Source organism: Streptomyces sp. NPDC028419 (assembly GCF_055565515.1).
In genome coordinates, this window is the sequence record NZ_JBVHUE010000051.1 from 1 (window position 1) to 45,970 (window position 45,970).

Genomic DNA, 45,970 nt, shown 5'->3' on the forward strand with positions numbered 1-45,970 from the left:
CCCCCCCCCCCCCCCCCCCCCCCCCCCCCCCCCCCCCCCCCCCCCCCCCCCCCCCCCCCCCCCCCCCCCCCCCCCCCCCCCCCCCCCCCCCGGTCGGGCGGGGCGCCCGTCAGGCGCGGTCGAACCGGTCGAGGTTCATCACCTTGTCCCACGCGGCCACGAAGTCGCGCACGAACTTCTCCCCGGCGTCCGCGGACGCGTAGACCTCCGCCAGGGCGCGGAGCTGGGCGTGCGAACCGAAGACGAGGTCGGCGGCGGTGGCCGTCCACCGGGGCTTGCCCGTCGCGCGGTCCTGGCCCTCGAAGACGTTCTCCGCCGTCGGCGACGCCTTCCACTGCGTGCCCATGTCCAGCAGGTTGACGAAGAAGTCGGTGGTCAGCGTCTGTGGCCGGTCGGTCAGGACGCCGTGCGGGGACCGCCGGAAGCCGGTGTTCAGCGCCCGCATGCCGCCGATCAGCACCGTCATCTCGGGTGCGGTCAGCGTCAGCATGCTCGCGCGGTCCAGCAGCAGGGTCTCCGGCGACAGCTTCTCGCCCGCCCGCAGGTAGTTGCGGAACCCGTCCGCGCGCGGTTCGAGCACGGCGAACGACTCCACGTCGGTCTGCTCCTGCGTGGCGTCCGTGCGCCCCGGTGCGAACGGGACCGTGACCTCGTGCCCGGCGTCCTTCGCGGCCTGCTCGACCGCCGCGCAACCGCCCAGGACGATCAGGTCGGCGAGCGAGATCCGCGGCCCCCCGGCCTCCTGCCGGATCTCTTCGAGGCGCCGCACCGTCTCGGTCACCTCGGGCTGGGCGTTGACCTCCCAGTCCTTCTGCGGCGAGAGCCGGATCCGTGCCCCGTTCGCCCCGCCGCGCTTGTCGGTTCCGCGGAAGCTCGCCGCCGACGCCCAAGCGGTGGTGACCAGTTGGGAGACGGTCAGTCCCGAGGCGAGGACCGCGGCCTTCAGCGCGGTGACCTCCGCGTCCGAGACCAACGGGTGGTCGACCGGCGGAACGGGGTCCTGCCACAGCTGCGGCGCCGGGATCCACGGGCCGAGGTAGCGCGAGACGGGTCCCATGTCGCGGTGCAGGAGCTTGTACCAGGCCTTGGCGAACGCGTCCGCGAGGGCGGCCGGATCCTCGTGGAACCTCTTCGCGATCGGCGCGTAGACCGGGTCGAACTTCAGTGCGAGGTCCGTCGTCAGCATCATCGGCGCGTGCTTCTTCGACGGATCGTGCGCATCGGGCACCGTGCCCGCCGCCGCCGGATCCGTGGGCTTCCACTGCTGCGCGCCGGCCGGACTGGTCGTCAGCTCCCAGTCGTAGGCGAAGAGGTTGTCCAGATAGCCGTTGTCCCACGTCGCGGGCGCGGTGGTCCACGCGCCCTCCAGCCCGCTGGTGAGCGCGTGGACGCCCGAGCCGCTGCCGTAGGTGTTCTGCCAGCCGAGGCCCTGCTGCGCCATCGGGCAGGCCTCCGGCTCCGGGCCGATGTACTCGGGGCCGACCGCGCCGTGGCACTTGCCGAAGGTGTGCCCGCCGATGATGAGGGCGGCCGTCTCCTCGTCGTTCATCGCCATGCGCGCGAACGTCTCGCGGATGTCCTTGGCGGCGGCCAGCGGATCCGGATTGCCGTTGGGGCCCTCCGGATTGACGTAGATCAGCCCCATCTGTACGGCGCCGAGCGGGCCGGAGAGCTGCCGGTCACCGCTGTAGCGCTCGTCGCCGAGCCAGGTGTCCTCGGGGCCCCAGAAGATCTCCTCGGGTTCCCAGATGTCCTCGCGCCCGAAGCCGAAGCCGAAGGTCTCGAACCCCATGGATTCCAGCGCGCAGTTGCCGGCGAAGACCAGCAGGTCGGCCCAGGAGACCTTCCGGCCGTACTTCTGCTTCACGGGCCAGAGCAGCCGGCGCGCCTTGTCCAGGCTCGCGTTGTCCGGCCAGCTGTTGAGGGGCGCGAAGCGCTGGGCGCCGGCCCCGCCACCGCCGCGGCCGTCGGCGATGCGGTACGTTCCCGCGGAGTGCCAGCTCATCCGGATGAAGAGCGGCCCGTAGTGGCCGTAGTCGGCGGGCCACCAGTCCTGTGACGCCGTCATGACCGCGAAGACGTCCCGCTTCAGGGCGTCGAGGTCCAGCGTGGCGAACTCCCGCGCGTAGTCGAAGTCTTCGCCCAGCGGGTTGGAGCGGGACGAATGCTGATGGAGGACCTGGAGGTCGAGCTGCTCCGGCCACCAGTCCCGGTTCGACCTGGGGCGGGTCGAGGTCGGGGCAGGGGCGGGGATGACTGGGTTCTCGCTGTCGCTGCCGGACACGTCGTCCTTCTTCCTGTTCTCGGTGTTTCCCTCGGCCGGCTGCCGGCCGCTTCGCACGCCGCCGACGATCGAGCGCGCATCGGCGTCCGTATGGTCGCGTACCGCGCCCCGCACCGCGGCGAGAACACGCAGGACGCCTCCGCATCTCCACCGGTCACCACTCCGGCACCACACGCGCCGCCACACCGGCCGCCCTCCGCTCCCGGACCGGTGCGATCATCGGGCCATGACCGACCCCGACTGCTCCCCCGTACGGCGCGGCCCGGCGCCCGGCCGACGCCCTGCGGCCGTCGAGGCGCTCGGGGCCCTGCTCGACCGTTCGTGGGTGCAGATCGGGGAGGCCGCGGCCGACGCCCGACGGTTCGACCGGGAGACCCTCCGGGCCGTGGCGGACGTGTGGGACAACAACACCCTGCCCTTCGTGCGGGTGGCCACGGCCGGTTCGCGGCGCGCGCGGGAGCGCCGGGCGCGGGCCGCGTGGGAGTGGATGGCCGCGCTCGGCGAACAGCGGCGGTCCTGGATGCTGGAGCAGGCGGCGGCCGCCGGATTCGCCGGGGAGGACCTCCTCCCGCCCGCGCGGCCGTACCTGCCGGGGCGGGACTACCAGGGGCGCGTGATGGCTCCGGTGACGGCGATGACCGCGCGGGCCGTGCGTGATCTGGCCGCCGACTACGCGCTGTCGGCGGCCGAGGTCCGCGCGCTGCGGATCGAGCGGGCGGGGAACCGCCTCGACGGCTTCCTCCAACTGACCCTTCCCCGCGCCCGTCCGCTCGACGGGGCCTGGACCGGGACCGCGACGCTGGACGTGTGGCTGCGCGACGTCACCGAGGTCCGCTTCGATTCCGATGACGCCCGGGGCGCCCGCCCGTCGGCGCCGGACGACCGGGCCACGAGCAGCGCCGGCGCCGGGGTCGGCATGGGCATCGGCGCCCGCGGCACGCTCCGCGCGGCGAGCGCCGACCTCCGGCCGGACGACCCGTGCTGGCACCTGACCGCCGCCGGACGACGGGCCGATGCGCTCGCCCCGGCGCGCGAGGACGAACGGCCCGCCCCCGCGCCCCCGACGGAGGGTGAGCTGGGGTCCCACGCCACGACCGCCGCGCGGCTCCTGCACCGCGCGATGCTGGAGATCCGTCGGGTGCGCTACGCCGAGCAGGCCCCCGGCGTGCCGGTACGGGAGCTGCACCGGGCCTTCGCGGGCGCGGGCACGGCGATCCTCGCCGCCGGTGCGCACCGCCTGCCCCACCGTCGGGAAGCGGCCTTCCGTCGGCTGACGGAGAGCTGGGTGCGGCGCGGTGGACCGGCCCTCGACGGCTGGTTCGCCGGGGTGCTGGGGGAGGCGGGCCACCCCGCGGGCCACCCCCCGGGCCACCCCGCGGGCCCGCACGGCCGTGGCCCCGCCCCGTCGGACCCGACCGCCGATGCGCCGCGCCGGCCCGCTCCGGAGCCCGCCGCGCGCCCCTGGTCGCAGGACGCCGAACTCCGGCTGGCCGCGTACACCTCGGCGCGCACGGTCCACGGGACCGCGTACGACGCCTCGGTCCTGCTCCACCTGGCCGTCCCGGCCGCGGGCGGGGCCGACGGGGCGCCCTGGCGGTTGCGTGCCGCGGGCGGCTCCCGCCCCGCCCGCTTCCAGCTGCGGACCGAGGCGTTCGAGGGCGCCGGGCGCCCCCGCGTCACGGTCGACGACGGCGGGGCGCGTCAGGTCGTACTGCGCGACGGAGCCCTCACGCTCACCAGAGGGAGCGGGTAGCGGCGATGCCCGTGAGGACCGCCGCGAGGCCCTGCTCGAATCCGGTGTCCCGGTCGCGGAACATGGCCGGGCCGGCCGCGGTCGTCAGCGGGTAGTCCGTGAGGCGCGCGGCGCGGGCGTCGAGGTCGTACCCCTCGCCGTCGGCACCGGGCAGCGGCCCCATCGACTGCTCCTCGATCACGTACCCGATGGTGTAGCTGTACGCGGTGAACCACGCGCGGGCGGCCCCGGCGGAGCTGAAACCGCCGTCGACCAGGGTGCGCAGGTGGGCTTCCATCGGAGCGGCGAAGCTCATGTCCGTGAAGTGCGTGCCGCTGTAGACCTTGGCGCCGTCGCGGTAGCGCAGCAGGTGGTCGCGCAGCCCGCGCATCGCCGTCTGCAGGGCCTCGTGCCAGTCGCGGGGCGGGTCCACGGCCGTGGCCAGGTCCGCCGTCATCCGGCGGAACATCTCGGTGGCCATCTCGTCGAGCAGGGCCCGCTTGTCCTTGAAGTGCCAGTACAGGGCGGGCGCCTTGACGTCCAGTTCCTTGGCGATGGCCCGCAGCGTGAGCCCTTCGAGGCCCACCTCGCCGAGCAGGCGCAGGGCGGTCGCCGCGACCGTCGCGCGGTCGAGTCGGGCCCGCTCGGGCTTGGCTCCTCGTACGTCGGACGTCGCGTCCGGTTCTTTCGACACCTTGACAACTTAACAGCGTTAAGCACATTCTCGTAGCCATGACAGCACTTAACAGCGTTAAGGAGTCGGGGGCGCTCGACGTACTCGTCGTCGGCGCGGGCCCCACCGGACTGGCACTCGCCCTCGACCTCACCCGCCGCGGCGTCCGCGCCCTGGTCCTCGAACGGGCCGACGCGCTCTTCCCCGGCTCCCGGGGCAAGGGCCTGCAGCCGCGGACCCTGGAGGTCCTCGACGACTTCGGGGTCGTCGACGCGGTGCTGGCCGACAGCGGCGACGCCCCCATGGGCCGGATCTGGCGGGACGGGAGCCCCGTCGGCGAGCACGACATGCTCGGCGACGGCGACATCGACGGGCCCACCGACGCCGAGCCCCACCGGCGGGCCCGGCTGATCCCGCAGTGGCGCACGCAGGAGATCCTCTTCGCCCGCCTCACCGAGGTCGGTGGCCGGGTCGCCTTCGGCGTCGAGCTGACCGGCCTCGACCAGGACGCCGACGGAGTGGACGCGCACCTCGCCGACGGAACCACGCTGCGCGCCGCCTACCTGGTCGCCGCCGACGGAGGGCGCTCCACGGTCCGCAAGGCCCTGGGCATCGCGATGACCGGACAGGGCGGTGCGACCGTGGCCCCCGACCCGATGGTCGTCGCCGACGTCCGACTGCGTCCCGGCGCCCTGGACCGCGACCACTGGCACGTCTTCCCCGGCGCGGACGGCGCCTTCGCCGCGATCTGCCCGCTCCCCGGCACCGACGACTACCAGCTCGTCGCCCGGACCGAGGACCTCGACGTCCCCGCGGTGGTCGCCGCCCTCACCCACCTGAGCGCGCGGGACGTCACCGAGGTCCGCTGGGCCTCCGACTTCCGACCGCGCGCGGCCATGGCCGACCGCTTCCGCGCCGGCCGCGTACTGCTCGCGGGCGATGCCGCCCACGTGCACTCGCCGGCCGGCGGGCAGGGGCTCAACACCAGCGTCCAGGACGCCTACAACCTCGGCTGGAAGCTTGGCCAGGTGCTGCGCCACGGCGCGCACCCGGCGCTCGTCGACACCTACGAGCAGGAGCGCCAGCCCGTCGCCGCGCAGATGCTCGGTCTGTCGAGCCGGATCCACCGCGGCGAGGAGGAGCGGGGCGAGGCCGGCCGCCAGCTCGGCCTCGGCTACCGGGGCGGCCCGCTCTCCGAGGGCTCGGCGGGGGCCCTGGAAGCGGGTGACCGGGCCCCGGACGGGCCGCTCCCGGACGGCAGTCGGCTCTTCGACCTGTTCCGGGGCCCCCACTTCACCCTGTTGGCCGTCGGTACGGACGCCGAACTACCAGCCGTGGACGCCGAGTTCGTCCGTACGCGGCACATCGACGCCTACGAGCCGTACGGCAAGGGGATCTTCCTGGTCCGGCCCGACGGGTACGTCGGCTGGGCGGGCGAGGAGCAGGCCGGCCTGGCCCGCTACCTCGCCCGCTTCGCAAGCACGGCGCCCCGCGCCTGAGGGGCGCGTTCGTACGACGCCGGGAGCGGGGTCGGTCCGTCCCGCTCAGGCGCCGGGCGGCACCCGGGACGGGCGGCCCGAGCCGCGCGTGAGCGAGTACCCGAAGAGGCCCGCGAGGGCGCCGAGCACGCCGCCCGCCGCGGTCCAGATCCAACGGTCGGTCCACCATCCGCCGGACCAGCCGTCCTCCGGCTCGCGCAGCGACCCGGTCACGGTGGCGGGGACCAGCGGAGCGGCGAGCGAGCCGTCCACCGCGCTGGCACCACCGGTCTCCGTCACCGCGGCCTCGACCGCGGCCCGTACCGGCAGACCGAGGTCCTCCGCGGGCAGGGCGGCGACCGTCAGGCGTACGTAGTAGCTCCCTGGTAGCGGATCGTTGGCCCACGGCTCCGCCGCGGCGCGGACGGTGCGCAGGGTGCACGAGAGTTCGACCGAGGCGGCCTCCTTCGCCGCGGCCCGGGACTGCGTCCCGTACGTGCACGCCTGTCGGCGGCGCAGACCGTCGTACACGTCGAGCTGCCAGGTCGCCGAGCCGTGCCGGGCGGCGGACTCGGGCAGGGTGACCGTGGTCTTCACGGTCACCCGCTGCTGCGCGTCGATGGGGAGCACCCAGTAGAGGTAGTCACCCGTGGACCCGGCCGCGGTGGCCCGCTGACCCGGACGCAGCGCGGCCGCGGTACGGAAGCTGGTGCCCGCCTCGGTCGGGGCGCTCGCCCCGGAGGCGTCCTTGCCGGACTTCTCGCCCGAACTCGGGCTGGCGGCGGGGTCGGAGGGCGAGGGGGTGTCCGCCATCGCCGTCGCGGCCGTTCCCGCCACCGCGAGCGCGGCGGTGGCCGCCACGAGTACGGCGGTCAGTGTGCGTACGGTACGCATCAGTTGGTCCTCCAGACGGAGATGCGCCAGCGCGAGATCCAGCCCCACACCAGACCGGCCAGCAGTCCGGCGAGCACCAGCACGCCCAGTAGCCACCAGCCGCGCCCGAGCCCGAAGGCGGCGGCGTCGGACGCCTCGTCGGGGCCGTCCACCAGCTCGATGGCCAGCTCGACGGGCATGCCCGGGGCGGTCTTGACGGACGGCGCCGCGGAGAAGGAGTTGCTGACCTGGATGCACACGGTCTCGGCCGGCGGTTCGCCGTCCTTGCCCTCGTCGTCGACGTCGGCCTTCGGGTAGCGCAGGCCGGTCGACAGCACGTCGGTGCGCCCGTCACCCGCCTCCGAACCCCGTACGATCTCCCGCCCGTGGACGGTCGTCGCCCGGAGCAGGACCCCGTAGTCGTTGTTGACGGCGCGGTCGGCGGCGATGCTCACCGAGGCCCGCAGTTCCTGCCCGGGACGGACGTCCACCCGGTACCAGCGGTGCTCGCCGAAGGTCTCGCGGTCGCTGTAGAGGCCGGCCTTCAGCAGCGGCGCCCCCTGGCACTGCTTCGCACCCTCGGTGGCCACGGGGTTGACGACCGGATCGGCCGCCCGGTCGACCAACTGCCGCACGCGACCCGAGAGTTCGTTCTTGTGCTGGACCGCGGTATAGGTGCCGCCGGTGGCCTCCGCGATGCAGGTGAGCTGCGTGCGCGTCTTGGCGTCGGGCACCAGGCCGAGGGTGTCGATGACGAGGTGGATGCCCTTGGCCGCGATGTCCCGCGCCACTTCGCACGGGTCGAGCGGGGCGCAGGTGTCCTCGCCGTCGGTGATGAGCACGATCCGCTTGGTGGCGTTGCCGCCCTCCAGGTCCTGGGCGGAGGCCAGCAGGGCCGGACCGATCGGGGTCCAGCCGGTGGGCGCCAGCGTGGCCACCGCGGTCTTCGCCTCGGTCCGGTTCAAGGGGCCCACCGGATAGAGCTGCTTGGTGTCCTTGCAGCCGAGCGCCTTGTCCTCACCGGCGTAGTTGGCCCCCAGGGTCCGTATGCCGAGCCGCACCTCGTCGGGCACGGCGTCGATGACCTCGTTGAAGGCCTGCTTCGCCGCCGCCATCCGGGACTGCCCGTCGATGTCGGTCGCCCGCATGGAGCCGCTGACGTCGAGGACGAGGTCGACCTTGGGCGGTTCCTTGGCCGTTGGTCCGTCTGCGGCGACGGCGCTCGCCGGGAAGAGCCCGACCGCCAGGGCGGCGAGCATGCCGCACGCCCCGATCGCCAGCCGTTTGCTTGTGATCATCGCCGGATCGTATTGAGGATCGCGCGCCAATCCAAAACGGGCCGGCGTGCGCGAGGTTCGGACGTCACGCTGCTGAGCGCGCGGCCCGCCGCGGCCACCGGGCGCTGCCGGTGCTGCACTACCTGCACGGAGGCGGCATGCTCATGGGCAACGCGTGGTCCGTGCTCCCGCGGCTGCCGCGCGAGCGGGCGCTCGAACTGGAGCTGGCCGTCGTGTCCGTGGAGTACCGCTTGGCCCCCCGGCCCGGTACCCGGCCCCGTTGGAGGACTGCTACGCGGGATTCGACCGGGTGGCCGGGCACGCGGCCGAGCGGGACCTCGACGCCGACCGCATCGTGATCGGCGGGAAGAGCGCCGGCGGCGGGCTCGCCGCGCTCGCCCGGGACCGGGGTGGACCGACGCCGACCTGCCGCCCGCCTCCACAGAAGCGCCCGCACCAGCTGGCTCCGCCGCGCCCTGCCCCCACCGCCCTAGCGCTGCGGCCAGGTCGGGCCCTCATCCGTCCACACGACGCCCTTGTTGCGGCAGAGGCAGAAGGGGTGGCCGATCGGGTCGGTGTAGACGCGGAAGCCGTAGCCCTCGGGGCCGATGACGTCACGCTGCAAGGTCGCACCGAGGGCCAGGACCCGGGATTCCTCGGCCTCGATGTCGTCGACTTCGAAGTCCAGGTGGAACTGCTTGGGGTGCTCGTTGTCCGGCCACTGCGGGGCGCGGTAGTCCTCCACCTGGATGAAGGCCAGTTCGATCGCGCCGAACGCGATGCCGGCCCAGTGCTCGTTGCTGTCCTCCTTGACCGGGCGTCCCGTCACCCCGGAGTAGAAGGCTGCCAGCTTCATCGTGTCCGGGCAGTCGATAATGAAATCGGTGAGTTGCAGCATTCCGCGATCTTGCCACGAGACCTCATGATCCCCTAGAGATTAAACTCGGGACCCGCCAGCAGCCGGGTGCGGTCGCTCGTGGAGTCCGCGGTGTGGGGGATCGGGTCGCCGGGCTCCTGGAAGTGCACGGCGCCGGGCAGGCCCGCGCGGTAGGCGTCCAAGGCGGCCCGGCAGTAGGCGACCATCGGCTCCGGCAGGGCGTCCAGCGGGTACCAGCCCATGGCGTCGCAGACGTCGGGCTCCCGCACCCGCGGACTTCCCCGCCAGCTGCGGGCCTGGAGGAACAGGCCGATCCGGGCCCGGCCGTGGGGGCCGCGGTGGTGGACCGTCACCGCCAGCCCCACCGCGTCCGGCTCGATCCGTACACCGGTCTCCTCGGCCGCCTCCCGGATCACCGCGGTGACGACGTCCTCGTGCGCCCCGTCGACGTGCCCGGACGGCAGGTGCCACATGCCCGCCGCGTACACCTGTCCGGCGCGCCGCGACAACAGCACCTCCCGCTCCCCACCCCGCTCCCCGGCCCGCACCAGCAGCAGGTGCACGTCCAACGCCAGCCGGTACCGCTCCACCCCGCTCACGGCGCCGACCCGCCCTCAGCAGCCGGCCGGGACGGACGGGGGGACGAAGGTCGCCGCGAGCACGCGGGCGGACTTGACCGTGACGTCCAGGGCGCCGCGCCCCGCCTCGGTGTAGGAGGTCGGCATCTGGAGGTCGTTCGGCAGGTCGGACTCGGTGATGTCGGGGCCCGTGTGGACGACCGACAGCGAACCCCGGCACGCCGAGGACTGCGGCGGCACGCTGCCGCCGACGATCCCGTCCGCGGGGCCGACGGTGAGGACGGGGCGGTCCATGAACACGTACACGAACTCCTTGCCCGGGGAGGGTGAGGGCCGGCCCGGGGCCGTCCTGCCGTGGGACACGTCCACCCAGAACCGGCTGAGCGTCACCTTCACCGCGGAGCAGGGGCGTTCGGTCGTCTCGGGGGCGAAGCTCAGACCCGAGCCGTCGATCTTGAGTGCCTTGCTGCCGTAGGAGCCGCTGGTGCTCTTGAGTCGCGAGAGGTAGGACGTCAGCTTCTCCGTGTCCATGGCAGCGGTGTCCGTGCACGCCGTGTTCGGGGCCGCCGGTGCGGGCGGGGTGGCCGCGGTGGGCGCTACGGACGGGGTGGACGACGGGGCCTTCGGGGACGTCGAGGACGACGCGGCCGCGCTCGGTGTGGCCGAGCCGGAACAGCCGGTGAGCGAGAGCAGGAGCGCCGAGGCGAACGCGGCGCCGGCGGCCCCTCGCGATCCGTGACGCATGCGCGCTCCCCCCGGTCCGTCGCGCTACTGCAACAGCTTTGGTGTGCAGCCTAGTTGATGAGCCGGTCGCGGCGGGGGCAGCCGGCCGGACGAAGTGGGTGAGTGGCACGCCCGAGGGAACACCCGTCGAGGGCGAAGGATTGCTTTCGGTCGGTGATCTCCGGGTATAGCGTGTCGTGCCATGGAGTCGTCGGACGACGGTGAGGTCAACGACCTGGTCGCGCTGGGCCTTTCCCGCTACGAGGCCAAGGTCTACCTCGCGCTGGTCACGCGCGAGTCGTACACCGCCGCGGAGGCGGCGCGCGCGGCGCACGTCCCCCGCCAGCGCGTGTACGACGTGCTCGACGCGCTCGTGCGCAGGCGACTGGCCATCCCGCGCCCCGGCCGCGTGGCGGCCTTCTCGGCCGTCGCGCCCGAACTGGCCCTCACCCGGCTGATGGCCCTGCAGCGGGAGTCCCTGGAGCGGCTGGACCAGGCCTCCTTCGCGCTGACCGCGGCGCTGACCCCGCTGTGGACCGCGGGGCAGACGCACACCGACCCGCTCGACTACATCGAGGTGCTGCGCGACCCCAAGGCGATCGCCGAGCGCTTCGCACGCATCCAGGAGCAGGCGGCGCACGAGGTGCTCAGCTTCTGCAAACCACCCTTCGTCGCCCCCGCGGCGAACACGGAGGGCATCAGGACCGTCCGCAGGTTGCGCCGAGCCGGGGGCACGGCCCGCGCGGTGTACACGCACGACGCGCTCGGTGACGCCGACGTACTGGAGAACGTGCGCCGCTTCGGCGAAGCGGGCGAGGAGGCCCGCTTCGCCCCGGAGCTCCCGCTCAAGCTGATCATCGCCGATGCCTCGCTGGTCCTGTGCGACATGCCCGACCCCATGGCCGGTACGAGCGCCACCACGGCCCTGTTCATCGAACACCCGGCGCTCGCGAGCTGCTTGAGGCTGACCTTCCTGACCGTCTGGGACCGGGCCGAAACGGTGGCCGACCTCGGGTCCGGCGCCCGCGGCTGAGCGGGGTCAGCGGCCCCGCAGGCCGGCCAGCACCGCCCGCTCCACCGGTGACGGCGCGGGACGGTCCAGGTCGAGCGCTCCCGCCGGTTCCACTGGTTCCAACGGGGGCTGGGCGAGGAAGCGGGGCGCGCTGCCGCCGTGCCGCTGCGCGGCGTGGATCAGGAACGGGTGGCACAGGAACACGTCCCCGGCCCGGCCGGTCGCGGGCACCTCCGGGCGGCCGGCCGAGGCGGGCACGGCCTCCGCGCACAGCGGGAACCACTCCCGGCCCTCCTCGCCCGCGGCCGCCAGCAGCGGCGGCAGGTCCAGGTGCGAGCCGACGCGGATGCGGGTGGGGGCGTCGTCCGGGCCGACGTCCGACAGGAGGAACAGCATCAGCAGGGCGCGACCGCGCGAGCGCAGGTTCACCCGGTACTCGCCCGTCGGCGCGGTCCAGCCCGCGTCGAGGTGCCAGCCGTCGTCACCGGGATCCTTCTCGCTGGGGAAGCGGATCGGGAAGGTGCCCATGCCGAGCGGGGCGCGCCAGCGTCCCGCGCCCACCAACTGGTCGTAGGCCTCGCGCAGCGCCGCGGTGTTGCCCGCTTCCCGGAAGGCCGCGGTGTCCATGGCGCCGATCCGCACGACCGGCTCGGTCCACCCCTCGGGCTCGCTCGCGCGGAAGCCGCTGGCTTCCCACAACTGCTCCCGGCACGAGTCCACCGTGGGCCCCGGGACGGCTCCCGGGACGCGGACGAAGCCGTCCGCCACGAAGGACTCGATCTCGGCTTCGGTCAGCATCCACGCACTCCACGGGCTCTCGGCTCATCGCTTGCCCGAGCAGCCTCGCCAAGCGAGCGCTCGCCGGCAACCGGATTTCCGCCGTCACCGGGGACCGTCGGGGGAGCCGGGGGCCGCGCACGGGCCGGACCGCACGGGCCGGACGTCGAGGCGGACCGGGGCCGTCCGCAGCGGCGCCGGCAGCCGCAGGCCGCGCCCGCCGGGCGTGATCGAGCCGAGGACGCTCGGGTGCCGGGCGCCGGTACAGGAGGCGAGGGTGCCCGGGAGGCCGTGCGCGGTGAGCCAGCCCAACACGGCGAAGGCGTAGGCCTCCTTCGCGTCCGACGGCAGCCCCAGTCCGTCGGACGTCCGCAGCAGCACGTCGCCCGCGCCCAGTTCCTCCTCCAGCCACCGCATCAGCACCGGATTGCGCGTCCCGCCGCCGGAGGCGATCACCTCCGTCGCGCCGAACGGCCGCACGGCCTCGGCAACGGTCCGCGCGGTGAGCCGGGTCAACGTGGCGATGACGTCCTCGGCGGGAAGCCGCCCGAACGGCGCCAACGCGGCCCGCAGGTAGCCCAGGTGGAACAGCTCCTTGCCGGTCGTCTTCGGCGCGGGCACCGCGTAGTACGGCTCCTCCAACAGCCGCCGCAGCAGCGCGGGATGTACGCGCCCCCGCGCGGCGAGCACGCCGTCCGCATCCATGGAGCGGGCTCGGCCCGCGCGATCGCGCCCCGCCCACTCCCGCACCGCCGCGTCGATCAGCGCGTTCGCGGGCCCGGTGTCGAAGGCCAGCGGCCCACCGCCGGCCGCGCCCCCCACGACCCCCGAACCCCCCGCGCCGCCCCCGCCCCGCGACAGCACCGTGACGTTCGCGATCCCACCCAGGTTGAGCGCCACGGAGACCCCCGGCCGCCCGCGCAGCCACATCGCGTCGACGACGCTCACCAGGGGCGCGCCCTGCCCGCCGGCCGCCACGTCCCGGGTGCGGAAGCCCGAGACGACGGGGCGCCCGGTCGCCTCCGCGATCCAGGCGGGTTCACCGAGCTGGAGGGTGCCGAGCACCCGCCCGGCCTCGCTCCAGTGGTAGACGGTCTGGCCGTGCGAGGCGATCAGATCGGCCCGCCCGCCGCACAACTGCGCGTCGGCCCGCAGCGCCGCCGAGGCGAAGGCCTGCCCGATGCGGGTGTCGAGCCGACACACCGTGGCCAGATCCGTCCCGGCCGGCGGCAGCGCCCCGGCCAGCGCCTCCCGCAGCGCGTCGTCGTAGGTCGCGCCGAGCGTGCCCAGCGGCGTGAGGACGAGCGCGTCCCCGTCCACGGTGAACTCGGCGGCGGCCGCGTCGATGGCGTCGTAGGAGGTGCCGGACATCAAGCCGATCACGCGCAGGCCGCTCACCGCAGCTCGCGCTCGTGGTCGTCGCCGCGCAGCGTGAGCAGGGCGACGGCACTGACCGCGCAGGTGGCCGCCGCGTAGTAGCCGGGGACGTCCGCGTCCCCGGTCCGCGCCACGACCTCGGTGATCACCAGCCCCGCGCAGCCCGAGAACACCGCGTTGGCCAGGGCGTACGCCAGCCCGAGGCCCGTGTAGCGCACCGTCGTCGGGAACATCTCGGCCAGCATCGCCGGCCCCGGCCCCGCCATCAGCCCGACGGCCGCCCCCGCCCCCACCAGCGCCGCGCCCTTCGCGTACGGCGCCGCGCCGGGATCCCGCACCAGGTGCAGCAGGGGCAGCGCCAGCAGGGCGACCAGCAGCGCCCCGGCGAGCATGACCGGACGCCGCCCGACCCGGTCGCTCACCGCGCCGGCCGGCAGGATCGAGCAGGCGAACCCGAGGTTGGCCAAGGCGGTGGCGACCAGGGCCTGTTGGAAGGTCGCGTGCAGGGTGTTCTGGAGGTAGGAGGGCAGGACCACCAGGAAGGTGTAGCCGGCCGCGGACCAGCCCATGACCCGCCCGGCGCCCAGGACCACGGCCCGCACGGTGTCCGAGACGGGCGGCCGCCCACCCTCCGAGAGGCCCTCCCGGGCGCCGTCCGTGGCCGCGGCGGCCGCGGCGAAGGCGGGCGTCTCGTCCAGCCGCAACCGCAGCCACAGGGCGACGAGCCCGAGGGGCAGCGTCAGCAGGAACGGCACCCGCCATCCCCACGCGTGCAGTTGGGAGACGGTCAGCACGGTCGCCAGGAGCGCCGCCACGGCGGCGCCCCCGAGCAGGCCGAGCGCCACCGTGAAGGACTGCCACGCCCCGTACCGGCCCCGGCGGCCCGGTGGCGCGCACTCCGTCATCACCGCCACCGCGCCACCGAACTCGCCGCCCGCGGAGAGCCCCTGCACGACGCGCAGGACCGTCAGCAACCACGGCGCGGCCGCGCCGACGGACGCGTAGGTCGGCAGCGCGCCGATCAGCGCCGTGGCCCCCGTCATCAGACAGATGACGAGGACGAGCGTCGGGCGACGGCCGATCCGGTCGCCGAGCCGGCCGAAGACCGCCGCCCCGACGGGCCGGAAGAAGAACGCGAGGGCGAAGGACGCGTAGGCCCTGACCAGCCCTTCTACCGGGCTGCCGCCCTCGGGGGTGAAGAAGTGCGCCGCGATCACGGTGGCGAAGTAGCCGTAGACGCCGAACTCGTACCACTCGACCAGATTGCCGACGGACCCCGCCACCAGAGCCCGGCGCGCACCGTCCGGCCGGGCGGCCGCGGGAGCCCGTACCGGGGCGGGGGCGGGTGTGGTCATGGGGCAAGCGTGCTGAGCGACGGGGCCGCTCCACAAGCCCCGTCCCCCATCTGCCGTACGCCCCCGGCGGCCCGGCCCCGGAGCGGACCGGGGCGATCGCACCTACGATGGTCGGGAACCGGCGCGCGGCTGGCCGTGCCGGTGGGGTCCGCCCGGGCAGGAGGCACATGGTCGAGGTCGCCGACACCGCGCGGACCGTCATCCTGACCGTGGACGACGACCCGGGGGTCTCCCGCGCCATCGCCCGTGACCTGCGCAAACGCTACGGCGCCGGGTACCGGATCGTGCGCGCCGAGTCCGGCGAGTCGGCGCTGGAGGCCCTGCGCGAGCTGAAGCTGCGGGGCGATCTGGTGGCCGTGATCCTGGCCGACTACCGGATGCCCCAGATGAACGGCATCGAGTTCCTCGAACAGGCCCTGAACGTGTACCCGGGCGCCCGGCGGGTGCTGCTGACGGCCTACGCCGACACCAACGCGGCGATCGACGCGATCAACGTCGTGGACCTCGACCACTACCTGCTCAAGCCCTGGGACCCGCCGGAGGAGAAGCTCTACCCGGTCGTGGACGACCTGCTCGCGGCCTGGCGCGCCAGTGACTACCGGCCGGTGCCCGCCACCAAGGTGGTCGGCCACCGCTGGTCGGCGCGCTCCTCGGACGTGCGGGAGTTCCTGGCCCGCAACCAGGTGCCGTACCGCTGGTACTCCTCCGACGAGCCCGAAGGCCGGCGACTGCTGGAGGCGGCCGGCGCCGACGGGCAGCGGCTGCCCCTGGTGGTCACCCCGCAGGGCGCCGTACTGATCGAGCCGGAGACGGCCGACCTGGCCGCCCACGTCGGCCTCGCGACGACGCCCGCCGCGGACTTCTACGACCTCGTCGTGATCGGCGGCGGCCCGGCCGGCCTCGGCGCGGCCGTGTACGGGGCCTCCGAGGGGCTGCGCACGGTACTGATCGAACGGTCGGCGACCGGGGGACAGGCCGGGCAGAGCTCCCGCATCGAGAACTACCTCGGCTTCCCGGACGGGGTCTCGGGCGCACAGCTGACCGACCGGGCGCGCCGCCAGGCCGGCCGGTTCGGCGCCGAGATCCTCACCGCCCGCGAGGTCACCGCACTGGAGGTCAACGGTGCGGCGCGCGTGGTCCGCTTCTCCGACGGTTCGCAGATCGCCGCGCACAGCGTGATCCTGGCGACCGGGGTGTCCTACCGCCAGCTCCTGGCACCCGGCTGCGAGGAGCTGACCGGCTGCGGGGTGTTCTACGGCTCCTCGCTCACCGAGGCCGCCTCCTGCCAGGAGCAGGACGTGTACATCGTGGGCGGCGCCAACTCGGCCGGACAGGCGGCGATGTACCTCGCCCGGGGCGCGAAGTCGGTGACGCTGCTGGTGCGCGGGGAGTCCTTGCGGGCCTCGATGAGCCACTACCTCGTCCAACAGATCGAGGAGGCGCCGAACATCACGGTGCGCTCCCGGACCGTCGTCGAGTCGGCGCACGGCGACGGCCACCTGCAACAGCTGACCGTGCGGGACGTGGACAGCGGCGCCACCGAACTCGTCGACACCCAGTGGATGTTCGTCTTCATCGGCGCGGCCCCGCTGACCGACTGGCTGGACGGCACCGTGCTGCGCGACGAGCACGGCTTCATCCTGGCGGGCCCGGACCTCACACCGGACGGGAGGCCCCCCGCGGAGTGGGAGCTCGACCGGCCGCCCTACCACCTGGAGACCAACATCCCCGGCGTCTTCGTGGCGGGCGACGCGCGCGCCCAGTCCGCCAAGCGCGTCGCGTCCGCCGTAGGAGAGGGAGCCATGGCCGTGATGCTCGTCCACCGCTACCTGGAGCAGTCATGAGCGGGCAGGTCATGCCGTGCGCTCCGCACGAGATCTCCTCGCTGTTCCTGTTCGAGAAGCTCACCCCGGAGCAGCTCGGGCGGCTGTGCGCCGAAGGACGGGTCGAGCGCTTCGAAGCCGGTCCCGTGTACACCGAGGGCGATCCGGCGACCTGCTTCTACGTGATGATCGAGGGCACCGTCGTACTGTCCCGCCGGGTCGGCGCGGACGACGTGGAGGTGGGCCGCACCTCGCAGCGCGGGGTGTACTCGGGGGCCATGCAGGCCTACCTGGGCGACCGGGTGCCGCAGACCTACAACAACTCGATGCGGGTGACCGAGCCGACGCGGTTCTTCGTGCTGCCCGCGCAGTCGTTCGCGGACGTCATGCGGGAGTGGTTCCCGATGGCCGCGCACCTGCTGGAGGGCCTCTTCTTCGGTTCGCGCAGCACCCAACAGGCCATCGGGCAGCGCGAACGGCTCCTGGCGCTGGGCTCGTTGTCCGCCGGGCTCACCCACGAGCTCAACAATCCGGCCGCGGCGGCGGTCCGGGCCACCGAGAGCCTGCGCGAGCGGGTGGGCAAGATGCGACACAAACTGGCCGTGATCGCCAAGGGCCCCTACTCCCGCGAGGCGCTCGCCGAACTGATCGAGATCCAGGAGCGCACGGCCGAACGCGTCGCCAAGGCACCGGTGTTGAGTCCACTGGAAGCCTCCGACCAGGAGGACCGGCTCACCGACTGGCTCGACGACCACGGCATCCAGGAGGGCTGGCGGATCGCACCGACCTTCGTGCAGGCCGGGCTGGACACGGACTGGCTGGACCACGTCGCGGCGACCGTCGCCGAGGACATCCTGCCGGGGGCGATCGGCTGGCTCAACTACACGGTCGAGACCGAGTTGTTGATGGACGAGATCAACGACTCCACGACCCGCATCTCCCACCTCGTGGACGCCGCCAAGCAGTACTCGCAGCTCGACCGGGCCCCCTACCGGGTCGTCGACGTCCACGAACTCCTCGACAGCACCCTGGTGATGCTCTCCGGGAAGTTCGGCCCCCGGGTCCGGGTGGTCAAGGAGTACGACCGCTCCGTGCCGGACGTGCCCGCCTACCCGGCGGAACTCAACCAGGTGTGGACCAACCTCATCGACAACGCCGTCTTCGCCATCGGCAGCACCGGCCAGGACGGCACCCTGACGGTCCGCACGGCGCGGGAGGGGGACCGGCTGCTGGTGGAGTTCCGCGACACCGGGCCCGGCATCCCGGCGGAGATCCGCAGCCGCATCTTCGACCCCTTCTTCACCACCAAGCCCGTGGGCGAGGGCACCGGCCTCGGCCTGGACATCTCCTGGCGGATCGTGGTCAGCAAGCACCACGGCAGCCTCCAGGTCGAGTCCGTGCCGGGCGACACCCGCTTCCAGGTGCTGCTGCCGCTGACCGCAGCCCCGGAATCCGACGAGGACGACGAGGAGCCCGCATGACCGACACCGAGGCCGTCGACGGAATCGACCCGGGCGCCGTGCCCAGCGGTACCGGCTGCGTGGACTGCGACGCGGTGGGCGGGTGGTGGTTCCACCTGCGGCGCTGCGCCCAGTGCGGGCACGTCGGCTGCTGCGACTCCTCGCCGTCCCAACACGCCACCGCCCACTGGAAATCCAGCGGTCATCCCCTGGTGCAGAGCTTCGAACCGGACGAGGAGTGGTACTGGGACTACGCCGGCGCCGAGCTGTACGAGTCCGGGCCCGCGCTCGCGCCGCCCGTCGGCCACCCCGCGGACCAGCCCGCGCCGGGCCCTGCCGACCGGGTTCCGCAGGACTGGGCGAGGCAGCTGCACCGCTGAGCGGCCGGACGCGTGAGCGGCTTACGCGGGGGCGGCCGTACGGGTGGGCGGTCTACCGCGGGTCGGCGGGAGGGTCGGCCGGCACGAGATCGCCGTCGGGGGTGCGCCGCGCGCGTTCGCCGGTGCGCAGGAACCCGTCGGGGGTGAAGGCGCGCGCGTTGTGGTCGGGGGCGCGGTAGTGCCCCCGCGGGGCGTACGGGCCGCGGACGAGGAGCTCGCCGGGCTCCCCGTCGGGCACGTCCGCGCCTTCGGCGTCGACGATGCGGATCTCGTCGTCCGGCGAGAGCGCGCGGCCCCGCGTGGTGAGGACGGTCTCCAGCGGATCGGCGGGCCGGGTCAGGGTGACCAGTCCCTCGGGCAGGTCGAAGACCCGCTGGAGGCGGCCCAGTTCGGCGGCGATCCGTTCGGCGGTGGCCCGGGGCAGCGGCCCGCCGCCGCACTGCACCAGGCGCAGCGTGCTCAGGTCCGCGCCGACCTCGGGGAGCGCGTCGAGCCAGAGCCGGGCCACGGAGGGGGTCACCGAGGTGACGGTGACCCCCTCCCGCTCGACGGCCGCGAGGCACGCGGCGGGGTCGGGGTCGTCGAGCAGGACGACGCTGCCGCCGACGGTCAGGGTGCCGATGATGCCGGGGCAGCCGAAGGTGAGGTTGTGGTCGGCGGGCAGGGCGGCGAGGTAGACGTCGTCCTCGGTGAGCGACACCCGTTCCGCGGCGGCCCGCGCCTGGTAGGCGTAGTCGTCGTGGGTGCGGGGCACGAGCGGGGGCGTTTCGCGGGCGTCGTCCGCGCGGGCGGCGCGCAGGAGGAGCGCCACCTGGTCGGCTCCCTGCGCGAGCGGCTGGTCGGGCGGGGAGTCCAGGGAGGCCAGCGGGAAGTAGTGGCAGCCCGAGGTGTCGGTGGTGAATCCGCCGTACGGGGACGCGGTGCCCGGTTCCTCGAAGGGGAACACCCGCCGCAGGAAGGGCCCTTCGGCCGCGATGGCCGCGGCCATCGCGATGTGGTCGAAGCCCCGGTACGTCGACGGGCCGACGTACCCCACGGCCTGGGTGAGCCGCACGAGGCGGGACACCTCGGCCGCGCGGAGCGGGAGCGGGCAGAACACCGGGACGGCGCCGGCGCGCAGCAGCGCGAAGACGGTGATCACGAACTCGGGCACCGTGGGCATCTGGACGACGACCCGCTGCCGGGGCCGTAGGCCGCGCAGCCGGAATCCGGCCGCCGTGCGGCCCACGCGCCGGTTCAGGGCCGCGTAGGTGATGCGGGTGTCGCCGTGCACGAGCGCGGTCCGGGGGCCGAACTGGAGGGCCCAGCCGCGCAGCAGGTTGTCCAGCGAATTGCCCCGCCAGTGCCCGGCCGCCCAGTAGTGGTCGACGTACTCCTCGGGCCAGGGGGTACAGCCGTCGAGCGTGGGTGACATCCGCTTCCTCCCTGCGGGGCGAGGGCTCCGCACGGGATCGGGGAGCGGCCCCGCCGCCTGGTCCGATCAATCCAAGACCCCAACATCCCGGCGCGCAATGTGCTTTCCCCACCAGGGAGGCCGGCTCCCGTCGGCGGAAGGACCAAGGCGTGGCCCTTGACCCGGCCTGCCGACCCTCTTAAATTTAGAAAGGTCTCTAAGTTTGCCGAAGGCGCGTCGAAGGCAAGTCGAAGGCGGTTCGAAGGCGATTCGAGGCATGTCGCAGGGTCGTGAAGGGGCGTGATCGCATGAGGACGGACGGCGGCGGGCTGCGCGAGCAGCACAAGGCGCAGCGACGGGAGCGGATCCTCGACGCGACGCGCGACCTCCTGAGGGACGGCGCGCAGTCCGCGATCAGCACCGAGCGGATCGCCGAGCGGGCGGGCGTCTCCCCGGCCACCGTGTACAACCTGATCGGACCGCGCGAGAAGGTCTGGGAGGCGCTCGCCGGCGGCTTCGTGGACCGACTGGAGGCCGAGCTGGCCGTGTTGGACGCCGGCGACCCGCGGGAGGTGGTCCGGGCGACAGTGCGGCTCTTCACCGGCGACCCGGTCGTGTCGCGCCGCATGGTGCGGGGCTGGGAGGAGAGCGGCCTCGTCTTCGACCGCAGCCCGCTCGGTCAGCTCCGCCGGGCGATGGCGGACCTCCGGGCGCGGGGCGTGCTGCGCGCCGACGTCGACGCGGACGCCCTGGCCTTCGCCGTGGGCACCTCCTGCGTCGGCGCCCTGCACCAGTGGGTCGCCGGCCTGATCGACGACGAGCGGTTCCTGGAGCGCGCCCTCTTCGGGCTGGACGTCGTCCTCGCCGCGGCGGCCGCGGACGCGCACCGGGACCGGCTGCTGGAGCCGCTGCGCACCCGGGGCACGGCATGAAGGCCGGCGCACCGCCCCGGACCTCGACCTTCGCGGGCGGCGACGGCATCCGGCTCGTGGCCGACGTCTGGGGCGAGGAGGGCGCACCGCCCCTCGTCCTGCTGCACGGCGGAGGTCAGACCCGCCGGGCCTGGGGCCGGGCCGGGCCCCGCCTGGCCGCGCTGGGCTGGCGGGTCGTCGCCCCGGACCTGCGGGGGCACGGCGCCAGCGACTGGTCGGCGGACGGCGCGTACGGCCTCGACCTCTTCGCCGGGGACGTCCGGGCGCTCGTCGCCGCGCTCGACGACCGGCCGGTGCTCGTCGGCGCCTCGCTCGGCGGCCTGGCCTCGCTGCTGGCCGCCGGCGAGACCCCGCGAGCGGCGGTGCGCGCCCTGGTGCTCGTCGACGTGGCCCACCGCCCGGATCCCCGCGGGGCGCGCCGGATCGTGGAGTTCATGCGCCGCCGTCCGGACGGCTTCGCGAGCGTCGAGGAGGCGGCCGCGGTGGTCACCGCCCACCTGGCCCACCGCCCGCGCCCCGCCGACACGGGCGGGCTCCGCGGCAACCTGCGCCGCCGGGGCGAGCGCTGGGTCTGGCACTGGGACCCCCGGATGCTGGACCACTTCGAGGACAGGATGGACCCGCCCGGAATGGCGGAGCGCCTCCTGGCCGCCGCCCGCGGCGCCGACGTACCGGTCCTGCTCGTCCGGGGCGGGGAGAGCGACGTGGTGCGCGAGGAGACCGCCGCGCAGTTCTGCGCCGGGGTGCCCCGCGCGCGGTACGTCGACGTGGCCGGTGCGGGACACATGGTGGCCGGGGACCGCAACGAACACTTCGTCGACGCGGTCGTCCCCTTCCTGGCGGAGCTCGGTGGCTGAGCCGCGGCCGTGTCCTGCCACGCGGGGGGATCCCGTGGGGGACCCTTCCCGCGCTCGCCCCGGCGATCTGATCTGATGGGACGGACCGCACCGCGCACCACCCGAGCGATCAGGAGGACCCGATGAGCACGGCCGACGAGGGACGGCAGTGGCCGGACGAGGTCAGTGTCGACAATGCCAGGGCGACGCTGCTCCAGCTCCTCGCCCGTGCGGGCGTGCCTTCCGATGACGCGCGGACGCTCATGGGGCTGCTGGAGGCGGGAGCGCTGGCACTCGCCCACGAGGAGCTGAGCGGCGGCGGCCGGACCGCGCCCGGTGACAAGGGCGAGGCGTACGAGTCGGGTTGGCTCGACGGAGCCGGGGAGCTGCTGGAGGAGCTCGGCGCCCTCACCGAACGGACCCTGCTGCAGGTCGTGGGAGCGGAGGGCGAGCCCGATCCGGCCGCGGCGCGCCAGCGGGTCAGGCGCATGGAGGTGGAGCGGGCGCGGGTGGCACTCACCCCCCTGTACCTGTCCTTCACCGAGACCTCGGAGCTGGACCCGGAGGTGACGGAGGAGGTGCTCGCCGCCGTCCTCACCACGATGACCCCGCGCCAGCGGGCCGGGTACGCCGGACGGCTCACGGAGTTCGCCACCGCACACCGGGCCCGACTGGAGCGGCTGTTCGCGCAGTACGGGCCGGGCGGCAGCATCGCGGTGCACGGCCGGTACTCGCTCGTCCACTCGGTCACCGGCATCGCCGTGCTGGAGCGGCTGGTCGTGGCGCCCGGACCGCTGCGCGAGGAGTGGGACGCCGGGGAGCTGCCCCCCGCCTGGCTGGACGGCCTGACGACCGCCTGGAACGCGAACGCCTGATCCCGGGCCGACCCGGCGCGCGGGAGAGGTCAGTGCGGGGCGGGCAGGAGGCGGAAGCCGTCGCCGTCCCGCCGGACGACTCCGGCGGTCGGGGGCGGGAAGTGGCTGCCGAGCAACAGGGTCTCGGTGTCGGCGAGTTCGTCCAGCAGCCGGGTCCTGGTGCGTACCGCCGCCGCCGGGTCGATGTCGACGCAGCTGCAGAGGGTGGGCTCGGCCAGCTGCACCGGGTGGTGGATGCAGTCGCCGGTGATGACGGCGCGCTGCCCGCCGCTGCTGAGGGCGACCGCGATCTGCCCCGGCGTGTGACCGGGCGTGGGTACGAGCGTGAGGCCGGGCAGGAAGCGCGTACCGCCCTCCGCGACGTCGACGAGGTCCAACTGGCCGTGCGCGCGCACCGGCTCGACGGAGTCCTCCAGCATCTGCCGGCGGCTCTCCTCCACCTCCACCGCGGACCAGTACGCGTCCTCGGCCGCCGCGACGACGTACCGGGCCCGGGGGAAGGTGGGCCGCCAGGAACCGTCGGGAGCCCGACGGGTGTTCCACCCCACGTGGTCCGCGTGCAGGTGGGTGAGGATCACGTAGTCGACGCTCTCCGGCGCGAAGCCCGCGTCGGTCAGTCGCTCCAGGTAGGCCGTGTCGAGGTCGTTCCACGCCGGGTTGGCGCGGGTCTTGCCGTTGCCTATGCCCGTGTCGACGAGGACGCGCAGCCCGTCGATCTCCAGCGCGAAGGTGTGGACGGCCAGCTTGATGTGGTCGTCGGGGTCGGCGAAGGACGGCTTCAGCCAGTCGACCCCCGCCACCACGGCGGGGGTCGCGCCGGGCAGCAGCCAGGGGCCGGTGGCCGCCGGAAGGGCCATCTCGTCGATGCGGTGGACGGCGATGTCGCCGATCTGCCAGGGGGACACGGGAGTTCTCCTCGGAAGGGGTGCGGGGCATGCGAGGGGTGCCACTGTCAGACCGTTAAGTCCATGTCATTGCGTTAACAACAAGACCAGACTCCGAAGAGAAAAGCAATTCCTTAGCTTTAGCGGGCAAGGCGAGGCCGGATGAGGCGAGGCGAGGCGAGTCGGTCGGATCAGCGGGCCAGCAGCCCGTCCACCAGCGCGCGGGCGTAGTCCGCCGTCAGCGCGCCGGGCCGGAACAGGATGCGGTACATCATCGGGGCGACCACCGCGTCCATCGCCTCCTCCAGGCCGGGCGCCTCCTCGCCGCGCTCCACGGCCCGTTCCAGGATGACGGCGAGCTGTTCGGCCGCGTACGCCGAACACTGGCCGGCGTTGCGCCCGTCGGGGTCGCCGCTCAGCGCGTCCCGGATGTAGGCGCGCCCCGGGGGCGACGCCATCTCGTCGAGGAACAGCTCGGCCCAGGCGTCGAGATCGTCCCTGAGGGAGCCCAGGTCGTCGGGCGGGCCGTCGGGGCGCAGGTGCGCGACCGCGACGTCCGCCAGCAGTTCCTGGAGGTCGCCCCACCTGCGGTACACGGTGGACGGCGTCACGCCGGCGCGCGCGGCGATCATGGGCACCGTCAACCCCTCCCGGCCGCGCTCCGCCACGAGGTCGCGCACGGCATCGTGCACGGACCGCTGTACACGGGCACTGCGGCCCCCGGGGCGTGTGGTCGGTCGCGTACTCATGCCGTCACCTTAGAGCCTGTGGTGACGGCCCCGGTCGCGGAACCGGCCCCCACCGCGGGGAGGCGGTGGGGGCGGTGGGGGCGTCGCTGACGTCCGGTGGCGCTGCGGTCAGCGCTCGGATCCGGCCGGGGCGTCGGGGACCCAGGAGCCGTGCAGCCCGGCGCTCACGCGGTGGGGCAGGTGGACCGTGGCGATCCGGTCGAGGCCCGACGCGTCGAGGACGAGCAGCTGCGAGGCGTCCTGCTTGAGGTCGCTGACGACCGTCAGCAGGTAGCCGTCGTCCTCGCGGGTCGCGCCGGCGGCGGGGACGAAGAGGGCCTCGCCGGGCATCCGGGCGTCACCTACCTGGTGGATGCGGCGGGCCCCGGTGGTGCGGTCGTACTTGACCACGCCGTAGCCGCCGAAGCCCTTCTCGTCGGGGAAGGAGACCGCGTAGTGGTAGCGGTTCTCTGCGCCCAGGTACTCCTCGTTGAGGGTCGGGAACTCCACCGGCAGGTCGTCGATGATCTGCTCGTCGACGGAGGCCGCCGCCATGTCGATCACCCAACGGCGGGTGTAGGAGCGGGAGACGGGCTCGGTACCGCGACCGGGGTTGCCCGCCCACCAGTTCCAGGAGAGGGCGAAGCCCTCGTGGTCCACGGTGGGGCCCTCCAGGACGATGCGGCCCCGGCCGTCCTCGAAGGCGTTCGCGACGTGCAGCATGTTGCCCGGCTCGATGGAGAACCAGCGGATGTTCCGGGGGCCGTCGGCGCCGCGCGGCATGACGCCGATGCGGGCGGGGTGCTGGTCGCTCCAGCCGTAGGGGATGCCGGAGTGCTCGGTGGGGTCGAAGGTGACGTTGCCCTCGATGAAGACCACGTGGTGACGGGTGATGGCGAAGTCGTGCTTGAGCGAGGCGGTCGCCCCCGGGACCTCGGCGGTGTGGACGATCTCGCCCTTGGCGTCGGCCACGTAGTGGACGAGGAACGGCGGGAACGGCGAGGACCCGAAGAAGTGGAGTTCGCCCGTGACGGGGTCCTCCTTGGGGTGCGCGGTCATCGCCGTGCGCAGCTTGCCGTCGAAGTCGTACGCGCCGACCGTGTCCAACTCCCGGGTGAGCTCGAAGGGGAGGTTCGCCTCGCACAGGGCGAGCAGCCGTCCGCCGTGCTCGATGATGTGGGTCCCGGCCGTGCTGGCCGTCAGGTCCGGCCCCCGGTCCGTCATGTACGGGGCGCCGTCCAGCGCGGGGGTGCGCACCCAACGGTTGCGGTACCACTCGGCGCGGCCGTCGCGCAGCCGGAGGCCGTGGACCATGCCGCTGCCCTTGAACCAGTGGGTGGGGGTGACGCCGGGCTTGGGGTTGTGGCCGTTGCGCAGCAGCCGGCCGGTCAGCTCGGGGGGCAGGGTGCCCTCGACGGTGAGGTCGGTGGCGGTGACCTCGTTGACGACGGGCGTGAAGTGGCCGGTCAGGTAGGGCTTGTCGGCGGTCATGGTGGATTTCCCTTCGATGGAGACGGTGGAACGACAGGTGCGCGACGTCGGGCGACGTACGCGGGAGGGAGCGGGGGAGGAGGGGCGGGGGAGGGGTGGCGGAGCCGGCCGGGTCAGCCGACGCGCGGGGTCGTGGGGGCCTCGGGGGCCTGCGGGCGTCCCACGAGGTGCGGGCGCCGCGGGCCCGTGGCCCCGTACGTCGCCGTACCGGTGGTCCGGGGCCCCGTGCGGCGGGTGAGGAGCACGGCGAGGACGCCCGTCGCGGCCAGGACGGCCGCCGAGACCGTGAAGGCGGCCCGGTACCCGGCGGTGAGGGCCTCCAGGGCCGGCTCGTACGGGGACGCGTGGGCGGTGACGGACCCCGCGAGGGTGGCGAGCGCGGCCAGGCCGATCGCACCGCCGACCTGGCGCGTGGTGTTCACCAGGCCGCCCGCCAGCCCCGCGTCCCGCGGCGGGAGCCCCTCCACGGCGAAGGCGGTGAGCTGGACGAAGGCGACGCTCAGGCCGAGGCCGATGAGGACGCTCGGGCCCAGCACGTCGACGAGGTAGCTGCCGTCGGCGCTCATCCGTGACAGCCACAGCATCCCCGCCGCCTCGGTGAACAGGGCCGCGGTCACCGTCGTGGTGGCACCGATGCGGCGCGAGACGCGCGGCGCGAGGGCCGACCCGATCATGTGGCTGATCGCGAGCGGCAGTTGGCCGACGCCGGTCACCAACGGGCTGGATCCCAGGACCTGCTGCTGGTAGAGCGGCAGGAAGAAGAAGAGCGCGATCCACACCGACCCCAGCAGGGCCATCAGCAGGTTCCCCGCGGCCACCCGCCCGGTGGCGAGCAACCGCGGCGGCAGCAGCGCGTCCGACCGGCGCGACTGGATCACGGCGAAGGCGGCGAGCAGCACACCGGCGGCGAGGAAGGCGCCCAGCACCCGGGCATCCGTCCAGCCGGCGCCCCGCGCCGTGGTCAGCCCCCAGACCAGGCCGGTCAGGGCGAGGGTGACGGTGACGGTGCCGACCAGGTCGAACCGGCCGTCCTCGCCGCCGGCCCCGCGCGGTACGAGCGCCACCACCGCGGCCAGCACCAGGGCCGCCCCGAGCGCGACGCAGTGGAAGAGCCACGGCCAGCCCCACGCCTGGGTGAGCCCGCCGCCCAGCAGGACGCCGCCCGCCGCCCCCGCACCGGAGACCGCGCCCCACACCCCGAGCACCTTGCCCCGCCCGGGCCCGGTCGGGAAGAGACCCATGGCCAGCGCGAGGGAGGCCGGTGCGATGGCGGCGGCGCCGATGCCCTGGAGGGTGCGCGCCGCGATCAACACGCCGGGCGAGGTGGCCAGCCCCGCCACCGGCGAGGCGACCGTGAACAGCGCGAGGCCGGTGATCAGCACCCGGCGGTGGCCGAGCAGGTCGGCCGCGCGCCCGCCGGCCAGGAGCAGGGCCCCGAAGGCCAGGCCGTAGGCGTTGACCACCCAGGTCGTGCCTCCGTCCGACAGGCCGACCCCGGCGCGGATCTGCGGCAGCGCGACGTTCACGATCGAGGTGGCGAGCATGATGGTGAACTGGGCCGCGGCGAGCACCGTGAGCGCTGCCGCCGCCCGGGCGGCCGGCGCTGTGCGGCCGGGTGGTGTCCGACCGGGTGGTGTCCGCCCGGTCGGTGTGTGGTGGGGGAGGTTCATGTCGCACAGCCTCGTGCGGAGTGCTGTCCACTCTCCAGGCCCGACGGCGGCGGTGACTGTCCACTCCTGTCCGCACCTGTCCACCCGCCGCCGGCGCGGGCTCGCGCGTCAGCGCCCCCGCGAGCCGTGCAACTCCTGCTCCCACAGGGCCTCGCAGAGCAGGTCCAGGCCCTGGCGCAGATGGCGCCGGTAGGTGCCGTACGGCAGGCCGAGGCGCCGGGCGGCGGCTTCCTGGGTGGGGGCGCCGGAGAAGTACCCCGCCGTCAGGGCCTCCCGGGCGCGCACGGCGCGCGGATCGACGGCGAGGGCGTCGACCGCCCCGCGCAGCAGGGCGCGCAGCTCCCCGACGGCGTCGGTGAGATCGGCCGCCAGCCGGGTGCGCAGCAGGGCGCACGCCGCGAAGGTGCCCGGGTCCCGCCAGTGCGCCAACGCCTCGCGCACGGCCTGGTCGAAGGCGACGCGCGAGATGGGTGAGGGCGCGGGCGGCGCGGGGGAGGCGTCGGTGTCCGATATGAAGCTCTGGATCCACGCCTCCACGGGTATGCCGCGCCAATCGACTCCGAACACGCCGTAGGTGTACGCGCCCACCCGCGGGCGCGCCCCGGTGTCTTCGAGGGTGCCCTTGACGCGGGCGGCCCAGGTCTCGGCGTCCCGGAAGACCGCGAAGCCGTAGGCCCGACCCCGGGCGCGGGCCGCTTCCGCCTGGGCGCGCGAACTGCTCAAGTCGATGACGCGGGAGGGGACTTGGTAGCGCTCGGGGTAGACGGTGAAGCGGCTGACGCCGATGTGTTCGCCGGGGCCGACCGGCGCGGTCTCCTCGGTGTACCGCCACGCGGCGGCGACGACGGGATCGGCGGCCAGGTCCTGCGGGTCGGGCGGGGCCGCCAGCGCGAGCCGGGCCGTGAAGGCCACGATCCGACCCGTGTCGACGAGGCGGTAGACGCTGAAGGCCCGCGGTTGGCGCCCGGCCCAGTAGCGGACGATCTCCGCGGACGCGGCTCCCTCGGTCTCCTCGGCCATGCGCAGTACGGTGTCGAGGTCGTCCGGGTGCAGCGGGCGGTCGTGCACCTCGTCCTCGCGGGACCAGGTGCGCAGCCGGGCCAGGGTCTTCCCCTCCCGGAAGAGGAAGAAGAGTTCGTCGGTGACGGTCCACACCCGCTCCTCGGGTGCTTCCCGCAGGATCCGCAGGTATTCGTCCGCCAGGCGCCGGCGCATCGTCTCGAAGGCGTTGGGCGCCCGCCAGCGCAGGTCCGCGGCCAGCGTCTCGCGCGCCGCGTCGTGCGGGTGGAGCCCGCGCCGCGTGGATTCCATGAAGGGCAGCTCCCGCAGCCAGGAGAAGAGCAGGTGGGCGTCCTCCTCCGGCAGCACCGAGGTGAGCAGTTCCTCGGAGGTCGAGTGGCTCTGCGCGGCCACCTCCAGGGCCCGGCGGTGGGCCGCCGTGGGCACTTCACCGATCAAGCCCGCCAGCAGGGTGCGCAGTACGTCCGCCGAGGGGGCCCAGATGTCCTCCGGGCCGTGGCCCGTCGACCCCGCGGCGGCCGCGAGGGACAGGGCCAGCGGGTTGCCTCCGGCGAAGCGGAGCACCGGATCGCGCAGTTCGGGCCGGACCCGGGCGGCCGCCAGCAGACTGCGGGCCTGGTCCGCGGAGAAGGGCCCCAGTTCGCTCACGTGCAGGAGCCCGGACCACGCCGGATCGGCCGCCCACTGCGGCTGCGGCGCGCGCCGGCCGGCCAGGACGACCAGGGCGCCGTCCGCGGCCCGCGGCAGGAAGTGGTGCCACAGCCAACTCTCCATCCATTGGCAGTGCTCGAAGGAGTCCACGAACAGGACCGTCCCCGGCACGTCCAGGAGGGCCGCGGCGGCACGCTCGAAATCGGCCGGGTCCCGCTCGACGAAGCGGCCGTCGAGCTCGACGAGCGGCCGGCCCGCCGCGCGGGCGCGGTCCGTCAGGCAGCGCAGCAGCGTCGACTTGCCGATGCCGCCCGGACCGTGCACGTAGAAGGCGAACGGTGCGTGCGGATCGCCGCCCAACGCGTCCTCGAAGCGGCCGAGTTCCTCGTCCCGGCCGATGAAGGCCCGTACGCGCGCCCGGCTCAGCCTCTCTCCCACGGACACCATGGTGGCTCTCCTCCCCCTCGTTCGCTTACGGGGCAGCCGCGTCCGGGGACAGCTCCGCCGGCGGGGCCGTGCCGCGCGCGGGATGGGGAAGTGTCGGATCCGGTGCCCGAGAGGTGGTCCGCCTCCCGAGCCGCTGCTCCGTCGGCGATCCTAACCGAGGCTCTGATCAGGCCACTTGGAGAGTCCGGGGGTGTGGGGGTGGCGGTGCGCGGAGGCGCCCGGGGTCGGGCGGGGGTAGATCCGCGACTGCTTGACGCTGCCGTAGGCGAAGCTCGACTCGATTGAGGCGATGCCGGGGATGGCGTGTATCCGGTCGCGCACCAGCGATTCGTAGGCAGCCAGGTCCTCGATGACGACCCGGAGCAGGTAGTCGCTACTGCCCGCCATCAGGTAACAGTCCTGGATGTGCTCGATGAGCGCGACGTGCTGCTCGAAGAGCCGGACCGCCTCCGCCGTGTGGCGCTCCAGGCGTATCCGGACGAAAACGGTGATGGGCAGGCCGAAGGCGACCTGGTCCACCATGGCGGTGTAGCCGCGGATCAGGCCCGCCTCCTCCAGCCGCCGCACGCGCCGCAGACACGGCGACGGCGACAGCCGGACGCGGTCGGCGAGGTCCTGGTTGGACAGTCGGCCGTCGGCCTGCAATTCCCGGATGATCTGCAGATCGACTGCGTCCATGGCCACTCCTTGGCAGATTCTGCCCCAAACGTATGTCCAGGAGGCAGAACTGGCAATCGACTGCCCCGGCCGAAGCCCTAGCGTTGCCGGGGTACGGGATCCGGCCACGTCGGGCATGCGCGCCGCCCCCGTCGCCCGTACGCACCCCCCTGCCCCGCAGCCGTATCGACCTGCCCGCACGCCGGGCCCCAGAAGCTGGAGACACCCCCTTGGTCGCCATCGACACCCCGGCCGGGGCCCCTCCCCGGGGACCCGGCCGAGCGCTCGCGCGCCGGTTCTCCCCGCAGACCGTCGGCATGGCGGCCCTGGTGGTGACCGTGGCGATCTGGGCGGCCTTCGCGCTCAGCGCCCGCGCCCTGAGCGCCTCCTCGCTGCTGCCGGCCGATGCCGCCCTGCTGCGCTTCGGCGTACCGCTCCTGCTGCTGGCCCCCGCCCTGTGGCGGCGCCGTCGGCGCATCGCCGCGGTGCGGCCCGGCCCGGCCGTCAAGATCGTCTGCGGGGCCGGAGTGCCCTTCTTCCTCGCCGCGATGCACGGCGGCTCCCTCACCTCCGCCGCCTTCGTCGGCTCGATCGTGCCCGGCATGGTCCCGCTCTTCGTCACCGCGCTCATGGTCGTGCGCGGGCACCGCGCGCCCCGCGGCGCCCAGGCGGCCGGTCTCGCGCTCATCGCGGTCGGTGTCGCGGCCCTGGTCTGGCGCTACGTCGTCCCCGTGGACGCCGACGTCCTGGAAGGCGCGGGCACCCTCCTGGTCGCCAGCGGCCTCTGGGCGCTGTACACGGTGGGGCTCAAGGAGGTCGATCTCGACCCCGTCGGCTCCATCGGCCTGCTCTGCCTGCCCTCCTTCGCGATCATCGCGGCCCTCGTGCTGAGCGGAGCCCTGCCCACCGGCCTCGCGCACGCCGCCGGATCCGACATCGCCCTCTTCTTCGTCGTGCAGGGACTCGGCGTCGGCCTCTGCGCGGGCCTGCTGTACGCCTTCGCCATCCGCAGGCTCGGCGCCGAGCGCAGCTCCGTCGTGGGCAGCCTCAGCCCCGTCGCCGTCGTCCTGCTCGCCGTCCCGGTGCTGGGGGAGTCGCCGACCGCCGCCGTCCTGGTCGGCGTACCGCTGATCACCACCGGCGTCGTCCTCGCCAACCGCCGTCCCCGCCCCCGACCGGAGATTCCCGCAGATGCTTGAGCTGCTCCCGCCGCCGCCCGCAGACCCGCTGTGGGTGCTGACCGACGCCTTCGGCGCCGACGAACGGGCCGAACGGCTCGACCTCGTCCTCGGCGTCTACCGCGACGAATCCGGCCGCACCCCCGTGATGGCGGCCGTGCGCGAGGCCGAGATCCGCCTCGCCGAACGCTCGCCGTCCAAGGAGTACCGGGGACTCTCCGGCAACACCGCCTTCAACCGGGCCGTGCTCTCCCTGGTGCTCGGCTCCGCGCCCGGCGGCCCGGCCGAACGGGCCGCGGCCGTCCAGACCGTCGCCGGATCGGGCGCCCTGCGCCTGCTGGCCGACCTGATCCACCGCACCCGCCCCGGCGCGACCGTGTGGATCAGCGAACCGGCGTACGTCAACCACCGGCCCATCCTGGAGGCCGCCGGGCTGACGGTGCGCGGCTTCGGCTGGCGCGACGCCGAGGGCCGCTTCGACACGGAGGGCGTGCTGCGCGAACTGGCCGGCGCCGGGAGCGAGGACGTCGTCCTCCTCCAGGGCTGCTGCCACAACCCCACCGGCGTGGACCCGCTGCCCGAGGACTGGCGCGCGCTCGCCGACTCGGCCGCCGACAGGGGCTGGATCCCCTTCGTCGACCTCGCCTACCACGGGCTCGGCGACGGCCTCGAAGCCGACCTGCTGCCCACCAGGACCCTGGCCGCGCGCGTGCCGGAGGTACTGATCGCGGTCAGTTGTTCGAAGAACTTCGGCCTCTACAGCGACCGCGTGGGCGCCGCCATCGTCATCGGCGCTTCGGCCGGCGCCGCGCGGCACGCCGAGACGGCCCTGCAGAACGCCGCCCGGACCCAGTACTCGATGCCCCCCGAACACGGCGCGGCCGTCGTCACGACGATCCTGGAGGACGACGGGCTACGGGCCTCCTGGCGCGCGGAACTGGAGCTGATGCGCACCAGGATCACCACCCACCGGGCCGCACTGGCCGCGGGCCTCAGCGCCCTGGGCCGGGCCGACGAAGCCCGCACGCTCGCCCGGCAGAAGGGAATGTTCTCGATGCTGTCGCTGACGGGCCAACAGATGCTCCGCCTGCGCACCGAGTTCGCCATCTACGGCACGGCCGCGGGGCGCCTGAACATCGCGGGCGTCCCGGAAGACCGCATCCCCTGCCTCGCGCGCGGTATCGCGGCGGTCACGGGGGCCTGAGCCGCCGGCGCCGTCGTCGCGCTCCGACGTCACGCCTGGGCGGTGGGCCGCACGACGATCTCGTTCACGTCCACCTCGGCGGGCTGCTCGATGGCGAAGGCGATGGCCCGGGCGATCGCCTCCGGCGGGATGGCGATCCGGTCCCGGGCCTCCACGATCCGCGCCCGGACCTGCGCGTTCGGCGAGGCTTCGGCGAAGTCCGTGCCGATCATCCCGGGGAAGACGGTGGTCACCCGCAGGTGGTCCCCGGCCTCCTGACGGAGCCCTTCGCATACGGCGCGCACCGCCAGCTTCGTACCTGCGTACACGGACATCGCCGGCAGGACGCGGTCCGCGGCCGTGGAGGACGTGGTGACGAAGTGGCCGGCGCGCTGCGCCCGGAAGACCGGCAGCGCGGCGCCGATCCCGTGGAGCACCCCCTTGAGGTTGACGTCGACCATGCGGTCCCACTCCTCGACGCGCAGGTCGTCGAGGGGTGAGATCGTCCCGACCCCGGCGTTGGCGATCAGTACGTCCAGGCGCCCGAACCGCTCGCGGGCCAGCGCGACCAGGGCGTGCAGGTCCTCGGGCCGGGTCACGTCGGTGCGGGCGTGCACCGCCGAGCCGCCCGCCCCCTCGATCCGGGCCACCAGTCGCGCGAGCCGCTCGGTCCGGCGGGCGCCCAGGACGAGCCGGGCGCCGCGCGCCGCGAGCAGCAGGGCGGTCGCTTCGCCGATCCCGCTGCTGGCACCCGTGATCGCCACGACCTTGCCCTCGATTCCCGGGGCGGTTCCCGGCGCGCTGGTGGCCGTGCTGGGAGACGTACTGGGCGACGTGCTGACCGACATGGTGGATTCCTCGTCCCGGTGCCTGCGGTGCCGGGGCGAACGCCCGGACCGACCACCAGTCTGTGGGCCCGTTAGCCTGGTATCCAGAGCCCGTTTATTCTGGAACCAGGAGTGCCATCCACCATGCAGCAGGAGCCCGAGCACCGCCGTGAGCTGGGCGTCTTCCTCCGCAGCCGGCGGGAACGGATCACCCCCGGGGACGTCGGACTCCCGCGGACGGGCCGACGCCGCACCCCGGGACTGCGCCGGGAGGAACTCGCCCTCCTCGCCGGGATCAGCGCCACCTGGTACACCTACCTCGAACAGGGCCGGGACGTCCGCGCCTCCGACCAGGTGCTGGACTCCCTCGCCTCGGTCCTGCGCCTCGACCGCCACGAGCGCCGCCACCTCTTCCGGCTCGCCGGGCACGCGCCCGAGGAGCAGGAGCCGTCGGGGACGGAGTCCGCACCGCTCCCCGCAGCGGCGGCCGCCGTGCCGCACCTGCTCCAGCCGAACCCCGCCTACGTCATCAACGGCACCTACGACGTGCTCAGCCACAACTCGGCCGCCGCGGAGCTCTTCCCCCACCTCGCCACCCCGGCACCGAACCTGGCCCGTTGGGTGTTCCTGGATCCCGCGGCCAAGGAGGTGCTGGTCGACTGGGAAGCGGAGGCGCGAGGGCTGCTCGCGCGGCTGCGGACCCTGGCCGCGAGCCACCCCGGGGACCCGCGGTACGCGAAGCTCGTCGACGAACTGAACGCGGCGAGCCCGCACGTACGGGCCTGGTGGCCGCGGTACGACCTCCAGGCCCGCCACGGCGGGGTGAAGCGGCTCCGGCACCCGGCGCGCGGCGTGGTCGACTACGCCTACACCGCCTTCCACCTGGCCGAACGCCCCGACCACACACTGGTCGTGTACGGCGAAGGCTGAGCGGGCCTTCGGGGGCGGGTGCCGGGGTCAGCCGCCGTCGTCCGGGAGGCGGACCAGCTCGGTGAGGCGGCCGCGCAGCCGGGCGAACTCGGCCGAGGCGCGCAGTGCCGGCACGTCCGTGTCCGGGCCGCGGTCCAGGCCGATCGGCAGCTCCGCCACCACCCGACCGGGACCCGCCGCCAGCACCAGGACCCGGGAGCCGAGCAGCACCGCTTCCTCGGCCGAGTGGGTCACGAACAGCACCGTCGTGCCGAACCGCCCGGCCAGGGCGCGCACCTCCTCCTGGAGCCGTTCCCGGGTCAAGGCGTCCAGTGCGGCGAACGGCTCGTCCATCAGCAGGAGTTCGGGCTCACCGGCCAGCGCACGGGCGAGGGCGACCCGCTGCTGCTGGCCCCCCGACAGCTCCCAGGTGCGCCGGGCGGCCGTGCCCGCGAGCCCGACCCGTTCCAGCAACTCCGCGATCCGTGCCGCCCGTTCGCCCCGGGGCACCCCGTGGCGGGCCAGGGCGAAGCCGATGTTCCCGCCGACCGTGCGCCACGGGAACAGTCGGGGCTGCTGGAACACCACCCCGGCACCGCCGCCCGGTCGCGGAGCCGCCCCCCGGACCAGGGCGCTCCCGTGGGCGGGCCGCTCGAAACCCGCGACCACCCGCAGCAGACTCGTCTTTCCGCAGCCGGACGGGCCGACCAGGACGACGAACTCGCCCGCCCGGATCCGCAGGTCCACCCCCTCCAGCGCGGTCACCGACTGCCGGGCCGAGCCGTAGCGGACCGCGACCCCCGCGAGGTCGACGACAACGATGTCCGGCTCGACGACGGCCTTCTGCGCGCCCTCAGTTCGCGGCACGGCGAGGGCACCAGCACCCGAGGCCCACGGGTGCGAGCAGTGAGCGGAATCCGGCCTGCTCCGCGGCGCGGGCCACCTGGGCGAGGTAGGGGACGTCGGCGGGGCGCCGGGTGGCGGCCCCGGTGCGGCCCTGCACCGCGGTGACGCCGCCGGGGTCGCGGCCGTCCCCGCCGGTGGGCAGGAACCGGTGGAGCAGGAGGGGGTTTCGCGGCACGGGAGGACCTCGGGGGAGGAGCGGCGCAGTGCGTGCCCGGGCCGCGGAACGGCGGCAGTGACACGCGACAGAGCATGGTCGAGACACGCAGCAGATCCACGTGACGACGCGATACGAGTACAGGGGCCATGGCCGCATCCTGTCGGTGCGGAGCGGGCCGGGGTAAGCGCCGTCCGCATGTTGATCGCAGCCGTTTCGGATGGTGGGACGCCGGCGAAGGGTGGGCCTGTGCCGGGGCGTTGCGGGTGTCCGAAGATCGCGCCCCGTCGCGGGGGCGGGAGATAGCCTGCCGTCCGACCAGGTGGGGGACGCGCATGCAGGCAGGGATAGGACCGGGGCACACGCTGGCCCGGGGGCGGTACGTGATCGAGGAGCTGATCGGTGAAGGGGGCATGGCCGCCGTGCATCGGGCCCGCGACACCGCCCTCGGTCGCCCGGTCGCGGTGAAGACGATGAACGCCGCCGTCGCCGCCGACGCGGCCAGCCGCGAGCGCTTCCGCCGCGAGGCCAGGGCCGTCGCGGCCATCAGCCACGCGGGGGTGGTCGCGGTCCACGACGTCGGCGAGGAGGAGCTGGCGCAGGGGCCGGTCCCGTACATCGTGATGGAGTACGTCGAGGGGCGGACCCTCGGTCACTGGGTGCCGGCCGGTCCCGGTGGTCTCCCGCTGGTCGATGCCCTGGGGTTCGTCTCCGCGGTCCTCGCGGCGCTGGCCGCCAGCCATGCGCGCGGGATGGTCCACCGCGACATCAAGCCGGCCAATGTGATGGTGGGCCGGGACGGTTCGGTCAAGGTCATGGACTTCGGCATCGCGCGCGCCCTCGACCAGCAGGCCACGGCGCTCACCGGTACCGGATTCACCGTCGGCACCCCGCATTACATGTCGCCCGAGCAGTTCGAGCCCGGCAGGCCCGTCGACGGCCGCTCCGACCTGTACGCCGTCGGGGTCGTCCTCTTCCAACTGCTCACCGGAGCCGTTCCCTTCGACGCGGATTCGGGTTTCCGGATCGGCTACCAGCACGTGACCGCCGTCCCGCCGGCCCTCGCGGACATGGACGCGCACCAGCCGCCCGAGGTCGAGGCGCTGATCGCACGGGCCCTGGCGAAGGACCCGGCGGACCGGTTCCCCGACGCGGACGCGATGAGGGGCGAGGTCGACCGGATCCGGGAGCGGGCGGTCGCCGGTGGGGGCGGGGGTGTAGGCGTGGGGCCGGGCGGTTCCGGTCGCGGTTACGTGCCCACCCGGATGGAGCCCTCGGCCGGCGGCGGTGTCCTGCGGGCCCTTCGGCAGCGGCGCTGGCTGCTCGCCCGCGCGCCCGCCGTGGCCCTCGTCGCGGGAATCCTCGCCGTCCCCGCCCTGTACCGGGACGGGGCGACGCTGCTGCGGTGGGCCACCCTTGGCCTCGGCCTGCTCGGCTGTCGGCTGGCCGCCGGCGCGGGCGCCCCGTGGACCGGCGGGGGCCGCGACCGCGCAGCCCTCCTCGCGAAGGCCGTGGCGTTCGGCGCGCTGCTGGTCAGTGCCTCGGCCGGGGTCGCGGTGCTGATGAAGCTACTGCTGGGCTGACCGGACCGTCACCGCGTCGCCGGTCCTGACCGTGCCGGGTTCCAGCACTTCCGCGTACACGCCCAGGCAGGCGAGCGCGCCGAGGGTGAGCACGGGCACGCGGTGCTCGCGGGCCACGGCGCGCATGACCCCCGGGTCGGCCGGCAGCTCGCCGTGCCCCAGGGTCGGGACCGCGCAGCGCGGCGTGGGCACGGTGACCCGGAGGAGGGCCCGCCCGATGCGCAGCGTCGCGCCCGCCCATGAGTCCTCGGGGAAGCCGTCGCCGGCGGGGACGTCCACGACCAGGTTCGGCCGGAAGCGGCGGGGGTCGAAGTCCCCCGCGGGATGGAGCCCCCGCAGTCGCCGCAGGCTCGCCGTGGTGACGAGGTGGACGGCGCCGAAGTCGAAGAAGGTACCGGGGGCGACCCGCCCCGAGGTGATGGTCGAGCCGGTCCCGTCCACGACGGCGCCGGCGCGCAGGACGTCCGGGACTCCACCCGGGTACTGCGGAACCGCCCGCTCCAGGATCCCGTGTTCCGGCGGCACGTCGGACAGGTGCACCGGGCGGCCCAGCAGGCCGGAGAGGCGGGCGTCCAACTCCGCGTCCCCCGCCGACAGGACCGTGCCGTCCGGCAGCTCCACCCGGGCCGCCGCGCCCGCTTCGCACGCTCCGGCCGCTCCGGTCCCGACGAGCCGGCTGCGGCAGTGCAGCAGCCCGCCCCATTTGCGGGGGTGCTTCGCGCTGCCGACGGCGCCCGACGCGTCGAGCACGGCGAACCGGCGGTCCCCGGTCAGGCCCCGCGCCGTGACCTCCGCACGCGTCAGCTCCTCGCCGAGCATGGACTTCACCGGGTACCGGTACATGGCCGCCACTGTTCCCATCGGAGGATTATCGGACGGCGTCGTGCCGGTGGTCCTCCAGGTGCCCGCGGGGGGCGCCCGTACGCCTGGACCGGGAGGTCGCGTATGTCGCATGTTGACTGAAACTTCAGTTAGGGGCACGATGCGCGCAGGTCATTGCCGCACCGTTGAGAGAGCCACCGCATGTACGAACAGCTCCCCGGCGCACAGCCCGCACCCGCGGCGCTGTCCGCCGACGACCCCTACGAGATCGGGGGCTACCGCCTCCACGCGCGTCTCGGCTCCGGTGGCATGGGGGTGGTCTACCTGGCCTACACGCCCGGGGGCCGCCCCGTCGCGCTGAAGGCCGTCCGCGGGGAGTTCGCGGCGGACCCCGAGTTCCGTGAGCGGTTCGCCCAGGAAGTGGCCAGCGCCCGGCGGATCCACGGCCTGTTCACGGCCCAGGTGGTCGACTCCGGGGCCGATGACCGCACGCCCTGGCTCGCCACGGCCTACGTACCCGGCCCCTCGCTGCACGAGGTCGTCCGGCGCCACGGACCCCTGCCGGTGCGCACGGTCCTGCTGCTCGTCGCGGGCATAGCCGAGGCGCTCCAGGCGATCCACGCGGCGGGCGTCGTCCACCGTGACCTCAAGCCCGCCAACGTACTCATCGCGGGGGACGGCCCCCGGGTGATCGACTTCGGCATCGCACGCGCCGCCGACGCCGCCGCCCTCACCGGTACGGGGCTGCGGATCGGCACCGCGGCCTTCATGGCGCCCGAGCAGGCGCTGGGACTCCAGGTGACACCGGCCGCCGACGTCTTCGCGCTCGGAGCGCTGATCGGGTACGTGGCCGGGGGCGCGCCGCCCTTCGGCAACGGACCGGAGTCCAGCGCCCTGTACCGCGTGGTCCACGAGCACCCCGACCTCAGCCACGTCCCCGTCGACCTGCACGCGCTGGTCTCCTGGTGCCTGGCCAAGCGCCCCGAGGACCGGCCCTCGACCACCCAGCTGATCGAGTACGTGCACGGGCACCCGGTGGTGGGCCCGCGCCCGGAATTCACCGACGGCTGGCTGCCCCGGCCGATCGGCGACGAGGTCGGGGGCCGGGAGGCCGGCGGGCGGCCGGCGCCGGTCCACCTCCAGGAGACCCGGGCGGCCTCCGTGCCCGCGCCCCCGGGGCCCGACGCCCGGCCCGCCGGCCCGGCGCCGGTTCCCGCCGCGGTTCCCGCCCCCGCCCCCGCCCCCGCTCCCGAGCCGGCCGCCGGTACCGGTCGACGGTCGGCGGGCCGGGGGCGGCGGCTCCCCGCCGTCGCCCTCGCGGTGGCCGCCACCCTGCTCACCTGCGCCGGAGTCGTCTACTACCTGGACGACCCCACCGGGGCCGGAGCGGGCGAGGACATGGGCATGGGCACGGGTACGGGTGCGGTCGAGAGCCCGCGGCCCCCGTCGGCCAAGCCCACACCCACACCCACACCCATGCCCCCCGGGTACCTGCCGGGCTACGCCAAGGCGCGGCTCACCGCGCCCGATGCCGGCTACGAGTTCGACCTGAAGACGGGGAAGGTCGTGGCCACGGAAACGGCCACCTGGTACCTCGCCCGCGACAGCCAGGCCTTCCTGCCCTCCGGGGAGTCCGACGCCTTCATGGCCGATCCCGGTGCCGCGGAGCTGACGGCCGCCGACTGCGTGCGCGGCATCGACACCCGCCCGGTGTCCGCCCTGCCGTTCGGCGCGCTCACCAAGGCGCGGCCGTTCTGCGTGCGCAGCCCGGACCGCTCGGAGATCGCGATCGTACGGCTGGTGGAGGCGGCCGCCGGCGGCTCCGTCACGATCGTCGTGGACCAGTACCGCTGGGCCTGAGCCTCCCTTCCCCCGCTGTGCCTTCGGCCATCGCCGTCACCGGAACCCTTGACAACTCCCCCTGATCTTGACTCCAGTTGCACGACATGACTGCCGCGGGCGGCGCGACACGGCCGGCGGCACCACACACCGAAGGGGGCGATCAGCGCATGACCGAGCCTGAGAGCGCGGGACACGACTACGACGTGGTCATCAGCGGGGCCAGCCTCGCGGGCAGCACGGCGGCGATCCTCCTCGCCCGACGCGGCGTCCGCGTCGCCCTGCTGGAACGCCGCTCGGACCCCGGGGCGTACAAGGTGCTCTGCACCCACTCCATCACGGCCAACGCCTACCCGGTGCTCGACGAACTCGGCCTCGTCCGCGCCATCGAGGAAGCGGGAGCCCCGCGCAACGAAGCCCGCTGGTACACCCGTTGGGGCTGGATCGAACCGAAGGCCGCGCCGGGTGGTCCCGAGCTGCCGTACGGGTACAACATCCGGCGCAGCACCCTCGACCCGCTGATCCGGTCGCACGCGGCGCAGACCCCCGGCGTCGACCTGCTGCTCGGCCACCAGGTGACCGGGCTGGTCCAGGAGGCGGGGCGGACCGTGGGGGTGCGCGCGTCGACCCCGCGGGGGGAGCGGGAGATCCGGGCCCGACTGGTGGTGGGCGCCGACGGCAAGGACTCGACCGTGGCGAAGCTCGCCGGGGTGCCGGACGAGCAGCACGAGAACGCGCGCTTCGGCTACCTCGCGCACTTCCGCGACCTCCCGCTGCGCGACGGGATCGGCCACGCCTGGTTCCTCGAACCGGACATGGCGTACGCCTTCCCCAACGACGACGGGGTGACCGTCCTCGCGGTCCTCCCGGACAAGAAGCGTTTGCCGGCCTTCCGGGACGACCTGGAGGGCAGCTTCCTGGACTTCGTCCGCGCCCTGCCAGAGGCGCCGCCCGTCGACTCCGCCGAGCGCATCACGAAGATCATCGGCTCCGTCGACTACCCGCTGCACAGCCGCCGGCCGACCGCCCCGGGCATCGCGCTCATCGGCGACGCCGCCCTGACCAGCGACCCCCTGTGGGGAGTGGGCTGCGGGTGGGCCCTGGAATCGGGGAAGTGGCTGGCCGAAGCGGTGGCCGCGGCCGTCACCGGACGGGGCGACCTCGACGAGCAACTGGCCGTGTACGCGCGCAGGCACCGACGTCAGCTGCGCGGCCACCAGTTCCTGGCCGCGGACTTCGCCACGTCCCGGCCCTTCAACCCCTTGGAGCGGCTGATGTTCTCGGCGGCGGCGCGCGACGTCGCGATGGCGCGGCACATGCACCGCTTCGCGTCCCGCCTGATCGGTCCGCTGCGCTTCCTGAACCCGGTTGCCGTGGCCAAGGCCTCGGCCGTCAACGTCAAACGACGCGCGAAGCCCGCCGCGGCCGCGCAGCGGCCGGCCTGAGCAGGACCGCGGCGGGGGAGGGGTGTCGGTCCGCTGTCAGGGGGGTGCGGGGGCCTGTCAGTGAGCTGTCGGCGACGGTCGTGACATTGGAGTCGCAAGGAGCCGGCGTCGTCGCCCACTGACAGCGCCTGCCCCGCCCGTCATCCGTACGACGGGCCGCCCTCAGGAAGGTGACCCCCATGCGCCCCACCAGTCCCACAGGTCCCGTCGCCCCTCACGTCACGATTATCGGTGCGGGACTCGGCGGCCTCACGCTCGCCCGGGTCCTGCACCTGCGCGGCATACCGGCCACGGTCTACGAGGCGGAGCCCGCCCCGGCCGTACGGTCGCAGGGCGGACTGCTCGACATCCACGACTACAACGGGCAACTCGCCATCGAGGCGGCCGATTTGATGGAGGAGTTCCGCGGCCTCGTCCTGGAGGGCCGGCAGGCGATCCGGGTCCTCGACCCGGACGGCACGGTCCTGCACGACATCCCCGACGACGGCACGGGCGGCCGCCCCGAGGTGCAGCGCGGCGAACTGCGCGAGATGCTGCTCGATTCCCTGCCCGCCGGCGCCGTCCGCTGGGGCCACAAGGTCAGCGGCGTCCGCTCCCTCGGCGGCGGCCGGCACGAGGTGACGTTCGCGGGCGGTGGCACCGTGGAGACGAGCCTGCTGGTCGGCGCCGACGGTGCCTGGTCACGGGTCCGGCCGATGCTCACCGCGGTCCTGCCGGAGTACGCCGGCACGTCGGTCGTCGAGACCTACCTCTTCGACGCCGACACCCGGCACCCGGCCGCGTCGAAGGCGGTCGGCGGCGGGTCGATGATCGTGCCGAAGGAGGGGCGCGAGATCTTCGCCCACCGGGAGCGGGGCGACACCCTGCACGCGTACGTGATGGTGTCCGAGCCGCGGGAGTGGTTCGACGCGATCGACTTCACCGACGCCGCCGCGGCCACCGCGCGGATCGCGGAGGAGTTCGAGGGCTGGGCGCCGGAACTCCGCGCGCTGCTCACGGACGGTGACCTCCCGCCGGTCCTGCGCCCCTTCTACGCCCTCCCGACCGACCACCGGTGGGACCGGGTCCCGGGCGTGACGCTGCTGGGCGACGCCGCCCACCTCGCACCGCCGAACGGCGAGGGCGCCAACCTGGCCCTCCTCGACGGCGCGGAACTCGCCGAGGCCCTCGCCGCCCACCCCGACGACACCGAGGCCGCACTCGCCGCGTACGAACAGGACATGTTCGCCCGCGGCACCGGGGACCCCTTCTTCGGCGGCGGTGACAGCGCCGGCGGCGATGCCGAGGGGGCGCAGTCCGCCCGCCACTCGGCCGAGGGACTGCTCGCCGCCCTCGCCCAGGAGGACCGACCCCGCTGAAGCCACACCGGCCCCCGCGGCCGGCACGCCGGCGCCGCACGCGACGGGGCGGGTGTCCGGTTCAGCGGAACAGGCGGTCGCCGGGGGTGGCCATGCGGTGGGTGCCGCTGTGGCGGTTCACCCAGTCGCGGACGAGGTTGACGGCGTTGGCGCACTGCCAGCTGTCGTCGTACTCCCGCACCCCGGTGAAGGCTCCGTAGCCCGCGATGATGCCGTCCACGCGACCTTCGCCCAGCAGCTTGTCGACGTACCAGGGGTCGTTGTAGGTGGTCGTCCAGGAGAAGGTGGCCGCGAGCCGTCCGGCGTCACGGTCCGCGGCGCCCTTCTTCAGCTCCGCGCAGGTGTTCCAGGTGGCCTCGGTGCAGTTGCCGAAACCCTTGGTGATGTCGGAGTCGCCGTAGTCCATCGCGCGGTGGCCGGCCGGGAAACCGGAACCGGACCGGTTGAAGGCGGCCTGGGCCTGGTCGCGGGTGCCGGTCGTCGTGATCCCCTCCAGTGCGCCGAGCCGGCCCTCCAGGCTCTTCCAACCCCGGCCGCCCACGTCGGGGGTGCTGCCGCCGTGGTACTCGAAGAACCCGTACAGCACCTGGATCCCCGCGGCCGTCAGGCGCTGCGCCTTGTCGCGCAGTCCGGCGACGCTGCACCCGCGGTTCTCCTGCTCCCCGCAGTAGTTCGGGTCCTTGATGTCCAGCCAGACCAGGGAGAGCCGGCGCCCCGCGTTGGCGTGGGAGACGATGCGGTCGATCATGCTGTCGAAGCTGGGGCCGAGGCGGTTGTCGCCGGCCGAGGAACAGTCGTGGTAGGCCCGCCATTCGTTGGGGTTCCACCAGGCGCAGACGTCGATCTCGATGGCGTTGGCGCCGTGTCCGAGGGCGGCGTCCACGCCGCCCAGGGTGTCGACGCGGTGGGCGACGGCGTAGATCGGGTGGCGCTGATCGGCCGCGGCGGCCGGGGCCGCTCCGAGCGCGGTGGCGCCGACGATCGCGCACAGGGCCGCGATCAGCGCCAGTAAGGCCCGTGGGACGGCGCCGCGGTTGAGGTGGGTGGTCACGAAGGCACTCCTTCATGTTCATCTCGCTCGCTGAAGCGGACAATTGACCGCACCGGGCACATGTTGGCACGCGATACATGCATGATGAACGAATTTCGGACACGGGTGACCGGCCGCCCGCGCGCGTCGACGACGGTCACCGGACGTCAGGACAGGCGCCTCAGGACAGGCGCCTCAGGACAGGCGCCTCAGGACAGGTGCGTCAGGAGGAGCTCGGCCAGGCGCGCCGGCGTACGGAGCGGCAGATAGTGGTCGGCGTCCGGGACGCTCGCGCCGCGGGCGCCGGGGATGCCGGTGACGAGGCGTTCGGCGATCACCGCGATCTCCGGGTGGTCGAGGTCGCCGTGGACGACCAGGGTCGGCGCGGTGATGTCCCCGAGGTGTGCTTCGGCGGCACGGCGGGGGCCCACGACGCAGTGCCGTTCGGCCACCAGCCGCCGCTCGGCGTTCGCGGTGACCATCGCGCCGATCAGCTCTCCACCGGGGGCCGTACGGCCCATGGCCGCCCAGACCGTCAGCTCCAGCTCGGCCAGGGCGCCCGCGTCGCCCTCGCGCCGGGCCGCGGAGTAGGCGGCCAGCTCGGGGGTCCGCGGCCAGACGTGACCGCTGACCGAGGCGCCGACCAGGGCCAGTGCGCCGACGCGCTCGGGGTGTTCGAGGACGAAGTCCAGCGCGGTCTCGCCGCCCATGCTCAACCCGACCAGGGCGGCTCGCCGCAGACCGAAGTGGTCCAGTACGGCGCGCAGGTCGGCGACGTCGCTGAAGGGCTCGCCCGGCGGGGTGGAGCGGCCCAGCCCACGGGCGTCGTAGCGGATCACGTCGTGGCACCGGGCCAACTCGGGGACGACGGCGTCCCACAGCCGGGAATCCATACCGGCGCCGTGCAGCAGCACCACCGGGCTGCCGGCGCCGCTCCGCTCGGCCCACAGCCCGCCACCGACGGTCACGACTTCGCGGGAGTGCGCTCTCATGCCGTGATCATTTCAGATCGCGCCGCGGGTCCACGGCCCAGTGGTTGGCCCGGAGGATCTGCCCGGCGAAGCTCACGTCGGTCTCCGCGACGAAGCGGAAGCCGACCGAGCGGCAGATGCCGTTCGAGGCGGCGTTGCTCGTTGCCGGGTAGGCGTGCACGACACCCCAACGGTCCGCGTCCCGGGCCTGCTCCAGGAGGGCGCGGACGGCGCGCCCGCCCAACCCCCGGCCCTGGAAACGGGGCAGGACCATCCAGCCGATCTCGGAGACGGGTCCGTCGTCGCCGTCGTGCGACCAGAGGTTCACGGTCCCCGCCACCACCTCGGGGGCGGCCGGGTCGGGGACGATCATCTTCATCCAGGCGATGTCGGCGGCCGCCTGCTCGGCATCCCGCCGGACCTTGTCCGCCATCCCCTCGCGGGGCTGCGGACCACCGAGGTCGGCCATCATGACGGGATCGCACCGCATCCGCACGTAGGCGTCGACGTCGCCCGGCCCCACATCGCGCAACTCCACTGATTCCTCCCGTTCCTCATGGTCTCCACCGGTGAACGGTCGTACGACGCCGATCGTGCCCGCCGGCGAAGGGCCGTGCGCAGCCCGTCGGTACCCTGACGCGGTGATCACCAACACTGTCCTGTCGCGCGCGATGAACGGCGTCGCGGAGCCGGAGTTGCGCCCCCTGCCGGAGCGCGTCGCCGGGCTTCTGATGCAGTGCGACAGCCCGCCGCGGCTGGCGGCCCACCTGCGGATCGTCCACGACGTGGCGCACCAACTCGTCGACTGGATGGCGCGGAGCCGACCCTCGGTGGCCTTCGACCGGGAGGCGGTGCTCTTCGGGGCGGCGACGCACGACGTGGGGAAGGCGGTGCACGTGGACGAGCTCTCCGGGCCGGGGTCGGCGCACGAACCGGCGGGCCGGACCCTGCTGCTGGGCCTCGGTGTGAGCCCGGAGCTGGCCCGATTCGCCGCGACGCACGCCTCGTGGGGGGAGCCGTCCGCCGGCTTCGAGGACCTCTTGGTGAGCCTCGCCGACAAGGTCTGGAAGAACAAGCGCGTCCCCGAACTGGAGGACCTCGTGGTGGCCCGGCTGGCGCGGGCGAGCGGCCGGCCGACCTGGGAGGAGTTCATCGCGCTCGACGAGCTCCTCGCACACATCGCGGACGGAGCCGACGAACGCCTCGCGTTCCAGGCGGCGTTCCCGGTCCGAGGCTGACTCGGCCGGGCCGAGAACAACAACTTCGTCGAAGCCATCCTCGGCTCCAACGGAACGCCGCGCGCCGTGCGACTCGACGCGTTGACGGTCGTCTGCTCGGACGGGACCGGGAGCTGACCCGCACCCCCTGCCCCTGCCCATACCCGCACCGCATGGCGCATCGGGCAGGAGCGGGGGGGGGGGGGGGGGGGGGGGGGGGGGGGGGGGGGGGGGGGGGGGGGGGGGGGGGGGGGGGGGGGGGGGGGGGGGGGGGGGGGGGGGGGG

Annotated in this window: 42 protein-coding genes and 1 pseudogene; 19 read left to right on the top strand and 24 right to left on the bottom strand. The window is 74.1% G+C overall.

Annotation, left to right across the window (positions count from 1 at the left end; all coding sequences use genetic code 11):
• Positions 1–109: 109 nt before the first annotated feature.
• The gene (katG, locus tag ACZ4UB_RS36470) at positions 110–2,284 is read right to left on the bottom strand and encodes a catalase/peroxidase HPI (protein WP_468077158.1); all 2,175 of its coding nucleotides are present in this window, start codon (positions 2,282–2,284) and stop codon (positions 110–112) included.
• A gap of 226 nt (positions 2,285–2,510) precedes the next feature.
• On the opposite strand from katG, the gene ACZ4UB_RS36475 reads away from it, so the two are divergent.
• Positions 2,511–4,037, top strand: coding sequence for a hypothetical protein (locus ACZ4UB_RS36475; protein ID WP_468077085.1), 1,527 nt, complete (start codon positions 2,511–2,513; stop codon positions 4,035–4,037).
• Here ACZ4UB_RS36475 and ACZ4UB_RS36480 read toward each other — a convergent pair.
• On the bottom strand, positions 4,018–4,710 hold the full coding sequence (locus tag ACZ4UB_RS36480; protein WP_468077087.1) for a TetR/AcrR family transcriptional regulator C-terminal domain-containing protein: 693 nt from the start codon (positions 4,708–4,710) through the stop codon (positions 4,018–4,020). The two genes, ACZ4UB_RS36475 and ACZ4UB_RS36480, sit on opposite strands and share 20 nt — an antisense overlap.
• A 38-nt stretch (positions 4,711–4,748) precedes the next feature.
• On the opposite strand from ACZ4UB_RS36480, the gene ACZ4UB_RS36485 reads away from it, so the two are divergent.
• A complete protein-coding gene (locus ACZ4UB_RS36485) occupies positions 4,749–6,188 on the top strand; it encodes an FAD-dependent monooxygenase (RefSeq protein ID WP_468077089.1) in 1,440 nt (479 codons plus the stop codon).
• A 45-nt stretch (positions 6,189–6,233) separates the two neighbouring features.
• Here the strand turns inward: ACZ4UB_RS36485 and ACZ4UB_RS36490 are convergent, their stop codons facing one another.
• Together ACZ4UB_RS36490 and ACZ4UB_RS36495 are read right to left on the bottom strand one after the other, a co-directional pair.
• Positions 6,234–7,061 (bottom strand): hypothetical protein, encoded by an 828-nt coding sequence (locus tag ACZ4UB_RS36490; RefSeq protein WP_468077091.1) that lies wholly within the window; start codon positions 7,059–7,061, stop codon positions 6,234–6,236.
• On the bottom strand, positions 7,061–8,338 hold the full coding sequence (locus tag ACZ4UB_RS36495) for a VWA domain-containing protein (protein WP_468077093.1): 1,278 nt from the start codon (positions 8,336–8,338) through the stop codon (positions 7,061–7,063). Before ACZ4UB_RS36495 ends, ACZ4UB_RS36490 begins: the two co-directional genes overlap by 1 nt.
• Positions 8,339–8,481: 143 nt before the next feature.
• On the opposite strand from ACZ4UB_RS36495, the pseudogene ACZ4UB_RS36500 reads away from it, so the two are divergent.
• A pseudogene (locus ACZ4UB_RS36500) lies at positions 8,482–8,657 on the top strand (alpha/beta hydrolase); the annotation flags it as partial.
• Between the two features lie 150 nt (positions 8,658–8,807).
• Here ACZ4UB_RS36500 and ACZ4UB_RS36505 read toward each other — a convergent pair.
• Genes ACZ4UB_RS36505 through ACZ4UB_RS36515 form a run of 3 tightly spaced genes read right to left on the bottom strand, consistent with a single transcriptional unit; the run spans position 8,808 to position 10,303 of the window.
• Entirely contained in the window at positions 8,808–9,215 is a 408-nt protein-coding gene (locus ACZ4UB_RS36505; RefSeq protein ID WP_468077095.1) for a VOC family protein, read from the bottom strand.
• Positions 9,216–9,247: 32 nt separating this feature from the next.
• A complete protein-coding gene (locus ACZ4UB_RS36510) occupies positions 9,248–9,793 on the bottom strand; it encodes an NUDIX hydrolase (protein WP_468077097.1) in 546 nt (181 codons plus the stop codon).
• 15 nt (positions 9,794–9,808) lie between these two features.
• The gene (locus ACZ4UB_RS36515) at positions 9,809–10,303 is read right to left on the bottom strand and encodes a hypothetical protein (protein WP_468077099.1); all 495 of its coding nucleotides are present in this window, start codon (positions 10,301–10,303) and stop codon (positions 9,809–9,811) included.
• On the opposite strand from ACZ4UB_RS36515, the gene ACZ4UB_RS36520 reads away from it, so the two are divergent.
• Positions 10,302–10,511, top strand: coding sequence for a hypothetical protein (locus ACZ4UB_RS36520; protein ID WP_468077101.1), 210 nt, complete (start codon positions 10,302–10,304; stop codon positions 10,509–10,511). The genes ACZ4UB_RS36515 and ACZ4UB_RS36520 overlap by 2 nt on opposite strands.
• Positions 10,512–10,697: 186 nt before the next feature.
• Positions 10,698–11,528 carry a TrmB family transcriptional regulator gene (locus ACZ4UB_RS36525; RefSeq protein ID WP_468077103.1) on the top strand — a complete coding sequence of 277 codons (831 nt, stop codon included), beginning with the start codon at positions 10,698–10,700 and terminating at the stop codon, positions 11,526–11,528.
• Between the two features lie 6 nt (positions 11,529–11,534).
• Here the strand turns inward: ACZ4UB_RS36525 and ACZ4UB_RS36530 are convergent, their stop codons facing one another.
• From ACZ4UB_RS36530 to ACZ4UB_RS36540, 3 genes are all read right to left on the bottom strand, one after another.
• Positions 11,535–12,305, bottom strand: a complete 771-nt coding sequence (locus ACZ4UB_RS36530) for a phytanoyl-CoA dioxygenase family protein (protein WP_468077105.1) — start codon at positions 12,303–12,305, stop codon at positions 11,535–11,537.
• An 84-nt stretch (positions 12,306–12,389) separates the two neighbouring features.
• A complete protein-coding gene (locus ACZ4UB_RS36535) occupies positions 12,390–13,673 on the bottom strand; it encodes an anhydro-N-acetylmuramic acid kinase (protein WP_468077160.1) in 1,284 nt (427 codons plus the stop codon).
• A gap of 5 nt (positions 13,674–13,678) precedes the next feature.
• Entirely contained in the window at positions 13,679–15,016 is a 1,338-nt protein-coding gene (locus ACZ4UB_RS36540) for an MFS transporter (protein ID WP_468077107.1), read from the bottom strand.
• 167 nt (positions 15,017–15,183) lie between these two features.
• Between ACZ4UB_RS36540 and ACZ4UB_RS36545 the strand changes: the two genes are divergently transcribed.
• From ACZ4UB_RS36545 to ACZ4UB_RS36555, 3 genes are read left to right on the top strand one after another with little or no spacing between them, the layout of a single operon-like run.
• Positions 15,184–16,860, top strand: coding sequence for an NAD(P)/FAD-dependent oxidoreductase (locus tag ACZ4UB_RS36545; protein ID WP_468077109.1), 1,677 nt, complete (start codon positions 15,184–15,186; stop codon positions 16,858–16,860).
• A complete protein-coding gene (locus ACZ4UB_RS36550) occupies positions 16,857–18,320 on the top strand; it encodes an ATP-binding protein (RefSeq protein ID WP_468077111.1) in 1,464 nt (487 codons plus the stop codon). The genes ACZ4UB_RS36545 and ACZ4UB_RS36550 overlap by 4 nt, the downstream gene beginning before the upstream one ends.
• Positions 18,317–18,679 carry a UBP-type zinc finger domain-containing protein gene (locus ACZ4UB_RS36555; RefSeq protein WP_468077113.1) on the top strand — a complete coding sequence of 121 codons (363 nt, stop codon included), beginning with the start codon at positions 18,317–18,319 and terminating at the stop codon, positions 18,677–18,679. Before ACZ4UB_RS36550 ends, ACZ4UB_RS36555 begins: the two co-directional genes overlap by 4 nt.
• A gap of 52 nt (positions 18,680–18,731) precedes the next feature.
• Here the strand turns inward: ACZ4UB_RS36555 and ACZ4UB_RS36560 are convergent, their stop codons facing one another.
• Positions 18,732–20,093, bottom strand: a complete 1,362-nt coding sequence (locus ACZ4UB_RS36560) for an AMP-binding protein (RefSeq protein ID WP_468077114.1) — start codon at positions 20,091–20,093, stop codon at positions 18,732–18,734.
• A gap of 287 nt (positions 20,094–20,380) precedes the next feature.
• Here ACZ4UB_RS36560 and ACZ4UB_RS36565 point away from each other — a divergent pair, with 287 nt between their 5' ends.
• The 3 genes from ACZ4UB_RS36565 to ACZ4UB_RS36575 all read left to right on the top strand — a co-directional run bounded on the left by ACZ4UB_RS36565 (position 20,381) and on the right by ACZ4UB_RS36575 (position 22,715).
• Positions 20,381–21,004 (top strand): TetR/AcrR family transcriptional regulator, encoded by a 624-nt coding sequence (locus ACZ4UB_RS36565; RefSeq protein ID WP_468077116.1) that lies wholly within the window; start codon positions 20,381–20,383, stop codon positions 21,002–21,004.
• Entirely contained in the window at positions 21,001–21,861 is an 861-nt protein-coding gene (locus tag ACZ4UB_RS36570; RefSeq protein WP_468077118.1) for an alpha/beta fold hydrolase, read from the top strand. The genes ACZ4UB_RS36565 and ACZ4UB_RS36570 overlap by 4 nt, the downstream gene beginning before the upstream one ends.
• A 122-nt stretch (positions 21,862–21,983) precedes the next feature.
• A complete protein-coding gene (locus ACZ4UB_RS36575) occupies positions 21,984–22,715 on the top strand; it encodes a hypothetical protein (RefSeq protein ID WP_468077120.1) in 732 nt (243 codons plus the stop codon).
• Between the two features lie 29 nt (positions 22,716–22,744).
• Here the strand turns inward: ACZ4UB_RS36575 and ACZ4UB_RS36580 are convergent, their stop codons facing one another.
• The 6 genes from ACZ4UB_RS36580 to ACZ4UB_RS36605 all read right to left on the bottom strand — a co-directional run bounded on the left by ACZ4UB_RS36580 (position 22,745) and on the right by ACZ4UB_RS36605 (position 30,284).
• Positions 22,745–23,620: an MBL fold metallo-hydrolase gene (locus tag ACZ4UB_RS36580; RefSeq protein ID WP_468077122.1), complete on the bottom strand. Its 876-nt coding sequence runs from the start codon at positions 23,618–23,620 to the stop codon at positions 22,745–22,747.
• A gap of 170 nt (positions 23,621–23,790) precedes the next feature.
• Positions 23,791–24,348 (bottom strand): TetR/AcrR family transcriptional regulator, encoded by a 558-nt coding sequence (locus ACZ4UB_RS36585; protein ID WP_467958987.1) that lies wholly within the window; start codon positions 24,346–24,348, stop codon positions 23,791–23,793.
• 108 nt (positions 24,349–24,456) lie between these two features.
• Entirely contained in the window at positions 24,457–25,818 is a 1,362-nt protein-coding gene (locus tag ACZ4UB_RS36590; RefSeq protein ID WP_468077124.1) for a carotenoid oxygenase family protein, read from the bottom strand.
• 113 nt (positions 25,819–25,931) lie between these two features.
• Positions 25,932–27,488 (bottom strand): MFS transporter, encoded by a 1,557-nt coding sequence (locus tag ACZ4UB_RS36595; RefSeq protein WP_468077126.1) that lies wholly within the window; start codon positions 27,486–27,488, stop codon positions 25,932–25,934.
• A 108-nt stretch (positions 27,489–27,596) separates the two neighbouring features.
• Positions 27,597–29,597 (bottom strand): AAA family ATPase, encoded by a 2,001-nt coding sequence (locus ACZ4UB_RS36600; RefSeq protein ID WP_468077128.1) that lies wholly within the window; start codon positions 29,595–29,597, stop codon positions 27,597–27,599.
• 159 nt (positions 29,598–29,756) lie between these two features.
• Positions 29,757–30,284 (bottom strand): Lrp/AsnC family transcriptional regulator, encoded by a 528-nt coding sequence (locus ACZ4UB_RS36605; RefSeq protein ID WP_468077130.1) that lies wholly within the window; start codon positions 30,282–30,284, stop codon positions 29,757–29,759.
• A gap of 209 nt (positions 30,285–30,493) precedes the next feature.
• Here ACZ4UB_RS36605 and ACZ4UB_RS36610 point away from each other — a divergent pair, with 209 nt between their 5' ends.
• Together ACZ4UB_RS36610 and ACZ4UB_RS36615 are read left to right on the top strand one after the other, a co-directional pair.
• On the top strand, positions 30,494–31,462 hold the full coding sequence (locus ACZ4UB_RS36610; protein WP_468077132.1) for an EamA family transporter: 969 nt from the start codon (positions 30,494–30,496) through the stop codon (positions 31,460–31,462).
• Positions 31,455–32,645 (top strand): amino acid aminotransferase, encoded by a 1,191-nt coding sequence (locus tag ACZ4UB_RS36615; protein WP_468077134.1) that lies wholly within the window; start codon positions 31,455–31,457, stop codon positions 32,643–32,645. The genes ACZ4UB_RS36610 and ACZ4UB_RS36615 overlap by 8 nt, the downstream gene beginning before the upstream one ends.
• Before the next feature lie 29 nt (positions 32,646–32,674).
• Here the strand turns inward: ACZ4UB_RS36615 and ACZ4UB_RS36620 are convergent, their stop codons facing one another.
• Positions 32,675–33,388, bottom strand: a complete 714-nt coding sequence (locus ACZ4UB_RS36620; RefSeq protein WP_468077162.1) for an SDR family oxidoreductase — start codon at positions 33,386–33,388, stop codon at positions 32,675–32,677.
• 207 nt (positions 33,389–33,595) lie between these two features.
• On the opposite strand from ACZ4UB_RS36620, the gene ACZ4UB_RS36625 reads away from it, so the two are divergent.
• Positions 33,596–34,381 (top strand): helix-turn-helix transcriptional regulator, encoded by a 786-nt coding sequence (locus ACZ4UB_RS36625; RefSeq protein ID WP_468077136.1) that lies wholly within the window; start codon positions 33,596–33,598, stop codon positions 34,379–34,381.
• Positions 34,382–34,408: 27 nt separating this feature from the next.
• On the opposite strand, the gene ACZ4UB_RS36630 is transcribed toward ACZ4UB_RS36625, so the two are convergent.
• Positions 34,409–35,227 (bottom strand): ABC transporter ATP-binding protein, encoded by an 819-nt coding sequence (locus ACZ4UB_RS36630; RefSeq protein WP_468077138.1) that lies wholly within the window; start codon positions 35,225–35,227, stop codon positions 34,409–34,411.
• On the bottom strand, positions 35,214–35,441 hold the full coding sequence (locus ACZ4UB_RS36635) for a hypothetical protein (RefSeq protein WP_468077140.1): 228 nt from the start codon (positions 35,439–35,441) through the stop codon (positions 35,214–35,216). Before ACZ4UB_RS36635 ends, ACZ4UB_RS36630 begins: the two co-directional genes overlap by 14 nt.
• Before the next feature lie 314 nt (positions 35,442–35,755).
• On the opposite strand from ACZ4UB_RS36635, the gene ACZ4UB_RS36640 reads away from it, so the two are divergent.
• A complete protein-coding gene (locus tag ACZ4UB_RS36640) occupies positions 35,756–37,003 on the top strand; it encodes a protein kinase domain-containing protein (protein WP_468077142.1) in 1,248 nt (415 codons plus the stop codon).
• Here ACZ4UB_RS36640 and ACZ4UB_RS36645 read toward each other — a convergent pair.
• Complete coding sequence (locus tag ACZ4UB_RS36645) at positions 36,989–37,864, bottom strand: MOSC domain-containing protein (protein ID WP_468077144.1); 876 nt, start codon at positions 37,862–37,864, stop codon at positions 36,989–36,991. The two genes, ACZ4UB_RS36640 and ACZ4UB_RS36645, sit on opposite strands and share 15 nt — an antisense overlap.
• 162 nt (positions 37,865–38,026) lie before the next feature.
• On the opposite strand from ACZ4UB_RS36645, the gene ACZ4UB_RS36650 reads away from it, so the two are divergent.
• From ACZ4UB_RS36650 to ACZ4UB_RS36660, 3 genes are all read left to right on the top strand, one after another.
• Positions 38,027–39,685 (top strand): serine/threonine-protein kinase, encoded by a 1,659-nt coding sequence (locus tag ACZ4UB_RS36650; protein WP_468077146.1) that lies wholly within the window; start codon positions 38,027–38,029, stop codon positions 39,683–39,685.
• Positions 39,686–39,834: 149 nt separating this feature from the next.
• Positions 39,835–41,109 (top strand): NAD(P)/FAD-dependent oxidoreductase, encoded by a 1,275-nt coding sequence (locus tag ACZ4UB_RS36655; RefSeq protein WP_468077148.1) that lies wholly within the window; start codon positions 39,835–39,837, stop codon positions 41,107–41,109.
• A gap of 179 nt (positions 41,110–41,288) precedes the next feature.
• Complete coding sequence (locus ACZ4UB_RS36660) at positions 41,289–42,467, top strand: FAD-dependent oxidoreductase (protein WP_468077150.1); 1,179 nt, start codon at positions 41,289–41,291, stop codon at positions 42,465–42,467.
• A gap of 61 nt (positions 42,468–42,528) precedes the next feature.
• Here ACZ4UB_RS36660 and ACZ4UB_RS36665 read toward each other — a convergent pair whose 3' ends face one another.
• The 3 genes from ACZ4UB_RS36665 to ACZ4UB_RS36675 form a co-directional block, all read right to left on the bottom strand.
• Positions 42,529–43,518, bottom strand: coding sequence for a PI-PLC domain-containing protein (locus ACZ4UB_RS36665; protein WP_468077152.1), 990 nt, complete (start codon positions 43,516–43,518; stop codon positions 42,529–42,531).
• 188 nt (positions 43,519–43,706) lie between these two features.
• Complete coding sequence (locus ACZ4UB_RS36670) at positions 43,707–44,489, bottom strand: alpha/beta fold hydrolase (RefSeq protein ID WP_468077154.1); 783 nt, start codon at positions 44,487–44,489, stop codon at positions 43,707–43,709.
• Positions 44,490–44,496: 7 nt separating this feature from the next.
• Positions 44,497–45,006 (bottom strand): GNAT family N-acetyltransferase, encoded by a 510-nt coding sequence (locus ACZ4UB_RS36675; protein ID WP_468077156.1) that lies wholly within the window; start codon positions 45,004–45,006, stop codon positions 44,497–44,499.
• Between the two features lie 133 nt (positions 45,007–45,139).
• On the opposite strand from ACZ4UB_RS36675, the gene ACZ4UB_RS36680 reads away from it, so the two are divergent.
• Positions 45,140–45,706, top strand: a complete 567-nt coding sequence (locus tag ACZ4UB_RS36680) for an HD domain-containing protein (RefSeq protein WP_468077164.1) — start codon at positions 45,140–45,142, stop codon at positions 45,704–45,706.
• The last annotated feature ends 264 nt before the right edge of the window (positions 45,707–45,970 follow it).

Coding starts and splice junctions, on each gene's coding strand:
- ACZ4UB_RS36495 (WP_468077093.1), bottom strand. CDS start 8,338: ATGATCACAAGCAAACGGCTGGCGATCGGGGCGTGCGGCATGCTCGCC.
- ACZ4UB_RS36550 (WP_468077111.1), top strand. CDS start 16,857: ATGAGCGGGCAGGTCATGCCGTGCGCTCCGCACGAGATCTCCTCGCTG.
- ACZ4UB_RS36605 (WP_468077130.1), bottom strand. CDS start 30,284: ATGGACGCAGTCGATCTGCAGATCATCCGGGAATTGCAGGCCGACGGC.
- ACZ4UB_RS36545 (WP_468077109.1), top strand. CDS start 15,184: ATGGTCGAGGTCGCCGACACCGCGCGGACCGTCATCCTGACCGTGGAC.
- ACZ4UB_RS36540 (WP_468077107.1), bottom strand. CDS start 15,016: ATGACCACACCCGCCCCCGCCCCGGTACGGGCTCCCGCGGCCGCCCGG.
- ACZ4UB_RS36525 (WP_468077103.1), top strand. CDS start 10,698: ATGGAGTCGTCGGACGACGGTGAGGTCAACGACCTGGTCGCGCTGGGC.
- ACZ4UB_RS36585 (WP_467958987.1), bottom strand. CDS start 24,348: ATGAGTACGCGACCGACCACACGCCCCGGGGGCCGCAGTGCCCGTGTA.
- ACZ4UB_RS36485 (WP_468077089.1), top strand. CDS start 4,749: ATGACAGCACTTAACAGCGTTAAGGAGTCGGGGGCGCTCGACGTACTC.
- ACZ4UB_RS36590 (WP_468077124.1), bottom strand. CDS start 25,818: ATGACCGCCGACAAGCCCTACCTGACCGGCCACTTCACGCCCGTCGTC.
- ACZ4UB_RS36625 (WP_468077136.1), top strand. CDS start 33,596: ATGCAGCAGGAGCCCGAGCACCGCCGTGAGCTGGGCGTCTTCCTCCGC.
- ACZ4UB_RS36645 (WP_468077144.1), bottom strand. CDS start 37,864: ATGGGAACAGTGGCGGCCATGTACCGGTACCCGGTGAAGTCCATGCTC.
- ACZ4UB_RS36660 (WP_468077150.1), top strand. CDS start 41,289: ATGCGCCCCACCAGTCCCACAGGTCCCGTCGCCCCTCACGTCACGATT.
- ACZ4UB_RS36505 (WP_468077095.1), bottom strand. CDS start 9,215: ATGCTGCAACTCACCGATTTCATTATCGACTGCCCGGACACGATGAAG.
- ACZ4UB_RS36655 (WP_468077148.1), top strand. CDS start 39,835: ATGACCGAGCCTGAGAGCGCGGGACACGACTACGACGTGGTCATCAGC.
- ACZ4UB_RS36565 (WP_468077116.1), top strand. CDS start 20,381: ATGAGGACGGACGGCGGCGGGCTGCGCGAGCAGCACAAGGCGCAGCGA.
- ACZ4UB_RS36530 (WP_468077105.1), bottom strand. CDS start 12,305: ATGCTGACCGAAGCCGAGATCGAGTCCTTCGTGGCGGACGGCTTCGTC.
- ACZ4UB_RS36555 (WP_468077113.1), top strand. CDS start 18,317: ATGACCGACACCGAGGCCGTCGACGGAATCGACCCGGGCGCCGTGCCC.
- ACZ4UB_RS36595 (WP_468077126.1), bottom strand. CDS start 27,488: ATGAACCTCCCCCACCACACACCGACCGGGCGGACACCACCCGGTCGG.
- ACZ4UB_RS36640 (WP_468077142.1), top strand. CDS start 35,756: ATGCAGGCAGGGATAGGACCGGGGCACACGCTGGCCCGGGGGCGGTAC.
- ACZ4UB_RS36670 (WP_468077154.1), bottom strand. CDS start 44,489: ATGAGAGCGCACTCCCGCGAAGTCGTGACCGTCGGTGGCGGGCTGTGG.
- ACZ4UB_RS36515 (WP_468077099.1), bottom strand. CDS start 10,303: ATGGACACGGAGAAGCTGACGTCCTACCTCTCGCGACTCAAGAGCACC.
- ACZ4UB_RS36560 (WP_468077114.1), bottom strand. CDS start 20,093: ATGTCACCCACGCTCGACGGCTGTACCCCCTGGCCCGAGGAGTACGTC.
- ACZ4UB_RS36475 (WP_468077085.1), top strand. CDS start 2,511: ATGACCGACCCCGACTGCTCCCCCGTACGGCGCGGCCCGGCGCCCGGC.
- ACZ4UB_RS36490 (WP_468077091.1), bottom strand. CDS start 7,061: ATGCGTACCGTACGCACACTGACCGCCGTACTCGTGGCGGCCACCGCC.
- ACZ4UB_RS36680 (WP_468077164.1), top strand. CDS start 45,140: ATGAACGGCGTCGCGGAGCCGGAGTTGCGCCCCCTGCCGGAGCGCGTC.
- ACZ4UB_RS36575 (WP_468077120.1), top strand. CDS start 21,984: ATGAGCACGGCCGACGAGGGACGGCAGTGGCCGGACGAGGTCAGTGTC.
- ACZ4UB_RS36570 (WP_468077118.1), top strand. CDS start 21,001: ATGAAGGCCGGCGCACCGCCCCGGACCTCGACCTTCGCGGGCGGCGAC.
- ACZ4UB_RS36615 (WP_468077134.1), top strand. CDS start 31,455: ATGCTTGAGCTGCTCCCGCCGCCGCCCGCAGACCCGCTGTGGGTGCTG.
- ACZ4UB_RS36520 (WP_468077101.1), top strand. CDS start 10,302: ATGGCAGCGGTGTCCGTGCACGCCGTGTTCGGGGCCGCCGGTGCGGGC.
- ACZ4UB_RS36650 (WP_468077146.1), top strand. CDS start 38,027: ATGTACGAACAGCTCCCCGGCGCACAGCCCGCACCCGCGGCGCTGTCC.